The sequence below is a fragment of the Streptomyces sp. NPDC002181 genome (assembly GCF_042890485.1).
Lineage (GTDB): Bacteria > Actinomycetota > Actinomycetes > Streptomycetales > Streptomycetaceae > Streptomyces.
The window spans coordinates 1-56,661 of record NZ_JBIASC010000003.1 but is presented as its reverse complement, the minus strand read 5'-3'; the positions used below and the strand labels follow the sequence as shown (position 1 = coordinate 56,661).

Here is a 56,661-nt window from a genome sequence, read left to right as displayed (position 1 = left end):
GCCCCGGGCCCGGTCCAGCCGCACCGCGTCCGCGCGCTCCGTGATGTCCACCGGCAGGTCGAGGTACTCGAAGATGCGGCCGAACAGGGCGAGCGAGGTCTGGATCTGCACGCCGGTCGACAGCAGGCTTACGGCGGGCCGGAACAGGCCCTGCTGGAGCGTGACGAAGGCGACGAGGGTGCCGACCGAGAGCGAGGGGGCGCCCGGCTGGAGGGCCATGCCGGCCGCCCAGTAGATGAGCGCGGGCATGGCGGCCATGACGATGCCGATGGTGGACATGCGCCACCGCCCGGCCATGCTGGACCGGACCTCTAGGTCGACCAGCTTCTCGGACTCCTCCGAGAAGGAGCCGGTCAGCGAGTCCGCGCGGCCCATGGTGCGGCCGAGCAGGATGCCGCTCACCGACAGGGACTCGGTGACCGTCGCGGCCATGGCGGCCATCTGCTTCTGCCGCTGGAGGGTGATCTTCTTCCGCTCGCGGCCCACGCGCCGGCTGATCCACACGAACACGGGCAGCAGGAGCAGGGAGACGAGGGTGAGCCGCCAGTCCAGCGCGAGCATCGCCACGATGGAGGCGATCACGGCCGTGAGGTTGGAGACGAGGGAGGTCGCGGTGGAGGTGACGGTCGCCTGCATGCCGCCGATGTCGTTGGCTATGCGGGACTGCACCTCGCCGGTCCGGGTGCGGGTGAAGAAGGCCAGCGGCATCCGCTGGAGCTGGGCGTAGACGGCGGTGCGCAGGTCGTGCATGACGCGCTGGCCGACGGTGGTGGAAATCAGGGTCTGGAGCACGCCGAAGACGCTCGTGACGACGGCGGTGAGGATCATGCCGAGCGCGAGCAGGCTGAGCAGCCCGGTGCGCCCCTGCGGGATGGCGACGTCCAGGATCTCCTTCAGCAGGAACGGCGAGGCCACCGAGACCAGCGAGGAGGCGCAGACGAGCAGCCCCACGACGGCGAGGCGGCCGCGGTAGGGGCGGAACAGGGCCACGATCCGGCGCAGCTCACGCGGCTGCTCCGCGGGGGCGGGGCGGGTGGGATCGAGCGCTTCTTTCGATGGGGTCCATTTCGGCTCTTCGGGGCGCATGGGCCTCCTTCTGGCGAGACCTGACGGAGTACAAGACCTGTGAGACTCGAATGAGCATAGCTCATTGTTACCTATGCTCACAATGAACGTGGTCCTGGTACTGTTTCCCAGTATGAGGACAGCTTCCGAAACCGACAGCACGGACGGCGTGCTCGCCGAGCAGCTGCTGCGGCTGACCCGCCGGCTCCACCGGATCCAGAAGCACCACCTGGAACCGCTCGGCATCACCCCCGCCCAGAGCCGGCTGCTGCGCCTCGTCTCGCACTACGACGGCGACCAGCCGCCCCGGATGGCGGACCTCGCGGCCCGCCTCGAAGTCGTGCCCCGCGCCGTGACCACGCTGGTGGACGGCCTGGAGGCCGCCGAGTGCGTGCGCCGCGCGCCCGACCCTGCGAACCGGCGCGTCATAAGAATCGAGCTCACCGACACCGGCCGCGCCACGCTGCGCCGGCTGCGCAACGCGCGAACCGACGCGGCGGAGGAGATCCTGGCTCCGTTGACCGCCGAGCAGCGCGAGGTGCTCGGCGGCCTGCTGAACGCTCTGACGGACGTCCCGACGGAGCGCAGCTGCTGAGCAGGCCGCTCCGGGCCCGGACGAGGGTTTTCCGGATTGGGCCGAACGAGTAAGGCGAGGGGTCGCGCATGCCGCTGCTGGAACCGAAGCCCGGGGCCCTGCGGCCGCACAGCGTCGCCGGCCCCGCTCCCGACCGGGTCCCCGACCACCACGCCGCCGGCACCCCTGATCCGCTGCGCGCCGAGCTGACGTCGCTGCTGGGCGCCGAGAAGGTGCTGTGGAAGGTCTCCGACCTGGTCCGCTACGCCTCCGACGCCTCTCCGTACCGGTTCGTGCCGCAGGTGGTGGTCGTCGCCGAGGACATCGACGACGTCTCCGCCGTCCTCTCGTACGCGCACGGCCGCGGGCGCGAGGTGGTCTTCCGCGCCGCCGGGACCTCCCTGAACGGCCAGGCCCAGGGCGAGGACGTCCTGGTCGACGTACGCCGCCACTGGGCCGGCGTCGAGGTCTTGGAGGAGGGCCGCCGGGCCCGGATCCGGCCCGGCACCACGGTGGCCCGGGCCAATGCCGCACTCGCCCGGCACGGCCGCGTGCTCGGCCCCGACCCGGCGAGCGCCGTGGCCTGCACCCTCGGCGGGGTCGTCGCGAACAACGCGTCCGGCATGACGGCGGGGACCACGAGGAACTCGTACCGCACCCTCGCCTCCCTCACCTTCGTGCTGCCAGGCGGGACGGTCGTGGACACCGCCGATCCACGCGCGGACGAGGAGCTGGCGCACGCCGAACCGGCGCTGTGCCGCGGGCTGATGGAGATCAAACGGGAGATCGAGGGCGATCCGGAGCTCGTCGCGCGGATCCGGGCCAAGTACGAGATCAAGAACACCACCGGCTACCGCCTCGACGCGTACCTGGACGGCGCCACGCCCGTCGAGATCCTGCGCGGGCTGATGGTCGGCTCGGAGGGCACGCTCGGCTTCATCGCCGAGGTCGTCTTCGACACCGTGCCGCTGGACCGCGAGCTCACCAGCGCGCTGCTCTTCTTCCCCTCGCTCCCCGCGGCGGCCGCCGCCGTACCGCGGTTCAACGCGGCGGGGGCCCTCGCCGTGGAGGTGATGGACGGCAACACCCTGCGCGCCTCGGTCAGCGTCGACGGCGTCCCCGCCGACTGGGCCGGGCTGCCGAAGGACACCACCGCCCTGCTGGTGGAGTTCCGCGCACCGGACGAGGCGGGCCGCGCGGAGTACGAGCGCCGCGCCGCCGAGGTGCTCGCCGGGCTGGACCTGGTCGCTCCGGTGTCCTCGATCACCAATGCGTTCACCCGCGACGCGGGGACGATCAACGGGTACTGGAGGGCCCGCAAGGCCTTCGTCACCGCGGTGGGCGGAGCCCGAGCCCCCGGCACCACCCTGATCACCGAGGACTTCGCGGTACCGCCCTCCCGGCTGGCCGAGGCCTGCGAGGCGCTCCTCGCGCTCCAGGCCGAGCACGGCTTCGACGCGGCCGTCGCCGGCCACGCGGCCCACGGCAACCTGCACTTCCTGCTCGCCTTCGACGCGGCGAAGCCCGCCGACGTCGGGCGGTACGGCGCCTTCATGGAGGCCTTCTGCCGGCTGGTGGTGGAGCGTTTCGACGGCTCGCTGAAGGCGGAGCACTCCACCGGCCGCAACATGGCCCCCTTCCTGGAACTGGAGTGGGGGCCCCGGGCCACGGAGCTGATGTGGCGGACGAAGCGGGTCGTCGACCCGGACGGGCTGCTCGCCCCCCGCGTTCTGCTCGACCGCGACCCGGCGGCCCATCTGCGCGGGCTGAAGACGATTCCGCGCGTCGAGGCGGTCGCCGACCCGTGCATCGAGTGCGGTTTCTGCGAACCGACCTGTCCCAGCGAGGACCTGACGACCACGCCCCGCCAGCGGATCGTGCTGCGCCGGGAGATGATGCGCCAGCAGCCGGGCTCGCGCGTGCTGGACGGACTGCTCGACGCCTACGGCCACGACGCCGTGGACACCTGCGCGGGCGACTCCACCTGCAAGCTGGCCTGTCCCGTCGGCATCGACACGGGCGCGCTGATGCGCGGCTTCCGCCACCGCCGGCACAGCGCGCGCGAGGAACGGGCGGCCGCCCTCGCCGCTCGGCGGTTCAAAGCCGTGGAGGGCGCCGCCCGGCTGGCCGTGGCGGCCGCCGACCGGCTGGCCGACCGGGCCGGGGACCGGCTGTTGGAAGCGGTCACCGGGGCCGCCCGCAAGGCCGTGCGACCCGACCTGGTTCCGCAGTGGCTGCCGCAGCTCCCGGGCGCCGCCGCCCGGCGGCTGCCCCGCACCGAGCGGGTGGGCGCGGCGGCCGTGTACTACCCGGCCTGTGTGAACCGGATCTTCGGCGGCCCCGAGGGCCGGCCCGGCCCCTCGCTGCCCGAGGCCGTGGTGGCGGTGTCGGAGCGGGCCGGGAAGCCGGTCTGGATCCCCGGCGACGTCGCGGGCACCTGCTGCGCGACGATCTGGCACTCCAAGGGCTACGAAGCCGGGAACCGTTTGATGGCCAACCGGATCGTGGAGGCCGCCTGGGGCTGGACCGCCGGCGGGCGGCTGCCGCTGGTGGTGGACGCCTCCTCGTGCACGCTGGGCATCGCCCGCGAGGTGGTCCCGTTCCTGACGGACGACAACCGGGCGCTGCACGCGGAGCTGGCGGTCCTCGATTCGGTCGTGTGGGCGGCGGACGAGCTGCTCCCGCACCTGGAGATCCGGCGCACCGTGGGCTCGGCCGTGCTCCATCCGACCTGCTCGATGCAGCACTTGGGCGATACGGCGCAGCTGCGGGCGGTGGCCGAGGCCTGTGCGACGGAGGTGGTGGTCCCGGACGATGCGGGCTGCTGCGCCTTCGCGGGCGACCGGGGCATGCTGCATCCGGAGCTGACGGCCTCGGCGACGGAGCGCGAGGCGGCGGAGGTGACTTCGCGGGCGTTCGACGCGCATCTGTCGGCGAACCGGATGTGCGAGGTGGGCATGGACCGGGCGACCGGCCGCAGTTATCGCTCGGCGCTGCTGGAACTGGAGCGGGCCACCCGCCCCTGACCCGAAGGGACACGGCCTTGACCTGGCGGTTTACGGCCGTGCGGGCCGCACATCCCACCGCGTGAGGCCGTGGCCAACGCAAAATCGATTGCCCGGAACCGGTCCGGAAGGCGAACCTTGCTCGGTTTGAACCACTCGACCAGTCTTGAGGCGTCATGCAGATCAGCGATCTTCCGTATCCGGACCCCGGAGTACCCGACGCCCGCTCCGGCCCGCGCTTCCTGGTGTGGCTGGGGCGCGGCCAACTCGGCGGACAGGCCAAGAGCCTGTGCTGGGGACTGGTGCACTTCGGCGGTGTCGCCGGGCTCCCGTACGCGGTGGGCCTGGGCGTCGAGGCGGTCGTGCAGCGCGACGGCACCCGACTGCTGCTGGTCGGCGCCCTCCTGGCGCTGATCGGCGTCGCCATCTCGGTCGGCGACGCGATGCTCCACCGGACGGCCGTCACCAACTGGATCACCGCCGCCGCGCGGGTCCAGCAGCTGCTGGCCCGCAAGACCGCCGAGCTGGGTTCCGCGCTGACCCGGCGGGTCGCGGCGGGCGAGGTGGTCGCGGTTTCCACGGGCGACGTGGAGAAGATCGGCTGGTTCGTCGAGGCGGTCTCCCGCTTCCTCGCCGCCGCCTTCTCCGTCGTCGCCATCTGCGTCGGCCTGCTGTTCTTCGCACCCTCGATCGGCGTGGTCGTCGCGATCGGCGTCCCGGTGCTCGCCCTGTCCGTGCTGCCGCTGCTGCCGCGCGCCACCCGGCGCGCCGACGTCCAGCGCGAGAAGGCGGGCAAGGCCACCGAACTCGCCTCCGACACCGTCGCCGGCCTGCGGGTGCTGCGCGGCATCGGCGGCGAGGAACTCTTCCTGGGCCGTTACCGCGAGGCGTCGCAGGAGGTCCGCAAGGCTGCCGTGCGCAGCGCCCGGATGTGGGCGCTGATCTCCGCGATCCAGGTGCTGCTCCCGGGCGCCCTGCTGATCACCGTGGTCTGGTACGGCTCCGTGCTCGTGCTGGACGGCCGGCTGGAGGTCGGTGAACTCGTCGCCGCCTTCAGCGCGGTGGCCACGATGCTCTACCCGCTGCGGCACTTCGAGGAGATCGCCATGGCGTACTCCTTCTCCCGGCCCTCCGCCGCGCGGGCGGCGCGGGTGCTGTCGCTGACGCGTACCGACGCCCCGGAGCCGCAGGCCCCGCAGGCCCGGATCCCCGGGGCTCCGGCTCCGGGCGGGGACCTGTACGACCCCGCGACGGGGCTGCTGGCCCCGGCGGGCCGGTTCACCGCCGTGGTGTGCGGGGATCCGGACCTGGCGGGACGGCTCGCCGAGCGCCTCGGCGGGCATCCGGCGGACGACGGCCCGGCCGCCGACCGGGTCTCGGTGCTGCTGGGCGGGGTCGCGCTGGACGAGCTCGCGCTGGACACGGCGCGCACGCTGGTCCTCGTCCAGGACAAGGATCCGGTGCTGCTGTCGGGAACGCTGCGCGAGCTGTTCGCCGTACCGGCGTCCGGAGCGGTCGAGCCCGGGGCGGCCCTGACCGCCGCCCAGTGCGGGGACGTCCTGGACGCGCTGCTGCAGTCGGCGCCCGACGGGGTGGAGGACCCGATGGACGCGCGGATCACCGAGCGCGGCCGGTCCCTGTCCGGCGGGCAGCGTCAGCGGCTCGCGCTGGCGCGGTCCCTGGCCACCGACCCGGAGGTGCTGGTGCTGGACGAGCCGACCTCGGCGGTCGACTCGCACACCGAGGCCCGGATCGCGGACGGGATCAGCGCCCTGCGCGCCGGGCGCACGACGGTGGTACTGGCCTCCTCGCCCCTGCTCCTGGACCGCGCCGACCGGGTGGTCCTGATTCATGAGGGCCGGGTCGCAGCGGCCGGTACGCACCGCGAACTGCTGCACGGCGAACCGCTCTACCGCGCCGTCGTCACCCGCGAGACCGACGAGGAACAGCGGGCGGCCCGGACGGAACCGACCCTGCTGGACGAAGCCCGGCTGGAAAAGGCACTGACAGAGATCGAGGAATCCGCATGATCGGCGTGGCGCCGCCGCAATATGATCCGGCGGCCCCCGCATCGGTCGCCACCCTGCCCGTGGGCACGACGGCGACCGTACGGGGCTATGTACGCGGCCTGTTCCGCCGCCACCGGCGGGCCTTCCTGCTGCTGGTGACGGTCAACGCGGCCGCGGTGACGGCCTCCATGGTCGGCCCGTACCTGCTGGGCCGGGTCGTGGACCAGCTGGCGGCGGGGGCGCGCGAACTCCACCTGGAGCGCGTGGCCCTGCTGTTCGCCCTGGCCCTCCTGGTCCAGACGTTCTTCGTCCGGCAGGTCCGGCTGCGCGGGGCGATGCTCGGCGAGGAGATGCTGGCCGACCTGCGCGAGGACTTCCTGGTGCGCTCCGTCGGCCTGCCCCCGGGCGTGCTGGAGCGGGCCGGCACCGGTGACCTGCTGTCGCGGATCACCACCGACATCGACCGGCTGGCCAACGCCATGCGCGAGGCCGTGCCGCAGCTGGCCATCGGCGTGGTCTGGGTCGGCCTGCTCTTCGGGGCGCTCACGGTGACCGCGCCGCCGCTGGCGCTGGCCGCGCTGGTGGCGCTGCCGGTGCTGGTCCTCGGCTGCCGCTGGTATTTCCGGAGGGCGCCTTCGGCGTACCGCTCGGAGGCGGCCGGGTACGCGGCGGTCGCGGCAGCGCTCACCGAGACGGTGGACGCCGGGCGCACGGTCGAGGCGCACCGCCTCGGTCCGGGCCGGATCGCGCTGTCGGAGCAGCGGATCAAGGAGTGGACGGCGTGGGAGCGGTACACGCTGTACCTGCGTACCGTCCTCTTCCCCGTCATCAACGTGACCTTCGTGACGATCCTCGGCTCCGTGCTGATGATCGGCGGCTACTGCGTGCTCCAGGGCTGGATGTCGGTCGGGCAGCTGACCACGGGTGCGCTGCTCGCGCAGATGATGGTCGATCCGATCGGCCTGATCCTGCGCTGGTACGACGAGCTCCAGGTCGCCCAGGTGTCGCTGGCCCGCCTGGTGGGCGTGCGGGAGATCGAGCCGGACGCCGGTGACGCGGCCGTCTCCCCGAACGGGCGGGACGTGCGGGCCGACGAGGTGCGCTTCGGCTACCGGGAGGGCGTGGACGTGCTGCACCAGGTGTCCATGTCCGTGCCGCCGGGCACCCGGATGGCACTGGTCGGACCCTCCGGGGCGGGCAAGTCCACGCTGGGCCGGCTGCTGGCGGGCATCTACGCACCCCGGACCGGCGAGATCACCCTCGGCGGCGCCGAGCTGTCGCGGATGCCCGCGGAACGGGTGCGCGAGCAGGTGGCACTGGTCAACCAGGAGCACCACGTGTTCGTGGGCTCGCTGCGCGACAACCTGCGGCTGGCGCGCACCGGGGCCGATGACGCCGAGCTGTGGGCGGCGCTGGGCGCCGTGGACGCGGACGGCTGGGCCCGGGGGCTGGAGTCCGGTCTGGACACGGAGGTGGGTTCGGGCGGCACGGCGCTGACCCCGGCACAGGCGCAGCAGATCGCGCTGGCGCGGCTGGTGCTCGCGGACCCGCACACGCTGGTGCTGGACGAGGCCACGTCGCTGCTGGATCCGCGGGCCGCACGGCATCTGGAGCGTTCGCTGGCCCGGGTGCTGGACGGCCGTACGGTGATCGCGATCGCCCACCGGCTGCACACCGCGCACGACGCGGACGTGATCGCGGTGGTCGAGGGCGGCCGGATCAGCGAACTGGGCTCGCACGACGAGCTGGTCGCGGCGGACGGCGCGTACGCGGCGCTGTGGCGCTCCTGGCACGGCTGACCGGCCCGGCCCCCGCACCGGCGGTCCGATGAGGCCCCGGTCCCCGCCGACGTGCGGGGCCGGGGCCTTTGCCGTACCCGGGCGCCCAGCCTTACCCGGGCGCCCGGATGAAGCCGGACGCCTGGTTGGAACCGGCCGCCTAGATGAAACCGAGGGCGGACGCTCCGCCCACGCCGCCGAGCAGCATGAACACGGGCATCAGCACCTTGAGCTCCACCCAGCTCCCGGCCCGGAAGCGCATTCCCTTGGGCGGGCCGATGGGGTACCAGCGCTTCCCGGCGATCGGCAGCGGCCACAGGATGGGGCAGCCCGAGACGGTCAGGGCGTCGCCGATGTCGTGGACCAGGGCACCGAGCAGGATCGGCAGGCCGAGCCAGAGGTATTCCTGGCCGGGGCCGGTGAACAGCCATCCGGCGCCGTTGCCGGGCTGGTCGAGGACGCCCGCCAGGATCCAGGCGCTGGTGGCGCCCAGCAGCCAGACGAGGACGTCGCTGGACATCCGGGCCGCCCGCCACAGCAGGCCTTCGACGGCCAGGACCAGGTGGACGAAGAGCAGGACCAGCACGCCCCAGCGGTCGGTGGTGGCCGCCAGCGCGGAGGAGCCGGCGCCGATCATGACCGCCCACAGCCAGGTGTGCGTCAGGGTGCGGTGCCCGCCGGTGCGGCGGGCGTCCTTCGGGGCGCGCGTGGCCTTGTAGACCGCGTAGGAGATCTTGTCGACCACCTCGCACAGGCCCTTGGAGAGCGGGCCGAAGGCGCGCGAGATCGTCGCCGACTTGTGGTCCAGGTCGGGTGCGAGGGCGGCGCCGGCACAGATGAGCGCGCCGACGACGAGAACCGGCCAGGGCATCGGGTGTCCGGCGGCCGCGGCCGCCGCTCCCACCCCCAGCCAGGCTGCCGCCCCGGACAGTGAGTGCGCCGGACCCATCATGGTCGTTCCCCGCCCCAGTCGTGTGGTGGTCGGGCCCTGTTGACGGATTCGTTCGGGCCCGGTCAACGGCACAGCGTACCGGCGGTGATCTTCGATCCGTCCGCCGGTTCCCTCTTCCGGCGGGAAGGCAGGCAAGATGGGGGGTGTGACCCTCATTGATCAGCTCCCGCCGAACGCCGACCCCGACGCCCTCTTCGAGGCTTTCTCCTCGTGGGCGGAGGATCAGGGCATCACCCTGTACCCGGCTCAGGAGGAGGCGCTGATCGAGGTCGTCTCCGGGGCGAACGTGATCTTGTCCACCCCGACCGGCTCCGGCAAGAGCCTCGTGGCGGCGGGCGCGCACTTCACCGCCCTCGCCCAGGACAAGGTGACCTTCTACACCGCCCCGATCAAGGCGCTGGTGTCGGAGAAGTTCTTCGACCTGTGCAAGCTCTTCGGCACCGAGAACGTCGGCATGCTGACCGGCGACGCCTCCGTGAACGCGGACGCCCCGGTGATCTGCTGCACCGCGGAGGTGCTGGCCTCCATCGCCCTGCGCGACGGCAAGTACGCCGACATCGGCCAGGTCGTCATGGACGAGTTCCACTTCTATGCCGAGCAGGACCGCGGCTGGGCCTGGCAGATCCCGCTGCTGGAGCTCCCGCAGGCGCAGTTCGTCCTGATGTCGGCGACGCTCGGCGACGTGAAGCGGTTCGAAGAGGACCTGACCCGGCGCACCGGCCGGCCGACCTCGGTGGTCCGCTCCGCGACCCGGCCCGTACCGCTGTCGTACGAGTACGTCACGACGCCCATCACCGACACCATCACCGAGCTGCTGGAGACCCGGCAGGCCCCGGTGTACATCGTGCACTTCACCCAGGCCCAGGCGGTCGAGCGGGCGCAGTCGCTGATGAGCATCAACATGTGCACCCGCGAGGAGAAGGACAAGATCGCCGATCTGATCGGCAACTTCCGCTTCACCACCAAGTTCGGCCAGAACCTCTCCCGCTACGTCCGGCACGGCATCGGCGTCCACCACGCCGGCATGCTGCCCAAGTACCGGCGCCTGGTGGAGAAGCTGGCTCAGGCCGGTTTGCTGAAGGTGATCTGCGGTACCGACACCCTCGGTGTCGGCGTCAACGTCCCGATCCGCACGGTGCTGTTCACCGCGCTCACCAAGTACGACGGCAACCGCGTCCGTACCCTGCGCGCCCGCGAGTTCCACCAGATCGCCGGCCGCGCGGGCCGGGCCGGCTTCGACACCGCGGGCTACGTGGTAGCCCAGGCGCCCGAGCACGTCATCGAGAACGAGAAGGCCCTCGCGAAGGCCGGCGACGACCCGAAGAAGCGCCGCAAGGTGGTGCGCAAGAAGGCTCCCGAGGGCTTCGTCGCCTGGTCGGACACCACCTTCGAGAAACTCATCGCCGCCGATCCCGAGCCGCTCACCTCCCGGTTCAAGGTCACCAACATCATGCTGCTGTCGGTCATCGCCCGTCCGGGCGATGCCTTCCAGGCGATGCGCCACCTCCTGGAGGACAACCACGAGCCGCGCAAGGCCCAGCTGCGGCACATCCGCCGGGCCCTCGCGATCTACCGCTCGCTGCTGGACGGAGGCGTGGTCGAGAAGCTGGACACCCCGGACGCGGAGGGCCGCACCATCCGGCTCACCGTCGACCTCCAGCAGGACTTCGCGCTCAACCAGCCGCTGTCCACCTTCGCGCTCGCCTCCTTCGACCTGCTGGACCCGGAGTCCCCCTCCTACGCGCTCGACATGGTCTCCGTCGTCGAATCCACGCTGGACGACCCGCGCCAGATCCTCGCCGCCCAGCAGAACAAGGAACGCGGCATCGCCGTGGGCGCCATGAAGGCCGACGGGATCGAGTACGAGGAGCGGATGGAGCGTCTCCAGGACGTCACCTATCCCAAGCCTCTCGAAGAGCTGCTCCTGCACGCCTACGACGTGTACAGCAAGAGCCACCCGTGGGTCCGGGACCACCCGGTCTCCCCGAAGTCGATCATCCGCGACATGTACGAGCGCGCGATGACCTTCACTGAGTTCACCTCCTTCTACGAACTCGCCCGCACCGAGGGCATCGTGCTGCGCTACCTGGCCAGTGCGTACAAGGCGCTGGACCACACCATCCCCGACGACCTCAAGTCCGAGGACCTGCAGGACCTCATCGCCTGGCTGGGCGAGCTCGTCCGCCAGGTCGACTCCAGCCTGCTCGACGAGTGGGAGCAGCTGGCGAACCCGGAGGTGGAGACGGCGGAGCAGGCCCAGGAGAAGGCCGACCAGGTCAAGCCGGTCACGGCGAACGCCCGCGCCTTCCGCGTCCTGGTCCGCAACGCCATGTTCCGCCGCGTGGAACTCGCCGCCCTGGACCACGTCGACCAGCTGGGCGAGCTGGACTCCGAATCCGGCTGGGACGCCGACGCCTGGGGCGAGGCCATGGACGCCTACTGGGACGAGTACGACGACCTCGGCACGGGCCCCGATGCCCGCGGCCCGAAGCTGCTCCAGATCGAGGAGGACCCGGCGCACGGCCTGTGGCGCGTCCGCCAGACCTTCGCGGACCCCAACGGGGACCATGGCTGGGGCATCAGCGCCGAGGTCGACCTCGCGGCCTCCGACGAGGAAGGCCGTGCGATCATCCGGCTGACCTCCGTCGGCGAGCTCGGCGCGCTCTGACCGACCCGCGCAAGCGACCCGACCCGCCCGAGCGGCAGCCGGCCCCGCCGGAACCGCCGGACCCGACAGTGGAGAACCTCTGATGACGAATCCCGCCGAGAGACTCGTCGATCTGCTCGACCTGGAGCAGATCGAGGTCAACATCTTCCGCGGCGCCAGCCCGCAGGAATCCCTCCAGCGGGTCTTCGGCGGGCAGGTCGCCGGCCAGGCCCTGGTGGCCGCCGGCCGCACCACCGAGAGCGACCGCCCCGTCCACTCGCTGCACGCGTACTTCCTGCGCCCCGGCATCCCCGGGGTGCCGATCGTGTACCAGGTGGAGCGGGTGCGCGACGGGCGGTCCTTCACCACGCGCCGCGTCACCGCGGTCCAGCAGGGCAAGACGATCTTCAATCTCACCGCCTCCTTCCATCATCCGGAGGAGGGCAGCATCGAGCACCAGCTGCCTCCCCGACTCGACTTCCCCCACCCGGAAACGCTCCCGAAGGTCGCGGACGAGATCCGCGAGCACTTGGGCGCGCTGCCCGAGGCGCTGGAGCGGATGGCCCGCCGCCAGCCGTTCGACATCCGGTACACGGACCGGCTCCGCTGGACTCCCGAGGAGCTCAAGGACGCCGATCCGCGCAGTGCGGTGTGGATGCGCGCCGTCGGACCACTGGGGGACGACCCGCTGGTGCACACCTGTGCCCTCACCTACGCCAGTGACATGACCCTCCTCGACGCCGTGCGCATCCCCGTGGAGCCCCTGTGGGGCATGCGCGGGTTCGACATGGCCTCGCTGGACCACGCCATGTGGTTCCACCGGCCGTTCCGCGCGGACGAGTGGTTCCTGTACGACCAGGAGTCGCCCATCGCGCACGGCGGCCGGGGTCTCGCCCGTGGCCGCATCTACGACGTGGAGGGCAGGCTGCTGGTCTCCGTGGTCCAGGAAGGCCTGTTCCGCCCGTACGCCGAGAACGCGGCCAAGCCGCCCGTGTCACCGCAGTAGCCCCCCCCTCCGGCCGTACGCAGAACTCGCCGGTCCCGTAGTCGATCTGTCGATCCCGTCCACGAAGAGCTGAGCGCACCCATGCCCACCCCGGCCCTCCCCTGCCCCTGCGGGCTGCTCGCCGCGTACCCGGAGTGCTGCGGCCGCTTCCACTCCGGTGCGCGCCAGGCGCCCAGCGCCGAGCTGCTGATGCGCTCCCGGTTCAGCGCGTTCGCCCTCGGCGACACCGCCTACCTGCTGCGCTCCTGGCACCCGGACACCCGGCCCGGCCGGCTCGACCTCGATCCCGGCCAGCGCTGGGAGCGCCTGGAGATCCTCGCCACCGAGCGCGGCGGGATGTTCGATACGGAGGGGTCGGTGGAGTTCCGGGCGCACTACCGCGAGGGCCGCCACACCGGTTCCCTGCACGAGCACAGCGCCTTCGGCCGGGAGGCCGGGGCCTGGGTCTACGTCGGCCCCCTCTCCCCCGTCGACTTCGACTGACCGCGCGCTCCGGTCAGCGCGAAGTCCAGGCTGGTGCGGTACCAGTGGACCTCGTCCGCCGGCTCCGCCCGCAGCAACCGCAGCGCCACCGCCGCCGCGGCCGGGATCTGCGGGTGCCCGTACGGCGGGGGCGGGGCGAGGGCGGCCAGCACGATCCGCTCCTCCGGATCGGGCACCGCCTGCCGCAGCTCCTCCTCGGGAAGCACGGAGGCGAGTACGGCGGCGCGCTCCCAGGGGTCCGCGGTTCGTCTCAGCAGCAGGCCGACATGCCGCCCTCGCCACTTCCGCGGGCGTAGATCCGCCTTGGCCGCGAGGAGCTCCCGGTCGGCCGGGGGCGCGCCGCCGCGCAGCATCCCCGGCTCCCGGTCGGCGAACTCCCTGAGCTCCGCGGCCAGGTAGAGCCACACCACCACCCGGTAGCGGTTGATCCGGTAGCCGACGGGGGTGACGTGCCCGCACCGCGCGAGCCGGGTGAACCGGCCCGGGCTGACGCCCAGCACCGCCCCGGCGGCCTCCGCTCCGGCCACGGTCTCGACCCGCTCGCGCAGCGCCTCCGGGAACCCGTCGGCCGAACGGATCCGCTCCAGCTCGGCCCGCGCGTACCGAACCGCCCCTCCCGGCGCCGGCGGCCCGGCCCGTACGATGCCGAGCTGGACGGCACGGGCGAACTCGGGCCGGGTCAGCTCCAGTTCCCCGGCCGCCCGGGCCCCGCCCACCGCCGCATCCGGCAGCGGCTCCGCCCCTGCGGCCGGGGGCCCGGCCACCCTGATCACCGGCAGAACCTGCCCCCGCACCTCCGACAAGACCTGCGTCGCCACGTCCATGACGGTCCTCCCCCACACGAGACGATTACTCTGTGTGAAGACCGTAACTCGGTGCTACGACACCCCGCGAGGCCTGTGGATAACTTCCGAACTCCCGAGCATCCGGACGGTCTCAGCCCCCGGTGATCCTCCGCTCCGCCACTCCCAGGTGCTCCCCCACCCGGTTGACCAGCAGCGTCATCTCGTACGCGACCTGGCCGATGTCGGCCTCGGCGGCACTGAGCACGCACAGCGAGCTCCCCGCGCCCGCCGCCATCACGAAGAGGGCGCCGTCGTCGTACTCGACCATCGTCTGCCGCACCTCGCCCGCCCGGAAATGCCGGCCCGACCCCTTCGCCAGGCTCTGCAACCCCGCCGCCACCGCCGCCAGATGCTCCGCGTCCTCGCGGACCAGTCCCGCGCTCGCGCCCGTCACCAGGCCGTCGTTGGACAGCACCACCGCATGCCTGACCTGCTGGACCCTGCGCGTCAGGTCGTCGAGCAGCCAATCGAGCTGCTTGTCCAGTGCCATGTCGAGCCCCTCCCCGTTGACGCCGCCGGCGTGGCCGCGCCCCACCCCTCGTAGTAAATGCCGCCAGCCTTCCCCACCAGGCCCTTTCGGGCAAGGAGGATGTCCCCATGGCGAAGAAGATGACTCAAGAGGAATGGCGGGCATTCGTCTCGCACGGGACCCGTACCGGCAAGCTGTCCACCGTCCGCGAGGACGGCAGCCCGCACATCGCGCCCGTCTGGTTCGTTCTCGACGGCGACGCCTTCGTGTTCAACACCGGCAAGGGCACGGTGAAGGGGCGCAACCTGCTGCGCGACGGACGCGTCGCGCTCTGCGTGGACGACGACCGTCCGCCGTACTCCTACGTCGTCCTCCAGGGGCGCGCCGAGATCGGCGAGGACCTGGAGGAGATGCTCCCGTGGGCGACGCGCATCGCCGCCCGCTACATGGGTGAGGAGCGCGCCGCGGCCTTCGGCCGCCGCAACGCCGTCCCCGGCGAACTCCTCGTCCGCGTCCCCATCGACAGGGTGACCTCCGTCGACGGCATCACCCACTGACGCGGGCACCGGCCGCCCCTCCCCGCCCCCGGCCGCCCCTCACACGGAATCGGCCTGCGGCTCCACCGAGTCCAGCAGCCGGGCGGTGTGCACCCGCCCGGCATACTCGACCAGTCTGATCAGCACTTCCTTCCCCGAATCCTTGTCCCTCGCGTCACACAGCACCACCGGAGTCCCCGACTCCAGGTCCAGGGCCCGCGCCACTTCGTGCGCCCCGTACCGCCGCGCGTCCGTGAAGCAGTTGACGGCCACCACGAACGGGATGCGGCGGTGCTCGAAGTAGTCCACCGCCGGAAAGCAGTCCTCCAGCCGGCGCGTGTCGGCGAGCACCACGGCGCCCAGCGCGCCCTGCGACAGCTCGTCCCACAGGAACCAGAACCGGTCCTGCCCCGGGGTCCCGAACAGATAGAGGGACAGCCCGGACCGGATGGTGATACGCCCGAAGTCCATGGCCACGGTGGTCGTCGTCTTCTGGGCGACCCCGCCCGTGTCATCGACCAGTTCCCCCGCCTCGCTGAGCAGTTCCTCCGTCCGCAGCGGCCGGATCTCGCTGACCGCGCCGACCAGCGTCGTCTTGCCGACCCCGAACCCGCCCGCCACGAGTATCTTCAGCGCGAGCGCGGCCAGTTCCCCGTCCTCCTCCGGATCCACATCCGGTCCGCCCGGTCCGTCCTGGTGTTGTCCCATCACAGCGCTCGCAATCCCTCGATGACTTCACGCAGAATCCGCTCGTCGGGCAGACGGGCCGGCGGCACCGGCCGGCTCACCCTGACGTGCCCGCCCTCCAACAGGTCCCCGAGCAGCACCCGCACCACGCCCACCGGAAGATCCGCGTCCGCGGCGAGCTCCGCCACGGACTGCGTCTCGGACCGGCAGAGCCCGAGCAGCGCCCGGTGTTCGGGGCCGAGCAGCGACTCGGCCGCCGCGTCCCCGCCTTCGCCGTCCACGACGACCAGCGCGATCAGGTCGAACCGGACCCCGTGGGGTCCCGGCTTCGTACGCCCGCCCGTCATGGCGTACGGACGGACGAGCGGACCCGCGTCGGCGTCGTACCACCGGCCGTTCACGGACCGGACCGCCGCCATCAGCCCGCGGCCGGCGGCCGCGCCGCGAACCGGGACGGGGTGTACAGGTGCTCCCCGACCCGCTTCACGAGCCGGGCCATCTCGTACGCGATCAGCCCGATGTCGGCGCTGGCCGCGCTCAGCACCGCCAGGCAGGAGCCGTCCCCGGCGGCCGCGACGAAGAGGAACCCCTCGTCCATCTCCACCATCGTCTGGCGCACGCCCCCGGCGTGGAAGTGCCGGCCCGCGCCCTTCGCGAGACTGTGGAAGCCGGAGGCGACGGCGGCCAGGTGCTCGGCGTCCTCCCGGCTGAGCGCGCTGGACGCGCCCACCGCCAGGCCGTCGTTGGACAGGACCACGGCGTGCCGGACCTCGCGGACCCGGACCACCAGATCGTCCAGCAGCCAGTCCAGTTCACCGGACCTGCGGATTCCGTCGGGATTGAATCTCTGGTGCTCGATCATCACACTTCTCCTTCGCTGCCTGCGTGGGCGGAGCTCTCCTGGGCGCCGCGGATCCAGCCGGCCCGGTACGACGCCATCCGGTCCCGGGCTTGCTCAGGGCTGCGCCCCGGCGGGTCCTCGGGCAGGCGCGCCCCGGCCGGGTCCTCGGGGGCGGGCGCCTCGCGCAGCTGCGGGACCAGGCTGGCCTGGCGTACGCGGCGCGGCAGTTCGGTGACCGCCGGGCCGCCGGGAACCCGCGGCCTCAGGGGGGCCACCGGGGCCGGCCGCGGCTCCTCCGCCCTTACGGGGCTCCGCTCCGGCGCCGTGATGCCGCGCGGTTCCTCCCGTACCGCCGACCGGCGCGCTTCCTCCCGTACGACGGTCACGGCGGGCGGCGGCTGCGGCGCGGGCCCCCGGGGCTGCCGCGGCTCCTGCGGCTGCCGGGGCTCCCGCGGTGGGGCCGGGGCTTCGTACGCCGCCTCCCCGCCCGGATGCGGGGCCGGCCCGGAGCCGGTCTCGATGGCGCCCTGGAGAAGGGAGTTGGGCAGGAGCACCACGGCGGTCGTGCCGCCGTACGGGGAGGTGCGCAGGTGCACCCGCACCCCGTGCCGGGCCGAGAGCCGGCTGACGACGAAGAGTCCGAGCCGGTCGCTGTCGAACAGGTCGAGCGCCTCGGACTGCTCGATGCGCCGGTTGGCCTCGCGGAGGGATTCGGGGCCCATGCCGAGCCCGCGGTCCTCGACCTCCAGGACGTATCCGGCGCCGACGGGCTCGCCGCTGACGCGGACCTTGGTGTGGGGCGGGGAGAACTGGGCCGCGTTCTCGATGAGTTCGGCGAGCAGGTGCGTGAGGTCGGCGACGGCTCCGCCGAGCACGGCGGCCTCCGCCAGCTGGCGGACCTCGACGCGCGGGTAGTCCTCGATCTCGGAGACGGCGGCCCGGACGACGTTGGTCAGCGGGACCGGCATCCGCCAGGCACGGCCGGGCGCGGCGCCCGACAGGATGATCAGGCTCTCGGCGTGCCGGCGCATGCGGGTCGTGAGGTGGTCGAGGCGGAAGAGGTCCCCGAGTTCGCCGGGGTCGTCGGCACGCCGCTCCATCGAGTCGAGCAGCGTGAGCTGCTTGTGCACCAGGACCTGGCTGCGGCGGGCGAGGTTGACGAACACGCCGCTCACACCGCTGGCGAGCTCGGCGCGCTCGACGGCCGCCCCGAGGGCCGCCCGGTGGACGGTGGCCAGGGCCTCGCCGACCTGGGTGATCTCGTCGTCGGCGGGCGGCGGGGGCGGGGTCTCGGCCTCGACGTCGATGTCCTGGCCGGCCCGCAGCCGGTCCATGGCGTGCGGGAGCTTGCGGTGGGCGATCTCCAGGGCGGTGTTGCGCAGCGAGACGAGTTCCACGACGAGGGCCCGGCCGATGCGCACGGAGATGACGAGGGACGCGGCGACGGCGGCGAGGCCCAGCAGTACGGCGGCTCCGGCGGGGCTGAGCATGCCCTGGGCGAGGGGGTCGGTGCGGTCGACGGCTCCGGCGTGGGCGGCGGCGCCGATCTCGCGCATCGAGGTGCTGACGCTCGTGTACGCGCCGTCCCAGCCGGCGGGGGCGCCGCGGGTCGCCTCCTTGGCCGCGTCCTTGGGCGCGTCCCTGGTCGCCTCCTTGATCGCGTCCTTGGCCGCGTCCTTGGCCGGGCCGGCGGCCGTTCCCGCGGCCGCCCCGCCGGTTACCACCCGGTCCTCGGCCGCGGTCAGCTCGGCGTAGGCGGCGCTCTTCGCGACGGACTGCCAGGCCGCCCGCTGGGCGGCGGGCAGGTCGTCGGCGACGGCCGCCGTGAGGGCGCGGCGGGTGTCGATGACGCCGGTGAGGCGCCGAAGCGTTTCGGCGGTGCGCGGGCCGGGCGCGGAGATCAGCGCGTCCTCGCGGGAGAGGAGTTCCCCGGCCCGGGCGAACTCCAGCAGGACGCGGGCCTCGGGACCCAGTTCCGCCCCCGTTCCACCGGTGAGGGAGCCGTCGACGGCGAGCGCGCTGTCGACCACGCCCGCGTAGGCCTCGTACGCCGCGTCCTGCGTCGCCCTCCGCTCCGTGACGTCCTTGCGGGTGGCTCCGAGCCCCTCCGCCGCGGCCACGAAGGCCCCGACACGGATCACGACGTCGGTGCGGTGGTCGCCGGACTCGGCGACGGTGTACCGGTCGCCGAGCCGGAGCCGCCGGACGGCGGCGTCGGTGCGCCGCGCCTGCTGTTCGAGCGCGGCGCCCTGGTCGGAGCCCGGGTCCGACAGGTAGCGGACGGCCGCGCGCCGTTCTGCCTGGAGCTCGGTGACGGCGGCCGCGACGGGCGTGCGTATCTGCTCGTCGACGCGCTGGGCGCGCGTGACCCGGGCGATGTCCTGGGCGGTGCTGACGGTCGCGAAGCCCCACAGGGCGAGCAGGGAGACGACCGGGACCATCAGGAGCGAGAGGACCTTCGCGCGGACGGAGGCGGGGCGCAGCCTCGGCTGCCGCCCCGTCCGGCGGGACCCGCCGTCCGAGCCGCCCGCCGTCGCCGGGCGGCGGTCGTCTTCCGCGTGCCCGTCCTCCCGCACCGCCGGTTCCTCGGCGGGCGCTCCGGCGTGGGCCCGGCGGCCGCGCGCCGGGGGCACGGGCAGCTGTGGCGGCGCTGCCGGTGGTCTGCGGGGTGTGCGCATGGGCTCCTCGTTCCGGGTGCGGTCCAGCGGGGCGGTACGGAGTGGCGGTTCAGCGGGCCGGCACGGCCGGGGCCGGTGCCTGCCCGCGGCCCAGGTGCCGGGCGGCCGACGCGGAGGCGGCGCGCTCGTCGGCGGTCGGGGAGAGCGCGACGAACGCGGAGGTGATGAACAGGTACGAACCGAGCCCGACCGCGAGCGGGAAGATGAACTGCATCGCGGTGGCGCCGGGCAGGGCCTGTTCCGAGGGGACGACCCGGACCGCGACGGCCAGCATCCCGGTGTAGTGCATGCTGCTGACGGCGGCGCCCATGACGAGCGAGGCGACGGCCACGGCGACCGGGGACTTGATGTTGAGCGCGGCCCACAGCGCGGCGGTGGCCGCGACGACCGCGATGGCCACCGAGAGCCCGACCATGAGCGGGTCGTACGAGACGCTGCCGTGCAGGCGCAGGGCCGCCATTCCGAGGTAGTGCATGCTGGCGACGCCGAGGCCGGTGGTGAGCCCCCCGAGGAACAGGGCGCGGCCGCGGGCCCTGCCGTAACCGACGGCGAACACCCCGGCGCCGACGACGAGCACGGCTCCGAGGAGGCTGAGCACGGTCAGCGGCACGTTGTAGTGGATCTCGGTGCCGTTGACGTTGAAGCCGAGCATCGCGACGAAGTGCATCGTCCAGATGCCGGTGCCGATGGCGGAGGCCGCGGTGAGGAGCCAGTTGCGGCGGGAGGATCCGGTCGTCGCGGCGAGCGCGCAGACGGTGCAGCGCAGCCCGAGGGCGGAGCCGATGCATGCCATCACATATGACAGTACGGGTGTCAGCCAGCCATAGGCCGCGTGGTCGAGGTGTCCCATGGCCCCGGGACGCTAGTCCGGGTGAGGGCGCGAACAAGGGGCGCATTTCGAAAGCAGCTGGAACTGCTGGAATATGACAAAGCTGCGTCCTGCTTCGATCACGCCACGTGCCACCTTGCACACGCACCGCACGGAGCCCGTGGGGGATCATGTCCACATGAGCGAAGACCACACGCACGTGCAGGAGTTCTTCGGGACGCGCGCCGCCGACTGGGACCGGAAGTTCCCGGCGGACGGGCCCGCCTTCACGACGGCCGTGGCCGAATTCGGCCTGCGCCCCGGCGACCGCGTCCTCGACGCGGGCTGCGGCACCGGGCGGGCGCTGACCGCGCTGCGCGCCGCCGTCGGCCCCGCCGGCACGGTGCTCGGCGCGGACCTCACCCCGCAGATGCTGGCGGCCGCACGGCGGGCCGGACGGAACGCCGAGGGCGCGCTCCTCCTCGCGGACGTGGCCCGGCTGCCGCTGCGCGACGGGGTGCTCGACGCCGTGTTCGCGGCCGGGCTGATCGCGCACCTGCCCGACCCGGAGGCCAACCTGCGCGAGCTCGCCCGCGTCGTCCGCCCCGGCGGCCGCCTCGCGCTGTTCCACCCGATCGGGCGGGCGGCCCTGGCGGCGCGGCAGGGCCGCGAGCTGACGCCGGACGACATGCGGGCCGAGCACAACCTGGGCCCGCTGCTGGCCGGTTCGGGCTGGGACATGACCTCGTACTCCGACGAGGACGCCCGCTTCCTGGCGCTCGCGCTGCGCCGCGCCTGACCGGCCCCGCCTCCCGGGCATGTCCTACGTCGGCGCCTGCCCCGGAACGCGAGGAGGTGCCCCGGGTCACGCCGGAGGCTGGGCCTCGGCGCCGGCCGGCCGGCGCGGATGGGGTACGGGGCATCCCCCCGAGCCGGGCACCGGAAACGTGCCGAGCTCGCCCACGTCGTAGCCGTGGGGGTAGCCCTTGATCTCCGGGTTCTGCCGGGCGTAGTGCGGGGCCTTGCGGGGCGGCAGCAGCCGGACGGCGCGCCCGCGCAGCTTGAGGGCGCCCCGGAACAGCCGCTTGACCTGCGGGCGGGGGCTCTCGTAGCGGAAGGCGGCCAGCAGCGGCTCGTCGAGGAGGGAGAGGGCCAGTGCGCGCGTCGCGGGGGCCAGCGGCGCCGGGTACCAGGAGGCCATCAGGGAGAGGGTGGAATCGGCGACCTTGCGGCCGCCCTCGTCCCAGCCGAAGTGGGCCTCCTCGTGGGCGTTCAGGGTCTCCTCGAACTCCTCGTAGGAGCCCGGGATGTCCTTGATGCCCAGCTGCCGGCCGAGTTCGGCGTAGTAGTTCGCGGCGGCGCGGCGCTCGTGGTGGGTCAGCGGGCGCCAGCCGTAGGCGTCCAGCCAGCGCGCCGGAATCACCACGAACGTGCACAGGACGTAGCGCATGTCCTCGTTGGTGATGTCGTAGGCGCGGTGCATCTGGTTGACGCGGCGGATCGCGGTGCGCGCGGTGTCGCTCTCGAACCCGTGCTCCACGACCGCGTCGAGGAGCAGCGAGGTGTCGTCGTAGCGCTTCTGCGGGCGGTCGGTGAACTCGGCGGTCTCGGCGAGCAGGCGGCCGATGCCGGGGACGGCGTAGGTGCGCAGGAGGGCGAGCTCCAGGGCTCGGGTCATGTCCCAGGGGAACTCGTAGGTGGCGGTGAGCCGGTAGATGGCGAGGAAGTCCTTGTCGGGGTCCAGACGGAGGATCTCCCTCAGCCGGTCGTAACGCTGCACCGGTGTCCCTTTCTGTGGCGAGTGGCCAACTCTACGTGCAGGTGGCGGCCTTGGAAATCGACGGCCGCTTGCTCTCGACGCAGGGGTTACCCGCTGGTTAGGGTGCGCCGACGAGAGAGCGACCGGGAGGCCACGTGACGGACGAGGAGGGGGGCGGTTCGCTCTACGTGCTGACCGCCGTGCTGCTGACCCCCGCGCAGTTTCCGAGCATCCTGGGCGACGATTTCCCGGAGGCCTGCTCGCTGCTGGGCGTGAAGCCGGCAGCGCAGGGGTACGGGCTGGTGCTCGGCCAGGACGAGGAGGGCGCGCGCTGGACGGTCGTCGTGGACGACGTCTCGCTCGTGGCCATGGCGATCGCCTCCTGGGACTGCGGCATGGAGTACGACCTGTCGCCCGACGAGCGGTCGATCGTGGTCTCGCTGGCGGGCTGGCCGCTGGCCCTGTCGGTTGCGGCGCCGGGCGTCCCGGAGCCGCACGACCCCGAGCAGGGCGCCGACGGCACCGGGCGGGTGCCGCTGGCACCGCCGTCCGCCGAGGTGTGGGGGCCGGTGCAGCGGCGGATGGGCGCGGACCAGATCGCCCGGGAGTGGACCGGGTGGCGCGAGCGGGTCGCGGCGGACGGCGGGGCGGCCGCCGCGGCGCACCCCGGGCTCGCGCGGGCGCTCAAGGAGGCCCTGGAGTACGCGCAGGACGCGCCGCCGCCCGGCCGGGTCCGGTCCTCGTTCGCGGGCGAGGGCGTGCGGACGCTGCGGGTGGACGGCCCCGGGTGGTCGCTCGTGGCGCGGACCGGCGACGCGGCGTTCGTACTGCTGGACGAGGAGCCGGGCGAGGTCCTCACGGTCCCCCGCGACGGGGATCCCGATCTCGGCCTGCCGGAACTGCCGGAGCTGCTCGCGGCCCTGGACCGCGTCGCCGTACGCCCGGCCTGAGCCGGGCCCGAACCGGGCCCGAACCGAAGGAGACGCTGTGCTGGTGGAATCGGCGCCGGTGGCCGTGGTGGTGGGCGGCCGCGCGGAGGCGGTCGACGACGACTGGGGGCGGGAGACGGCCGTGATCCGCCTGGACTCCGGGCTGTTCGGCCCGGAGTCACTGTTCGGGCTGGCGGAATTCTCACACCTGGAGGTCGTCTACCACTTCGACCGGGTTCCGGTGGAGAAGATCGAGACGGGCGCGCGGCATCCCCGGGGCAATCCGGACTGGCCGCTGGTCGGCATCTTCGCCCAGCGCGGCAAGAACAGGCCGAACCGGCTGGGGGTCTCCCGCTGCCGGATCCTGAAGGTGGACGGCCTGGACGTGCACGTGGCGGGCCTGGACGCGGTGGACGGCACCCCGGTCCTGGACCTGAAGCCGTACATGGCCGAATTCGGCCCGCGCGGCGAACTCCGCCAGCCCGAGTGGGCCACGGCCTTGATGCGCGACTACTACTGACCCGCCCGGCAGCCCGCGCGCTCGGCTCAGCGGCCCAGCTGCTTCCTGGACACGCCCCGCAGACGACGCCGCTGGGAGGGGTCCAGCAGCAGATAGGCGGCCGCCGGCACGCCGATCAGGACCAGCAGTCCCGCCCAGAACCCGACCGTCCAGAACAACACGATGGCTGCCGCGACTCCGGCAACCGCGACTTTGCCGCGCTTCGACATCTGCGGACACCTCCACCTGTCGTCGTCCACTACCCCCACAACGCGCCGCCGCGACCCCGCGTTCCCGGCCCCCGGGCAACATCGCCGAACGCGACCGGGCCGCCACCCCCGGTACCGGTCCGGCAGCGGTCCGGCGCCACCTTGGCCGACGCGGCCCCTTGTCGGGGCCAGGCACCGGCACCACGATGGGGCGCTCCGGATACGGCGGCACCACGGGAGGGCGAATGGACGATCCGTCGGTGGCACTGCCGGGCGGGGCCGATCCCGCCGAGCGCACGCGCGTCCTGCGGCGGGCGCACACCGCGTTCGCACGGGACGGTCGGGTCGAGGATCCGGTGCGGGCGGTGATCGCCACGTCCTGGCGGCGGTGCGGCCGCGCCGGGGTCAGCCCGGAATCCGCGCCCGAGGTGGAACTGGCGGAGGCGGAACTGCGGTCGTACCGGGCGCAGCATCCGCTGGCCCGGGTGATGCCGGTGTTCCGGGACCTCGTGGGGGCGTTCGCGGCGCACGGGGCCCATCTGCTGGCGGTGTGCGACGCGCGGGGCAGCCTCCTCTGGGTGGAGGGCGAGCCGGGCACGCTGCGACGGGCCGAGCGGCTCGGCTTCGTGCCGGGCGCCCGCTGGGCGGAGACGGCGATGGGCACCAACGCCCCCGGTACGGCGGTCGCCGTCGGGGAGCCGGTCCAGGTCTTCGGGGCCGAGCACTTCAGCCGCCGGGTCCACCCGTGGACCTGCGCGGCGGCTCCGGTGCGCGATCCCCGGACCGGCCGGCTGCTCGGCGCGGTGGACATCACCGGCGGGGACGGCCTGGCCCATCCGCACTCCCTCGCCTTCGTCCGGGCGGTGGCCAGCGCCGCGGAGGCTCACCTGGCACTGCTGGACCCGGTCCCGCCGACCGCCGGGGACACCCTGGGCGCCCTCGGCCGGGACGAGGCCCTGCTGGCCGGCGGGGGCGGCGCCACGATCCGCCTGGGCAGACGGCACAGCGAGATCATGGCCCTCCTCGCCCACCACCCGGCGGGCCTGTCGGGCGAGGAGCTGGCGATCGCCCTGTACGAGGACGAGTCGGTGTCACCGGTGACCCTGCGCGCCGAAATGTCACGGCTGCGCGGACTGCTGGGAGACCGGGCCCCGCTCGCGCGCCCCTACCGTACGGCGGCGCCGCTGGAGGCGGATTTCACCGTCGTGGCCCGCCATCTGGCGGCCGGCGCCGTTTCGGCGGCCCTCCACCACTACGCGGGACCGCTGCTCCCCGGCTCGACCGCCCCGGGCATCGTCCGGCTGCGGCGCCGGATCGAGGACCAGGCGCGGGCCGCGGTGATCGCGCGCGGGGACGTGGGGCTGCTGACCGACTGGGTGTGCGCTCCGTGGGGCGCGGACGACGCGGCCGCCTGGCGGGCACTGGCCGGAGCGCTGCCGCCGGAGGGACGCCCGGCCGCGCTGGCCCGCGTACGGGCCCTCGACGAGGAACTCGGCGCCGGACCCGCGCCCGTGCGCGCGGAGCCGGCCGCGGAGCCGGCCGCGCCGCCGCGCCGTGCAACGTATCCGCAACCTGCCCGCTCCTAGCCTCCTCCCGAGCGCTGTCCGACGGCGGCCGGCGCCCGGCAAGGGGAGGACACCATGGCCCGTTACGCTGCGCCCGGTACCGAAGGCGCGCTCATGTCGTACGCGTCCCGCTACGGCCACTTCATCGGCGGCGCATACGTGGAGCCGGCCCTCGGCGCCTACTTCGCCAACCCCTCCCCCGTCAACGGCCAGGTCTTCACCGAGGTCGCGCGCGGCACGGCCGAGGACGTGGAGCGGGCGCTCGACGCGGCGCACGCGGCGGCGCCCGCCTGGGGCCGCACCCCGGTCGCGGAGCGGTCCACGATCCTGCTGCGCATCGCCGACCGGATGGAGCAGAACCTGGAGGCCCTGGCGGTAGCGGAGACCTGGGAGAACGGCAAGCCGGTCCGGGAGACCCTGGCCGCCGACCTGCCGCTGGCGATCGACCAGTTCCGCTATTTCGCGGGTGCGCTGCGCGCCCAGGAGGGGGCGCTGAGCCAGCTCGACGACGACACCGTCGCCTACCACTTCCACGAGCCGCTGGGCGTGGTCGGGCAGATCATCCCGTGGAACTTCCCGATCCTGATGGCGGTGTGGAAGCTGGCTCCGGCGCTGGCGGCCGGGAACACGGTGGTGCTGAAGCCGGCCGAGCAGACTCCGGCATCGGTGCACTACTGGCTGAGCCTGGTGGCGGACCTGCTGCCGCCCGGCGTGGTGAACATCGTGAACGGCTTCGGCGAGGAGGCGGGCAAGCCCCTGGCGTCCAGCCCGCGGGTGGCCAAGATCGCCTTCACCGGGGAGACGTCCACGGGGCGCCTGATCATGCAGTACGCGGCGGAGCACCTCAAGCCGGTCACCCTGGAACTCGGCGGCAAGAGCCCCAACCTCTTCTTCGACGACATCTGGGCCACGGACGACGAGTTGCGGGACAAGGCGCTGGAGGGGTTCACCATGTTCGCCCTGAACCAGGGCGAGGTGTGCACGAGCCCCTCGCGCGCGCTGATCGAGCGCGGCCGGTACGGGGACTTCCTCGACGCGGCCGTGGCCCGCACCGAACTGATCGTGCCGGGGCACCCCTTGGACACGGACACGATGATCGGGGCGCAGGCCTCCGAGGAGCAGCTGCGGAAGATCCTGTCGTACGTGGAGATCGGCCGGCAGGAGGGTGCGAAGATCCTGACGGGGGGCGAGAGGCAGGATCTGGGCGGCGACTTGGCGGGGGGCTTCTACGTTCAGCCGACCGTCTTCGAGGGGGACAACCGGATGCGGATCTTCCAGGAAGAGATCTTCGGCCCGGTGGTGTCCGTGACCTCGTTCCAGGACTTCGACGACGCCGTACGGATCGCCAACGACACGGCGTACGGGCTGGGCGCGGGCGTCTGGACCCGCGACGTCAACACCGCGTACCGCGCGGGCCGCGCGATCCAGGCGGGTCGGGTCTGGACGAACTGCTACCACGCCTACCCGGCCCACGCCGCCTTCGGCGGCTACAAGCAGTCGGGCATAGGCCGCGAGACCCACAAGATGATGCTGGAGCACTACCAGCAGACGAAGAACCTCCTGGTCAGCTACTCCCCCAAGAAGCTCGGCTTCTTCTAGGGGCACGAAGGAGGGCGCCTGACCCGGGCTCGCGTCAGGCGCCCCGAAGACCGACCGCCAGCGTCAGCTCGAGGACGCGGTGCGGCGATGCGAGATCCGGGAACAGCTCCCGCAGCTGCGACATCCGGTACCGGACGGTCTGGGGATGGACGAACAACGCCGCCGCCACCTCGTCCCGCCTGCCCTGGTGAAGCAGCCACGCCCGCAGCGTCTCCTCCAGCCGCCGTGCGGTCGCGACAGGCAGGGTCCTCAACGGTGCGAGGGCTCGGGCCCGCAGATCTGCGAACGCGTCCACGTCGGCGCTCAGCACCAGCTCGGGCAGGTGGTCCTCGGTGTCGCGGATGTCCGAGGAGAGGGAGCGCGCGCGTGCGGCTCGTGCGTACGAGGCGGATGCACGGGTCCAGGGCCGGGCCGGGCCGACCACGGCGGTGCGGCCGGTCAGCTGCCGCAGGAGACGTGACCGGTCGGCGTCGGGGACGAGCAGCACACCGAAGGCGTCCGGCAGATCGTCGAGGACGAGGGTGCCCGGGTCGAGCGCGCGGTAGGCGGGCCGGGCCTGGGCGGCGGGCAGCAGGACGGCGGTCAGCGAGACCGGAGGCTGCCACCCGGCCCGTTGAACAGAGGCCATCAGCACCTCCGGGCTCGCGCCGGCGAGGAGGTCGCGGGCCAGGTGTTCCAGGTGGCGCTCGTGGTCACGGCCCCGGGCGGCCAGTTCGTCGGCGTGGCCGGCGGCGCTCGCGGCGGAGAGCCCGTCGATGTAGGCGAAGGTCAGCTCGGCGAACTTGGCGACCTCGGCGGCGGGCAGACCTGCGGGTACGGCACCCGCTGCCAGGCATCGCCAGGCCACGCGGGCGCCGACGCGGTAGGCGCTGAGCAGGGCGTCCATCGAACGCCCGTCGCGCACCTCGCCGCGGCCCAGCTCGTAGGCCGCGTCACCGGCGTCGCCGCCCGTGGCGTTCCCGCTCGCGAGGTCCAGGTAGTGCCCCAGGGCGGTGCGGACGGCTCGGCGGATGGTGACGCCCATGCGGCCCGAAAGGGCGTTGGCGTAGGGGGGGACCTCGTCGATGATCGCCTGGACGACCTCGTCGGCGGTGGTCTTCAGCGCGGCCCGAAGTGCGGTGACCGTTGTCCGATCCAGTACCAGTTCGGTAACCCTCTGGATTGGATGGCTCATGTTTTATTCCCTGCGAACAATTCAGCCGACCAAATTTACGTCTTGCGGTCAGGACTTTACGCCTTCAGGCGCACCAAGCTGGGGTCATGACGAGTGCAGCCCTCCGCAGTGGGGCGTGGAAACTGCTGGAGATGATCACGACGCCGCTGCTGCCGTCGGACTACCTCGACCTGGTCAGCCCGCTGCGTGCGGGCGCCGACCTGCGTGGGCGCATCGAGGCCGTGCACCCCGAGACGGGTGACGCCGCGACCATCGTGATCAGGCCGGGAAGGGGCTGGCGCGGTCACACGGCCGGTCAGTACGTGCGGATCGGGGTCGACGTCGACGGAAGGCGCCTGTGGCGCGCCTACTCCCTCACCTCGCCGACGAACCGCCGGGACGGCCGCGTCACGATCACCGTGAAGGCGATCCCGGACGGCAAGGTCAGCAACCACCTGGTCCGCAGGGCGAAACCGGGCACGCTGGTCCGGCTCGACCAGCCGACCGGTGACTTCGTACTGCCGGAGGCCAAGCCCGCCAAGGTGCTCTACCTGACGGCCGGCAGCGGCATCACGCCCGTGATGGGCATGCTGCGCGACATCGAGTTCGACGACGTCGTCATGGTCCACTGCGCGCCGCGGCCGCAAGACGTGATCTTCCGCAACGAACTGCACGGCCTGGTCGCGGACGAGAAGCTGCGGCTCACCGAGGTGCACACCGACACGGACGGCGTGCTCGACATCGCCCGTCTCGACGAACTGGTACCCGACTGGGCCGAGCGCGAGACCTGGGCCTGCGGGCCCGCGGGCCTGCTCGACGCCGCCGAAGGGTTCTGGAGCGAACACGGCGTCGAGGAGCGGCTGCACACCGAACGCTTCCGCGCCGGCATCGTCGTCGCTGGTGACGGCGGCGAGGTCACGTTCAGCGCCACCGGCAAGGCCGTCGACGCGGACGGCGCCACGCCGTTGCTGGACGTCGGCGAGGAGGCAGGCGTGCTCATGCCGTCCGGGTGCCGCATGGGCATCTGCTTCGGCTGCGTCACCCCGCTCAAGGCGGGCGCCGTCCGCGACCTGCGCACCGGCGAGATCACCGAGGCCGAGCCGGGCGTCCTCATCCAGACCTGCGTGTCCGCCGCGGCGGGCCCCTGCGACATCGAACGGTAGGAGCACCTTGACCGCCATCGACCCCACCGCCCACCTGACCGCGGAGCAGATCGAGGAGCTCGGCCGCGAGCTGGACGCGATCCGCGATGAGGTGATCGCCGGCCGCGGCGAGAAGGACGCCGCCTACATCCGGAAGGTCATCTCGGCGCAGCGCAAGCTCGAGCTGGTCAGCAGGGGCGTGCTGCTGTTCTCGTTCTTCCCGCCCGCTTGGCTGATCGGCACCGCCGGGCTGTCCGTGGCGAAGATCATGGACAACATGGAGATCGGCCACAACATCCTGCACGGCCAGTGGGACTGGATGCGGGACCCGAAGATCCATTCCACCACCTGGGAGTGGGACCACGTCTCGCCGTCCGATCAGTGGAGGCACTCGCACAACGAGCTGCACCACACGTACACCAACGTGATCGGCAAGGACAACGACCTCGGCTACGGCATCATGCGCGTCGACGAGGACCAGAAGTGGCACCCCTTCCACCTCGGCCAGCCGCTGTGGAACTTCATCAACGCCTGCTTCTTCGAGTACGGCATCGCGGCGTACGATCTGGAGCTCGGCAAGAACCTGCACAAGCGCCGCCGCAAGGACCCGGAGTTCCGCGCACGGGCCAGGGCCGTCGGCCGCAAGATCCGCAAGCAGGTGCTCAAGGACTACGTGATCCACCCGCTGCTGTCGGGCCCGTCGTTCCTCACCACGCTCGCCGCCACGTTCACCGCGAACCTGGTCCGCAACGTCTGGTCCCACTCGGTGATCATGTGCGGGCACTTCCCCGAGGGCGTGCAGGTCTTCGAGCGCCGGTCGATCAAGGGCGAGACGCGCGGCCAGTGGTACCTGCGCCAGATGATGGGCTCGGCGAACATCAGCGGCAGCAGGGCCATGCACTTCATGACCGGCAACCTGTCGCACCAGATCGAGCACCACCTCTTCCCGGACCTGCCGAGCAACCGGTACGCCGAGGTCGCGGTGAAGGTGCGCGCGCTGTTCGAGAAGTACGAGCTGGAGTACGTCACCGGGCCGCTGCCCAAGCAGGTGTTCTCCGCGTGGCACAAGGTCTTCCGGCTCTCACTGCCGAACAAGAAGCCCAAGGTCGGTGCGCCGGACCGCGAGCAGGAGCTCGTCGCCGCCTGATACCCGGAATCGGTGCCCTCCCAGTAGCCCTCGATCGCTTGCCGAGCAGGTGGCGCACATGTTTTCGGCGTCATCGAACAGGCGATAACCGTCTCGATGTTGCACGTGTGCCGACGGGGGGGCGGAATGAAGTACGACCTGTCCGGCCGCGTCGTCATCGGGATCGCCTCCAGCGCCCTGTTCGACCTCACCGACTGCGACGCGGTGTTCCGGGAGCAGGGCGAGGACGCGTACCGGAGGTACCAGGAGGCTCACGTGGACGAGGTCCTGGACAAAGGGGTGGCCTTCCCCTTCGTCCGGCGCCTGCTGTCGCTGAACGATCTCGCGGAGCCCCTCGATCCGCTGGTCGAGGTCATCATCCTGTCGCGCAACGACCCGGACACCGGGCTCCGCGTCATGCGTTCCATCTCGGCGCACGGCCTGCACATCAGTCGGGCCGTGTTCCGGCAGGGCCGGTCGCCACACCGCTTCATACCGGCTCTGAACATGTCCCTGTTCCTGTCGGCCAACGGTTCCGACGTTCGGGAAGCGGTGGCCGACGGCCTGCCGGCGGGACATGTACTCGAGACCGAGCGAGTCGATGACGAAACCGACCGGGAACTCCGCATCGCCTTCGACTTCGACGGCGTACTGGCGGGCGACTCCTCGGAGCGGGTCTACCGAACCGCCGGCATCGAGGGGTTCCGCGCGCACGAAGTCCTCAACGCGGCCACCCCTCACGACCCGGGCCCCTTGAAGGAGTTCCTCGCGGGCATCAACCGCATCCAGCGCCGCGAAGAGGAAGAACGCCGCAAGAACCCCGCCTACCAGCCCCGCCTACGGGTGTCCCTGGTCACCGCCCGGGACGCCCCCGCACACGAACGTGCCATGCACAGCCTCAAGCAGTGGGGACTGCGCGTCAACGACGCCTTCTTCCTCGGCGGCGTCGACAAGGCCGCCGTGATGAGCGCCCTCGACCCGCACATCTTCTTCGACGACCAGGTCGCCCACCTGACCGGCACGGCGCCCGCCACCCCAAGCGTTCACGTACCGTTCGGAGTCGTCAACGCACCCCTTCCCGTGCCTGAATGAGTGGTGTTCAGGGCTCGCGGATGCCGTCGCAGGCGATCCGCAGGTGTCGGGGACCGCGGAGCACCGCATTCTGGCGGTACGGGGGCGGGTCCTCCAGCAGCCGCGGATTCTCCAGCCGCCGGGCCAGTTCACTCAGTGCCACCTGGGCCTCCAAGCGGGCCAGGGGGGCGCCGAAGCAGCTGTGGATGCCACTGCCGAGGCCGAGGTGCTGGATGTCCCCGCGGTCGGGGTCGAAGCGGTCCGGGTTCTCGAACCGCTTCGGGTCACGGTTGCCGGACGCCAGGATCAGCGAAACCGTGGCGCCTTTGGGGATGTTCACCCCGCCGATGTCGATGTCGGCGAGCGTGCTGCGCCGGGGCAGCATCTGCACGGGCGGTTCGTACCGCAGCAGTTCCTCGACGATCCGCACCGACAGGTCCGGGGACTCCCGCAGGCGCCGGAGCACGTCCGGGTGACGCAGGAGGGTCAGCATGCCGTTCGTGATCAGATTGACCGTGGTCTCGTGGCCCGCGATCAGCAGCAGCGCCGCAGTGCTGACCATCTCCAGCGTGCTCATGGCTCCGTCCGGCTTCTCGTGGACGGCCGCCAGCTGGGAGAGCATGTCCTCGCTCGGGTTCTTGCGGCGCTCCTCGATCAGCCCGGCCAGGTACATGCCGAGTTCGATCTGCGCTTCGGACGCGCCCTTGTGGGGTTCGGCGGGGTCGGCGTCCGGATCGGGGTCCAGGCTCGCGGCGATGGTGTCGGCCCAGCCGTGGAAGCGGGATTCGTCCTCGTGCGGCACGCCGAGCAGCCGGCAGATCACCGTCACCGGGAACGGGTAGGAGAACTGGTCTACCAGGTCGATCCGTTCCAGCGAGCCCGAGCCGGCGATGCCGTCGATGAGGCCGGCGACGATGCCGTCGAGCTCGCCGCGCATGTCGTCGACCCTGCGCGGGGAGTGCGGGGGCCCGAAGGGCCGGTTCGTGATCCGTCGCAGCCGGTCGTGGTCCGGCGGATCGAGCTTGAGGAAGACCGGGGGCAGGGCCGATTCGTCTCCTTCGTCCTCCGCCAACGGATCGCTCGACGGCAGTGTCAGGTTGCGGGGGTCGGAGCTGATGCGCGGGTCGTGCAGCAGGGCGAGTATCTCGTGGTAGGTGCTCACGACGTACGGCCCGTCCGCGTCGTGGAACACCGGGGTCCTGCGCAACTCCTCGTACAGCGGGTACGGATCGGCTCGGCTGGCGTAGTCGATGATCTGCCGGAGCATTGCTTTGCCCATGGTGTGTCCTCGTGCGACTCACGGGATCGGGACGTGGAGGAAGGCGCGGCCGGACGACTCCGAACCAGGCTCTTCCCAGCATGCACGGAGGCCCCCGGAACCGCCTGCCGGGCGACGGAGCCGCAGGTCACACCCCTTCGAGGTCACCGAGGCCGTTGGCCTTGCCGAAGCCGGCCACGGAGGTCAACGGTGCGGCGGCGGTCGGCCGACCGGTGTCGTACGTGTACAGACGGTGCCGTAGCGCAGGAGGGGGCGATCCCGGCGACGGGGCGATCACCCCGGGCGGGCGGGGTCGTTCGCCCGATCGGGTGATCCCGGCGGACGCGGGCGACCGCGGGTCCGAGTCCGGGAGAACGTTTCCTCGACGGGCGGTGTGCCGGGCGGAGGGGTGTGGTGCGGGGTGGATGCGGTGCGGGAGTCGGCCCGGGAAGGACGGGTCGTGTTCTGGGAGGAGTCCGCGCGGGACGGCGCACAGGCCAAGACCCTCATGGGGGCGGGGTTCCGAGTGCGGCTGGCCCGTGAGACGGGGCGGATCTTCGGCGCGGACGGTCCCCGGCACGTGGTGTTCGCCGCCGGCTTCCCGGCGGTGTGCGCCGAGGAGTTCGAGGCCGTACGGCAGGTCTCGGTGGAGGCCGAGGGCGCGGTGAGCGTGGCCGCGGTGTGCCGAGGTGTGGACCGCGACGTGGAGCAGGCCGTGGCCTCGGTGCGCGGCGGCCGGCACGCGCGGGTGATGGTGGTGGTACCGGCTTCGGACGCGATGGCGCGGGTGATGGTCCACCGCACTGCCGCCCAGGCCCTGGAAGCGGCCGTGGACCTGGTCAAGCGGGCACGCGACCGGGACGACCGCGTCGCGGTGGACATCTGCCTGGCGGACGCTTCCCGTGCCGACACCTCGCTCATGGCCCATCACTCCCAGGCCCTCACCGCAGCGGGTGCCGGCCTGGTCGTCCTGGCCGACACCGTGGGATCCCAACTCCCCCTCGCCTGCCACGACATGTTCGCCCGGGTCCGGGCGGCTTGCGGCCCGGAGGTGGTGCTCGCGTCCCACCTCCACAACGACCTCGGGCTCGGCCTGGCCAACTCCCTTCAGGCGCTGGCCGCCGGGGTGCGGGTGATCTCCGGTTCCTGGCTCGGCATCGCGGAGCGGGCCGGCATGGTCGCCACCGAGCAGCTGCTCTTCCTCCTCGCCCGGCACGGTGAGGAACTGCTCGGAGAGGATGCGCAACCTTGGTGGACTTCCCCCGATCTGACCCGGCTGCCCGGCATCGCACGCATGGTGGCGCAGGAGACGGGCGCGCCCCTGGGCGTCACCACCCCGATCGTCGGCACCGGTGTCGGCACCATCTCCACGGGCACCCCCTTCGTCCACCCCGAGCTGTTCCAGCCCTACGACCCCCACGAGGTGCTGGGCATCGAGCCGCACGTGGTCCTCACCCAGCTCGCCAGCGCCCGAGTCGTCACCGCCGTCGCCGCCCGCCTCGGCCACCGCCTCGATCCGGACCAGACACGCGCCGCCATGGACTGGGCCAAGACCCGCTCCTACCGCACCGGTCAGTCCGTCACCGACGAGACCTCCTTCGCCGCCTACCTCGAAGGCCTCACCGGCACCACCGCCGGGAGCGCGCCGTGAACGCCGCCGACCCCGCCCCGACCCGCACACCGGCCACCCTGGCCCAGGCCCGTCACGCCCTCCGGCGAGGCAGCGCGGTTGTACTCCCCAACCCCGCACCCCTCACGCACGTCGTCGCCGCGACCAGCGCGACCGCCGTGAACCGGGCCAAACTCCGGCCCGCTGACCAGCCCGTCGCCCTGTGGGCCCACCACCACGACACCCTCGACGCCCTCACCGGCCTGTGGGACCTCTCCCCGCAGACCCGCACGACGGCACTCCACCTGCTGGCCGAGGAACACCTCACCGTCCTCCTGCCGGTGCACGCCCACGCCGCGCTCCCCTCCTGGCTGGGGCCGGCGGTCAAGGACGGATGGATGCTGCTCTTCGGTGCCCGCTGGCAACCGCTGCACACCCTGCTGGACGACCACCCGGTGCTGTACGTCAGCAGCGCCAACCTCACCGGCCACCCACCCGCCGCCGACACCGGCGAGGCTCTCGCGATGTTCCCGCCCGCAGTGCCCGTACTGGACCTGCCCGCCTCCGAACACCCGCGCTCACGGACCGGCCCACAGGTGCGGCGGGCAACCACCACCGTCCGTGTCATGCCCGACGGCCGACTCCGCCTCCACCGCCACGGCGCCCAGGACCACGCCCACGGCCGGGCCGACGACTACCTGCGCCACCTGCACGAACGCAAGCTCGCGGCCGTACCTCCGTGCACGACGTTTCCGTCGTAGGCAAGGGGAAAGCAAGATGGCGACCGCGGTTCGGACCTCCGTGCTCTCGACCAAGCTGCTGCGCATGCACAAGATGCTCGACACGAACGGAAGCGGTGAGGTCAGCGAGGCCGGCCTCACCGCTCTCCCGGGCGTCCTGGCCGGGCTCGGGTGAGCCGGCCGCCGGCCTGCTTCGCCACCGGCACGGCTGTCGTGGCCGTCAGCCGGCGTGGACGTGGGGGCGGCGGGCGCGGTCCGGTTCGGCCTCCCGGATGACCTCGCGGGTGACCGGGGCGACCTCGCCCTGGCCGAAGAGGAAGAAGCGGAAGAAGTTGGCCATCGGGTTGCCCTCGGTCCACTCGAAGTAGATGTGGGGCCGCTGGCCGGTCTCGTCCCTTACGTGGAGGAGGAGGGCCGCGAGCGCGTTCGGGATGCTGGAGCTCTCCAGGGTCAGGACGCGGTAGCGGCCGTGCAGGACCTCACCGCGCACGCGCATGCCCGATTCGAACTCGGACGCGTCCAGAACGGTGACCTCGACGAACATCACGTCGTCCTCGGCCGGGATGTCGTTGTCCGCGCGGATCTGCGCCTTCTTCTGCCGGTACTCCTCGAAGTCCCGGTTGTCGGGCTCGTTGGCGATGAAGCGGATCGTGCGGTTGGCGGTGTCGCGGATGAACCGCTGCGCCATGTCGTCGAACTCGATGTGCGTGACGCGCAGCTCGAAGACGCGGGCGAGACGGGAGAGGAGGGAGAGGGCCATGATGCCGCCGATGAAGCAGGCACCGATCTTCACGCCGTCGGGGCGCTCCACCACGTTGACGGCCGTGGTGTAGATGAAGACGGCCGAGATGACGCCGAAGCCGATCGTCCAGCCGCGCTCCCCCGCCCGGCGCGCCGCAATGGTCACGGCGACCGCGGCCGAGGTGATCAGTACGAGGACGCCGGTGGCGTACGCGCCGCCCTGCGCGTCCACGTCCGCGTTGAAGATCCAGGTCACGAGGAACGCGATCAGGGTGAACACGATGACCATCGGGCGCAGGGCGCGGGCCCATTGCGGGGCCATGCCGTAGCGGGGCAGGTAGCGCGGCATCAGGTTCAGCAGACCGGCCATGGCGGACGCGCCGGCGAACCAGAGGATCAGGATCGTCGAGATGTCGTAGACCGTGCCGAAGGCGGAACCGAGGTACTCGTGGGCCAGGTAGGCGAGGGCGCGGCCGTTGGCCTCGCCGCCCGGCTGGAACTGGTCGGCGGGGATCAGCAGGGTCGTGATGAGGCTGGAGCAGATCAGGAAGATGCTCATGATCACGGCAGCCGTGGTCAGCAGCTTCTTGGCCCCGCGGATTCGGCCGGCCGGCTTGGCTTCGGTGTCGTCGGGCTCGCCTTGGACGTGCGGCATGACCGCCACGCCGGTCTCGAAGCCGGAGAGGCCGAGCGCGAGCTTCGGGAACACGACGAGCGCGATGGCGATCATCATGAAGAAGTTGCCGTGCTCGGTGGTCAGCGCGGTCGTCCAGTCGGTGATGACCTGGGGTTCGCTGAACACGTTCCACAGCCCGACCGCCACCACGACGACGTTCAGGCCGAGGTACGTGAAGACCAGGACCACCGCCACCCCGATGGCCTCGCTGAACCCCTTCAGGAACACCCCGCCCAGGAGCGCGATCAGGATCAGGGTGATCAGAACCTCGTGGCCGTGCAGGGTGCTGGTGAGGTGCGGGTTCTCCACCATGTGCGCGGTCGCGTCGGCCGCGGAGAGGGTGATGGTGATGAGGAAGTCGGTCGCCGCGAACCCGAGCAGGGTCAGGACGAACAGCTTCCCCTTCCAGAAGGTGAGCAGCCGCTCCAGCATGGCGATGGAACCCTCGCCGTGCGGGCTCTCCTCCGCGACCCGCCGGTAGACCGGGAGCGCGCCGAACAGGGTCAGCAGTACGAGCACGATGGTCGCCAGCGGCGACAGCAGACCGGCCGCGAGGAAGGCGATGCCGGGCTGGTAGCCGAGGGTGGAGAAGTAGTCGAGACCGGTCAGGCACATGACGCGCCACCACGGGCGGCCGTGGGGCTGGGCCGCCGCCTCCTTGGCGGCGGGCGAACTCGTCTGGGCGGTCAAGCCTTCCAGCATCCACGCGCGCAGGCGCGAGGAGCGGGCAGGGGTGGCCATCGTGGGGTGCTCCTGTCGTACGCAAAGAATCAGCCGTTGACATCGACGGCTGAGCCAGCGTACGCAGGCTGATCACATATGCACGCGCGCGGACAAACCCTGACGCGTCCTTAACGCGAACAGTGCCACCTGTGGCGTAGTGGAGGCACGTGGGCTCAGGGCGGAGATCCGAGGGCGCGTCAGCCGAGGCGGCTCAGCCGAGGCCGGGGATGGTCGACACCAGCAGGTCGATGAGCTTGATGCCGACGAACGGCAGGATCAGGCCACCGAGGCCGTAGACGCCGAGGTTGCGGCGCAGCAGGTCGTGTGCGGAGGCGGGGCGGTAGCGCACGCCGCGCAGGGCGAGCGGGATGAGGGCGACGATGATCAGGGCGTTGAAGATGATCGCCGAGGTGATGGCGGAGGTCGGGCTACTCAGACCCATGACGTTGAGGGCTTCGAGTCCCGGGTAGGCCGAGGCGAACATGGCCGGGATGATCGCGAAGTACTTGGCGACGTCGTTCGTGATCGAGAACGTGGTGAGCGCGCCTCGGGTGATGAGGAGCTGCTTGCCGATTTCGACGATGTCGATGAGCTTGGTGGGGTTGGAGTCGAGGTCCACCATGTTCCCGGCCTCCTTGGCGGCCGAGGTGCCGGTGTTCATGGCCACTCCGACGTCGGCCTGCGCCAGCGCCGGGGCGTCGTTCGTGCCGTCACCGGTCATCGCGACCAGCTTGCCGCCGGCCTGCTCCCGCTTGATGAGGGCCATCTTGTCCTCGGGAGTGGCCTCCGCGAGGTACTCGTCGACTCCGGCCTCCTGCGCGATGGCGCGGGCCGTCAGCTCGTTGTCGCCGGTCACCATGACCGTACGGATCCCCATGCTGCGCAGCTCCGCGAATCGCTCCCGGATCCCCTCCTTGACCACGTCCTTGAGGTGGATGATCCCCAGCACCCTCGGGCCGTCCCAGTCGTGGACCGCCACCAGCAAGGGCGTGCCCCCGGATTCGGACACGGTGGCCGGCCAAGCCGCCGCTTCCGGCGGTACCGTCCCGCCGCGCGCCACCACCCAGTCGCAGACCTGCGTCACCGCACCCTTGCGGATGGCGCAGCCGGCGCCGTTGTCCCAGCTCAGGTTGATGCCGCTCATCCGGGTCCGTGCGCTGAACTCGGTGAAGCGGGGATTGCCGAGGTCCGCCGCGGCGGCGGGCTGGAGTCCGTACTGCCGGGCGAGGGCGACGACGGAGCGGCCCTCCGGCGTCTCGTCGGCGAGGGAGGACAGCTGGGCGGCGTCCGCCAGCTCGACGTGGTCCACGCCGGGCAGCGGGATGAAGGCCGCGGCCTCGCGGTTGCCGAGGGTGATGGTGCCGGTCTTGTCGAGCAGCAGCGTGTTCACGTCCCCGGCCGCCTCGACGGCGCGTCCGCTCATCGCGATGACGTTGCGCTGGACGAGCCGGTCCATGCCCGCGATGCCGATCGCCGACAGGAGGGCGCCGATCGTGGTGGGGATGAGGGTGACGAGGAGGGCGACCAGGACGGTCGTCGACTGCGCGGCGCGGGCGTAGGCGGCCATCGGCTGGATGGCGACGACCACCAGGACGAAGATGACGGTCAGGGCCGCCAGCAGGATGTTGAGTGCGATCTCGTTCGGGGTCTTCTGCCGGGTGGCGCCCTCGACCAGGGCGATCATCCGGTCGATGAAGCTGTGTCCCGGGCGTGAGGTGACCCGTACGACGATCGAGTCGGACAGTACGGTCGTACCACCCGTGACGCCGGACCGGTCGCCGCCCGACTCGCGCAGCACGGGTGCCGATTCGCCGGTGACGGCGGACTCGTCCACCATCGCGGCCCCGTCGACCACGTCGCCGTCGGCCGGGATCGGTTCGCCGGCCTCGACGACCACGAAGTCGAAGGGCTGGAGCTCGGCCGGCGTGACCACCTCGGTCTCGGCACGGTTCAGGTTCGCCCCGTACGTCCAGTGGTTCAGCCGCACCGCGACGGTGTCCGTACGCGTCTTGCGCAGCGACTCCGCCTGAGCCCGGCCCCGGCCCTCGGCAACCGCCTCGGCGAGGTTGGCGAACAGGACCGTGAGCCAGAGCCAGACGCTGATCACCCAGGTGAAGACGGACGGGTGGACGAGCGCCGAGAGCGTGGTCAGCACGGATCCGACGGCCACGACGAACAGCACGGGCTTCCTGACCAGTTCGCGGGGATGGAGCTTGCCGACGGCTTCCCGTGCGGAGGCGGCGAGCAGCTCGGGGTCCACCACGTTCACCTGGCCGGAGCGTTTCCGGGACGGCCGGTCGGCCGGAGTCCGCGGAGGTGTCCCGAGACCCGGAGGAACGTGCTGCGCGGCGGCGGGAGGCATGGAGCGACCTTCTGGATGGGTTCGGGTTCGGTTCGGGGCGTGTCGGCCCCGGCAGCTCGCTGCCGGGGTGCGGGAGAGGAGTGTCGCCGCCGGGAACCGTCCCTCCATGGACCCCCTCGGCCGTCATGTGAGTATGCGAGGTCCCCGGCGGCGCAACAGACAGGAAACTACTGCCCGTTCCTTTCGAAATGCGCTTGTGGGCGCGGGAATTGGCACCTTCTTGACGGCGGCGCACGAGACGTGTCAAGCCGCCGTCAGAGGTGCGTCAACGCACGTCAGCGGGTGTCTGCCGTGATGCGGAAGCGCAGCCGGCAGATCACGGCGTCGGTGTCGCGGCGGACCGCGTGGGCCACGACGGAGCCGCGCTGGTTCTGGAGCAGCCGCTGCCACAGGCGGGCCGGTTCGGTCTCCGGAATCAGGACGGTCACCTGGGCGTCCGGGTGGGACTGGGCCAGCTTCCGCACGTAGGCCGCCAGGGGGCGGCCGAGCGAGCGGGTTTCCGAGGAGAGCTCGATCAGCTCGATGCCCGGCTTCCACAACTCCCAGTCCCGCCTGAGGGCTTCCGCGATCCGGCGGTCCTCGGGGGCCGGGTGGGTGACGGTCACGGCGAGGACTTCGCCGCCGAGTGAGCCGGCAGCGTTGAGGGCCCGGCCGGTCAGGCGGGACAGACCGGAGACGGGAACCACGACCACGGAGCGGGAGCGGTGCGGGGCCTGGGGAATCCGGCCGAGCTCCAGACGTTCGCCGATCTCGGTGTATGCGCGGTGGATCTTCTCGAAGCCGAGAACGAGCAGCGGCAGTGCGACGACGATCAGCCAGGCGCCCTCGGTGAACTTGGTGGCGGTGACGACGACGGCCGAGACCCCGGTCAGCAGGGCGCCGAAGCCGTTGAGGGCCGCCTTGGCCCGCCAGCCGCGCGGCCGCCCGCCGTACCAGTGCCGGACCATGCCGACCTGGCAGATGGTGAAGCCGATGAAGACGCCGATCGCGAAGAGCGGGACGAGGGTGTTGGTGTCGCCGCCGGAGAAGACGAGCAGCAGGGCGGAGACGAGGGCCAGCCAGACCACGCCGTGGCGGTGGACCTGGCGGTCGGCCTTGAGGGCGAAGACGTGCGGCAGGTGGTTGTCGCGGGCCAGCAGGCCCATGAGCACCGGCAGACCGCCGAAGGAGGTGTTCGCCGCCAGCGCGAGCAGCACCATCGTGGCGAACTGGACCACGTAGAAGGCCGCGTTGTGACCGAAGGAGGCGTCCGCGAGCTGGGCGAGCACGGTAACGCCCTCGACCGGCTGGAGGTGGAAGCGCCCGATCAGGATCGACAGGCCGATCAGCATGACGCCGAGCAGGGCGCCGAGGGCGACCTCGGTGCGCTGGGCCCGGCGGGCGGCCGGCGCCCGGAAGGACGGTACGGCGTTGGCGACGGCCTCGACGCCCGTCAGTGCCGAACAGCCGGCGGCGAAGGCCTTCAGCAGCAGGAGGGCGCCGACGGTGGTGGCGCCCTCGCCGAGGGCGGAGGCGTGTCCGGCGGCCGAGGCGGTGCTGACCGGGCCGTCGCGGAAGAGGCCGACGACGACCATCGCGAGGATCGAACCGACGAAGACGGCGGTGGGCACGAGGAACGCCTTGGCGGATTCCACGACTCCGCGCAGGTTCACCGCGGTGACCAGAACGAGGACGCCCAGGCAGATCCACACCCGCTCCCCGTACAGCTCGGGGAAAGCCGAGGTCAGGGCGGCCACGCCGGCCGTGACGGACACGGCGACGTTCAGCACGTAGTCCAGGATCAGCGAGGCCGCGGCAACCAGGCTCGTACGCCGGCCGAGGTGCCGCTTGGCGACGGCGTACGAGCCGCCGCCGTCGGGGAACGCGGCGATGACCTGCCGGTACGAGGCCACCAGCACCGCCAGCAGGGCGGCGATCGCCAGGGTGACGGGGAGGGTGAAGCCCATGCCGTACGCACCGGCCGCGGCCAGGACGAGCACGATCGACTCCGGCCCGTACGCCACGGACGCCATCGCGTCCAGCGACAGCGCGGCCAGTCCCTGGAGGGCGGTCAGCCTGTGGCGGTCGTCCGCCGCGGGCTCCCGTACGCCGGTATCAGGAGGTTCCTCCGTGCCCGGGGCCTGTCCTGCCGTGCTCGGCTTTCCCATGTCTATGGACATCTTTCGCTGTTCCTCCGTTGGGCAAAGTGAGGACAGCGTCGGAATGCCGTGGCTTGAATACCAGTGTTCTTGGCGTCATCCATACGGCCGCCGCTCCAGTATTCACGCGCCTTTGATGCCGAGGCGGGGCGGCCGTATGGGGTGCGTCAAGAGCCGGCCGCGGTGTGTGACCGTCCCCCCGGAAGGGGGCACTGTTCTTGCAGGCGGCTGCCCCGCCTGCCTCCGTGAAAGGGAGAAGGTCCAGATGAATGCGGAGAACGTGGTCGGACTGGTCATCGCCCTCGCTCTGCTCGGCTATCTCGTGGTCGCTCTGATCAGGCCCGAGAAGTTCTGATTTTCGAACCCCCGTGTCCGGACAGGAGGCATCACATGTCCGGGTATCGACTTCACGACGCGGCCGCCCTGCTCGCGGCCCTCGTGGTCCCCTTCCTCTTGGCGTTCGCGCTCGTGCCCTTCCGCACGGATCTTTCGGCGACGAACGCGGCTCTGGTCCTCGTCGTCGCGGTGGTCGCGGTGGCCGCCACCGGTACACGCGTCGCCGGAGCGGCGGCCGCACTGTCGGCGGCCGCCTGGTTCGACTACTTCCTGACCGAGCCGTACCAGCGGTTCTTGATCGCCGGCCACGACGACGTCGAGACAGCGGTCCTGCTCCTCGTCGTCGGCCTGGTCGTCTCGCAGCCGGCGGTACGCGCACGTCGGCTCCGCAGGACCGTGGTCACCGACGCGGCCCGTCTGTCGAGCCTCCGGGGAACCGCCCGGCTGGCCGAGGACGGCGGCTCGCCGGAGGCCGTGGTCGAGTACGTGCGACGGGAGCTCGTCGGCCTCCTGGGGCTGCGCGGCTGCCGCTTCGAATACGGCACCCTGATGGGAAACCTGCCGCGCCTTGAGCACGACGGCGGCCTGTGGCTGCACCGCCCGGGCCGGGTGACGGAGTACGCCGACTGGCCGGGCGGCCGGACCGAGCTGCGCGTCGTCGGCGGCGGGCACTACTACGGCCGCTTCCTGCTGGATCCCCTCCCCGGCCCGCTCCCCCCGGAGCAGGACCGCCTGGTGGCCGTCGCACTGGCCGCCCAGGCCGGCTCCGCCCTGGACACGGCCGGCCTGTCCCATCAGGGCTGACCAGGCCTTCTCCGGCGCTTCACGTCAGGGCGGCGTTAAGAGTCGACCTGCGTCCGTATGGACCCCGTCAAGGTGTCTTAACGCCGGGATGAAGACACGGTTATCTCGACATCGGCCATCTGGCCGAATCATTTCTTCCCTCTTCATCCAGGAGCTCACGGTGGCCGATCTGGCCTTCGTCGTCACCACGGTCGCGGTTTTCGCACTGGTGGCTCTCATCGCCCGGGGGGTGACCAAGCTGTGAACACCGAAAACATCGTCGGCCTCGTCGTGGCCGTCTCCCTGCTCGGATACCTCGTCCTCGCCCTTGTGTACCCGGAGAGGTTCTAGCCACCGATGAGTCCCGTTCTCGCTGGTGTGCTCCAGCTCCTCGCACTGACGGCCGCGCTCGCGCTGGCCTACCGCCCACTGGGCGACTACATGGCCCGCGTCTACTCCTCCGAGAAGCACTACAAGCCGGAGAAGTGGATCTACAAGGCCATCGGCGCCAACCCGACCGCCGAGATGCGCTGGCCCGCCTACCTGCGCGGCGTCCTGGCCTTCTCCGCGGTCAGCGTCCTCTTCCTCTACGCCCTCCAGCGCGCCCAGGGCGTCCTGCCCGGCTCGCTCGGCTTCTCCTCGATCGACCCCGACCAGGCCTTCAACACCGCCGCCTCCTTCGTGGCCAACACGAACTGGCAGTCGTACGCCGGTGAGCAGGCCATGGGCCACGTCGTGCAGACCGGCGGCCTGGCGGTGCAGAACTTCGTCTCGGCCGCGGTCGGCATGGCCGTCGCCGTGGCCCTCGTACGGGGCTTCGCGCGCTCGCGCACCGGGGAGCTCGGCAACTTCTGGTCCGACCTGGTGCGCGGCACCGTACGGATCCTGCTGCCGATCTCCGTGATCGGCGCGATCGTCCTGGTCGCCTGCGGCGTCATCCAGAACTTCGCCGGAATCCACGAGGTCGGCCAGTTCCTGGGCGGCAGTCAGCAGTGGAACGGCGGGGCGGTCGCCTCGCAGGAAGTCATCAAGGAACTCGGAACGAACGGCGGCGGCTACTTCAACGCCAACTCCGCCCACCCCTTCGAGAACCCCACCCCGTTCTCGAACCTCTTCGAGATCTTCCTGATCCTGGTCATCCCGTTCGCGCTGACCCGGACCTTCGGCCGCATGGTCGGCAACCTGCGCCAGGGGTACGCGATCCTCGCGACGATGGCGACGATCTGGCTCGTCTTCACCGCGCTGATGATGTGGACCGAGTTCGCCCACCACGGCCCGGCCCTCGACATCGCGGGCGGCGCGATGGAGGGCAAGGAGACCCGCTTCGGCATCGGCGGCTCCGCGATCTTCTCGGTCGCCACCACGCTCACCTCGACGGGTGCGGTCAACTCCTTCCACTCCTCCTACACCGGTCTAGGCGGCGGCATCCAGCTGCTCGGCATGCAGCTCGGCGAGATCGCACCCGGCGGCGTCGGCTCCGGCCTCTACGGCATGCTGATCATGGCGATCATCGCGGTGTTCATCGCCGGTCTGATGGTCGGGCGGACCCCGGAGTACCTGGGCAAGAAGATCGGCACCCGCCAGATCAAGCTCGCCGCCTGCTACATCCTCATCACCCCGGCGCTGGTGCTCTGCTTCACCGCAGCCGCCATGGCCCTGCCCACCCCGCCCCACTCCATGCTGAACCCGGGAGCGCACGGGTTCTCCGAGGTCCTCTACGCCTACACCTCGGCCGCCAACAACAACGGCTCCGCCTTCGCGGGCCTGAACGCCGACACCCAGTGGTTCAACAGCACCATCGGCATCGCCATGCTGCTGGGCCGTTTCCTGCCCATGGTGTTCGTCCTGGCCCTGGCCGGCTCGCTGGCCGAGCAGAAGCCCGTGCCGGAGACGGCGGGCACCCTCCGTACGGACAAGCCGCTCTACACCGGCCTGCTCGTCGGCACGATCCTCATCATCACCGGTCTGACCTACTTCCCGGCCCTGGCGCTGGGTCCGCTCGCCGAAGGGCTCGCATCATGAGCACCGCCACTCCCACCAGGGCTCCGCACCAGGACGTGCCCACCGGCCACAAGCCGGGCGCCGGACGCGTGGGCGGCGGCCTGTTCGATCCGAAGCAGCTGCTGAAGTCCTTCCCGGACGCCGTCCGCAAGCTCGACCCCCGCGTCATGATCAAGTCCCCGGTCATGTTCGTGGTCCTGATCGGCTCGGTCGTCACCACCGTCCTGGCCGTCAAGGACCCGACGGACTGGTTCGGCTGGGCGATCACGGCCTGGCTGTGGCTGACCACGATCTTCGCGAACCTCGCGGAGGCGGTGGCCGAGGGCCGCGGCAAGGCCCAGGCCGACACCCTGCGCAAGGCCAAGACCGACTCCGTCGCCCGCCGCCTGACCCAGGACGGCAAGAGCGAGGAGCAGGTGCCGGGCACCGACCTGCGCATCGGCGACCTGGTGGTCTGCGAGGCGGGCGACGTCATCCCCGGCGACGGTGACGTCGTCGAGGGTGTCGCGTCCGTGGACGAGTCCGCGATCACGGGCGAGTCCGCGCCGGTGATCCGCGAGTCCGGCGGCGACCGTTCGGCCGTCACCGGCGGCACCAAGGTCCTCTCGGACCGGATCGTCGTCAAGATCACGACGAAGCCCGGTGAGACCTTCATCGACCGCATGATCGCCCTGGTCGAGGGCGCTGCCCGGCAGAAGACGCCCAACGAGATCGCGCTGAACATCCTGCTGGCGTCCCTCACCATCGTCTTCCTGCTGGCCGTGGTCACGCTCCAGCCCTTCGCGATCTACGCGGGCGCCGAGCAGTCGATGATCGTGCTGACCGCCCTGCTGGTCTGCCTGATCCCCACCACCATCGGCGCGCTGCTCTCCGCGATCGGCATCGCCGGCATGGACCGGCTCGTCCAGCGCAACGTCCTGGCCATGTCGGGTCGTGCGGTGGAAGCCGCCGGTGACGTCTCCACGCTGCTGCTCGACAAGACCGGAACGATCACCCTCGGCAACCGCCAGGCCTCCGAGTTCGTCCCGGTCAAGGGCACGACGGAGGCCGAACTGGCCGACGCCGCCCAGCTGTCGTCCCTCGCGGACGAGACGCCCGAGGGCCGTTCCATCGTCGTCCTGGCGAAGGAGAAGTACGGGCTGCGCGAGCGGCACCAGGGCGAGCTGTCGAACGCCGAGTGGATCGCGTTCACCGCCCAGACCCGCATGTCGGGTGTGGACGTGGACGGCAAGCAGACCCGCAAGGGCGCGGCCGGCTCCGTCATCACCTGGGTCAAGGAGCAGGGCGGGCAGGTCTCCGAGGACGCGGACCTCCTCGCCAACAAGATCTCCGAGGCCGGCGGCACGCCGCTGCTCGTCGCCGTCAGGGACGGCAAGGGCGCCCGGGTCCTCGGTGTCATCCACCTCAAGGACGTGGTCAAGGAGGGCATGCGCGAGCGGTTCGACGAGCTGCGCCGCATGGGCATCAAGACCGTCATGATCACGGGTGACAACCCGCTGACGGCCAAGGCGATCGCGGAGGAGGCGGGCGTCGACGACTTCCTCGCGGAGGCCACTCCCGAGGACAAGATGGCCCTCATCAAGCGGGAGCAGGCCGGCGGCAAGCTGGTCGCGATGACCGGTGACGGCACGAACGACGCCCCGGCGCTGGCGCAGGCCGACGTCGGAGTGGCGATGAACACCGGCACCTCGGCCGCCAAGGAGGCCGGGAACATGGTGGACCTCGACTCCAACCCCACCAAGCTCATCGAAATCGTGGAGATCGGCAAGCAGTTGCTGATCACGCGCGGGGCCCTGACGACGTTCTCCATCGCCAACGACGTCGCCAAGTACTTCGCGATCATCCCCGCGATGTTCGCCGTGGTCTACCCGGGCCTGGACAAGCTCAACATCATGGGCCTGCACTCGCCCGAGTCGGCGATCCTCTCCGCCGTCATCTTCAACGCGCTGATCATCATCGCCCTGGTCCCGCTCGCCCTCAAGGGCGTGCAGTACAAGCCGACCAGCGCCGACAAGATGCTCCGCCGCAACCTGGGTCTGTACGGCGTGGGCGGCCTGATCGCCCCGTTCATCGGAATCAAGATCATCGACATGCTCATCTCCCTCATCCCCGGAATCGGCTGAGCCATGAACAACTCCGTAGGAAACACCGCTCGTCTGCTGTGGGCCGGTCTGCGCGCGCTGCTGGTTCTGACGATCGTCTGCGGCGTCCTGTACCCGCTGGCCGTCACCGGCATCGCCCAGGTCGCCTTCGGCGACAAGGCCAACGGCTCCGAGATCAAGGACAAGAGCGGCCAGGTCGTCGGCTCCTCCCTCATCGGCCAGACCTACAACCTGCCGAAGCAGAACCCCGACGACCCGGAAGAGGCCGCCAAACCGGACCTGAAGTGGTTCCAGCCGCGCCCCTCCAACGGCCTCGGCTCCAACAGCGTCAACACCCAGTACTCGCTGATCCTCTCCGGCGCCACCAACAAGGCCGCCGACAACCCGGACCTGGTCAAGCTGGTCAAGGACGCCAAGGCAGCCGTCATCGCGGACAACTCCACCGCGACGTACGAGGTCAAGCCCTCGGACGTGCCGGCCGACGCCGTCACCTCCTCCGGCTCCGGCCTCGACCCGGACATCTCCCCCGCCTACGCCAAGCTGCAGGTCCACCGGGTCGCCGAGCGGAACAAGCTCGACGTCAAGCAGGTCGAGAAGCTCGTCGCCGACCACACCACCGGCCGGACCCTCGGCTTCATGGGCGAGCCCCGCGTCAACGTGCTCGAACTGAACACCGCCCTCAAGGCACTGACCAAGAGCTGATGTTCCCCGTCGCACGGTAAGGGGCCGGCGGGGCGCGGAACTCCCCCAGCTGACGCCGGGAGGGTCCCCCGGCGTCCCGCCGGCCCCTTGCCGTGCCCGCAACGAAGGAGAGGCTGCACACCGATGACCCGGGTGCTGGTGGTGGAGGACGACCCTCAGCTCGTCCGCGCACTGAAGATCAATCTCCAGGCGCGCAAGTTCGACGTCGAGGAGGCTTCCGACGGCGGCTCGGCACTGCGGCTCGCGGCCGCCCGCAAGCCCGACGTCATAGTGCTGGACCTCGGCCTCCCGGACATGGACGGCATCGAAGTCATCAAGAGCGTTCGCGGCTGGAGCCGGGTCCCCATCCTGGTCCTCTCGGCGCGGCACACCTCGGAGGACAAGATCCGAGCGCTGGACGCCGGCGCGGACGACTACGTGACGAAACCGTTCAGCATGGACGAGCTCCTGGCCCGCCTGCGGGCGGCCGCCCGCAGGCGGGAGCCGGCCACCGCCTCCCGCGCCGACAAGGTCGCCGTCGTGACGACCGACGAGTTCACCGTCGACCTGGTCGCGAAGAAGGTCCACCGGGGCGAACGCACGGTACGGCTGACCCCGACCGAGTGGCACCTGCTGGAAATCCTCATCACCCACCCCGGCCGGCTGATCACCCAGAGCAGGCTCCTGCTGGAAGTCTGGGGCCCGAGCTACGGGGAGAACACCAACTACCTGCGCGTGTACATGGCCCAGCTACGGCGCAAGCTGGAAGCGGACCCCTCGCACCCCCGGTACCTGATCACCGAACCGGGCATGGGCTACCGCTTCGAACCCTGATCACCCGCACGATCGTCACCAGAGAAGAAGAGTCTGAAACATGGGACGCGGCAAGCTCCGCATCTACCTCGGCGCGGCACCGGGCGTCGGCAAGACGTACGCGATGCTCTCCGAGGCACACCGCCGCGTCGAGCGGGGCACCGACTGCGTCGTGGGTTTCGTCGAGCACCACAGCCGCCCGCGGACCGAGGTCATGCTGCACGGCCTCGAACTCATCGGGCGGCGCGAGATCGAGTACCGCGGCTCCGCCTTCACCGAGATGGACGTCGACGCCATCCTCGCCCGCCGCCCCGCCGTGGCACTCGTGGACGAGCTCGCGCACACGAACGTGCCGGGCTCACGCAACGCCAAGCGGTGGCAGGACGTGGAGGAGCTGCTCCGGGCCGGCATCGACGTCGTCTCGACCGTCAACATCCAGCATCTCGAATCACTGGGTGACGTGGTCGAGACGATCACCGGCGTCCGCCAGCGGGAGACGGTTCCGGACGAGGTCGCCCGCCGCGCCGACCAGATCGAGCTCGTCGACATGTCCCCGCAGGCGCTGCGCCGGCGCATGGCGCACGGCAACGTCTACAAGCCCGACAAGGTCGACGCGGCCCTCTCCAACTACTTCCGTCCCGGGAACCTGACCGCGCTGCGCGAGCTGGCACTGCTGTGGGTGGCCGACCGGGTCGACGAGTACCTCCAGGAGTACCGGGGCGAGCACAACATCCGCTCCACCTGGCAGGCCCGCGAACGCATCGTCGTCGGCCTGACCGGCGGCCCCGAGGGACGTACGCTCATCCGGCGCGCGGCCCGGCTCGCCGAGAAGGGCGCGGGCGGCGAGGTCCTGGCCGTCTACATCGCCGCCAGCGACGGCCTCACCTCCGCCTCCCCCAAGGAACTGGCCGTCCAGCGCACCCTGGTCGAGGACCTCGGCGGCACCTTCCACCACGTCATAGGCGACAGCATCCCCGACGCGCTTCTGGAGTTCGCCCGCGGGTGCAACGCCACGCAGATCGTGCTGGGCGTCAGCCGGCGGCGCTCCTGGCAGTCGGTGTTCCGCCCCGGTGTCAGCGCCACCGTGGCCCGCGAATCGGGCCCGGACCTCGACGTCCACATCGTCACCCACGACGAGGCCGCCAAGGGCCGCCGCAGCCTGCCCGTCGCACGCGGCGCGCGACTCGGCCGTTCGCGCATCATCTGGGGCTGGCTCACCGGCATCGCCGGCCCCGCCCTGCTCACCGTGCTGCTCAGCAGGCTCGTTCCCGAGCTCGGTCTCGCGAACGACATGCTGCTCTTCCTCACGTTCACGGTGGCGGCGGCCCTGCTCGGCGGTTTGCTCCCCGCGCTCGCCTCGGCGGCGTTCGGGTCCCTGCTGCTGAACTACTACTTCACGCCGCCACTGCACGAGTTCACGATCTCCGACCCGAAGAACATCGTCGCCATCGCGATCTTCGTCGGTGTGGCGGTGTCGGTGGCCTCGGTGGTGGACCTCGCCGCCCGGCGCACTCACCAGGCCGCCCGCCTGCGCGCCGAATCCGAGATCCTCTCCTTCCTCGCCGGCAGCGTCCTGCGCGGCGAGAACTCCCTCGACGCGCTCCTCGAACGGCTTCGTGAGACCTTCGCGATGCAGTCGGTCGTCCTCCTTGAGCGCAGCAGCGAGGTGGACCCCTGGACGACGGCGGCGTCCGTCGGCACCGGTCCCGTCAGCCGGCCCGAGGACGCGGATGTCGACCTCCCCATGGGCGACGACATGGCCCTCGCCCTCACGGGCCGGGTCCTGCCCGCCGAGGACCGCCGCGTCCTGGGCGCCTTCGCCGCGCAGGCCGCCGTCGTACTCGACCGCCAGCGCCTCGTCGACGAGGCCGAGAAGTCCCGCGAACTCGCCGAGGCCAACCGCATCCGCACCGCGCTGCTCGCCGCCGTCAGCCACGACCTGCGCACCCCGCTCGCCGGCATCAAGGCCTCGGTCACCTCCCTGCGCTCCGACGACATCGAATGGTCCGAGGACGACAAGGCCGAACTCCTCGAAGGCATCGAGGACGGCGCCGACCGCCTCGCCGCCCTGATCGGCAACCTCCTCGACATGTCCCGCCTCAACACCGGCACCGTCGTCCCGCTGATCCGGGAAACGGATCTCGACGAGGTCGTCCCCATGGCCCTCGGCGGCGTACCCGAGGACAGCGTCGCGCTCGACATCCCCGAGACCCTGCCGATGGTCGCCGTCGACCGCGGGCTCCTGGAGCGGGCCGTCGCCAACATCGTCGAGAACGCCGTCAAGTACAGCCCCGACGGCCAGCCCGTCCACGTCTCCGCCAGCGCCCTCGCCGGCCGCGTCGAGCTGCGCGTCGTCGACCGCGGGCCCGGCGTCCCGGACGAGGCCAAGAACCGGATCTTCGAACCCTTCCAGCGCCACGGCGACGCCCCGCGCGGCGCCGGCGTCGGCCTCGGCCTGGCCGTGGCCCGCGGCTTCACCGAGGCCATCGGAGGCACCCTCACCGCCGAGGACACCCCTGGCGGCGGCCTCACCATGGTCATCACCCTCCCCATGGCAGGAGACGCCCCGCCGGTATCGCCGGAACTCCCGACGTCCGCCGTCACCTGACGGCGAGGCGACCGGCAGGTCGGCTCGGGCCGGCGGTCGCGGGTCACGTCACCCCGCGGCCCGCGATCGTCTCCGTGGCAGTCAGCGCAACGGGACCCGCGATGGCCCCGCGTACGGGCTGACGACAGAAACACGCGAGCCGTCCGGCCCCGGTGTCCCCACACCGGAGAGCCGGACGGCTCATGTGTTGCGCGGCGGGTGACCGACACGCGGTCGCATCGGCCCGTACCCCCACGGTGGGATCATGCGCCCTGGGGCGGTGTTCAGGTCACCACCCGCGGGCCGCGTGCCGCCGGTCCGTCGTCCGGCTCCGCCGCCACACCAGTCTGCTGCGGGCGGACGACCCTGGCAGTACTCCTTGACGGGTTCCTTCCGTACAGAAGTCGATCTTTGATGCGGCTCTGACGAAAGGTCATCAGAAGGCCGTCAAGAGGCCTTCGAACGCTTGCCACAGGATCCCCGGTGCGCTGGGATTGCGCCATGAACAGCGGTCCGCCCCATGACGATCGGCCACCGAATCGGGTGCAGCCGACGGCGCCCGCCGTCCGCCCGGCCCTCTGACATCGGCCGCGCGTCCTCCCCGTACCTGCCATCAGCCCCTGATGGGCGCTGACCGAGGCCTCGTACGCATCCTCGCCTTCACCACCTTCACCGCATGATCTGAGCCCACGCCCCCCGCCCCCGCCTCGTGCCGGAGCGCCGGGCACGTCAGCCATGCCCGTTCCCAGGGATCCGCCATGTCTTCGTCTCTCTCCGGCCGTACCGTCCTCGTCACCGGAGCCACCTCCGGCATCGGCTACGAGACCGCACGCCGACTCGCCGAGCACGGCTCCACCGTCCTCCTCCACGGCCGCACGCCCGAGGAAGCCGAGGCCGCAGCCGACCGGCTCGTTGCCACCGCCGGTGCGGACGGCGCCCGTCTCCGGCCGCTCGCCGCCGACTTCGTGCGCCTGGAGGAGGTCGAGAACCTCGCCCACGCCGTCGTACGGGAGCACCCGCGCCTGGACGTACTCGTCAACAACGCGGCCATCGCGGCGCCGGAGCGCCACACGCTCACGGCCGACGGCAACGAGGTCTCCTTCCAGGTCAACTTCCTGGCCCACTACCTCCTCACCACCATGCTGGAGCCCTCGCTGACCAGTGACCCCGGCGGCCGCGTCGTCAACGTCTCGTCCGCGCTGCACCGCTCGGGCGCCATCCAGTGGAACGACCCGCAGCGCGTCCGGCGTTACTCGCGGCTCGCCGCGTACGCCCAGTCGCAGCTCGCGCTGACCGTCTTCGCCGCCGACCCGCGCGTCACCGCCGTCTCCGTCGACCCCGGCGTGTGCGAGACCGGCCTCCTCCCGCTGTACGGCCACGAGGGCGCGCCGGCCTCCGAGGGCGCCGGGCACGTCGTCCGGCTCTGCGACCCGGCCACCGAGATCGTCAACGGCGCGTACTACGACCGCTCCGAGCGCGTGGCCCCGGCCCCCGCCGCCACCGAGGACCGCACCGTCAAGCGCCTCAACAAGCTCGCCGACCTCCTCGTCGGCCACACCGCCTGAAGGGAAACACGGACGTGTCCAGGCGCGCACGCAAGAGAAGCGGGCCCGCCGCAGGAAGGGCTCACAGCCCGCACACCACGAGGGAGAGTTGATGATCGAAATCGCACCTCGGCAACTGCCCGCCCTGAGCCGGTGGTTTCCCACCGGCTCCCCCGGTCTCGGGGCACTCGCCGAGCACGTACTGACCACGGGCACCGGCTCCTGGTGGGCCGATCGCCCTGACCGTCCCCGCGTCCTCGCCGTCACCTGCGCGGACCACGTGCTGCTGCGGGGCGACCCCAGCGGGCTCGTCCCGGACGCTCTGGCCCGGTTCGCGGACCAGTACGTCGAGACGCCCTCACGCTTCTGGCCCGCCCTCGGTTCCGCGTTCGAGCGCGTCACCCCCTGGGAACGAATGCTGTACGTCCAGCAGGCTCAGGCATCGGTACGCCTCCCCCGTACGCCGCGTGGCGTGACGGTGCGGCGGCTGACGTCCGAGGACGTTCCGGCACTGGCCGAGCTGCCTTCCGAGAGCGCCTGGATCCACGCCAGCTGGGGTGGACCCTCCGGGCTGGCCGCCTCGGGCCACGCCTGGGCCGCATTCGCCAAGGGCCGGATCCTCTCGGTGGCCTGCACCTGCTTCCTCGGCAGTGCCTACGAGGACGTCGCGGTCGTCACCGTGCCCGACCATCGCCGCGAACGTCTCGCACTGGCCTGCGTCGCCGGCTTGGCAGCCGATGTCCAGGCACGCGGTCGGACCGCCAGCTGGTGCTGCTCGCGCGACAACCGACCCAGCCGGCTGCTGGCCTGGACGGCCGGATTCCGGCTCGCCCGCGAATACGTCCACCACGCCACGGGCCGCGCCCTGGCACGCACAGTCACGGCGACCCCGGTTCACGGTTGAAGAGGACCGCCACGGAGACCGTGGAGACGGTGCGACGACCACCCACGGCGCATCCACCTCCCGCCAGTCCGCTCGCCGTGGCCAGCGCAGCGGCCGGTGCGAGAACCACCCGGATCACGGCCGGGAAGAGTGGCGAGGAGCGGGGATTCGGCGGCGGGACCATGCGGTCACGCGATGCCGACCAGGCTTCCCGGCACACCGCCTTCACCCTGTCGGTGTCACGGCCGTCAATACACCGTCAAAGTCCCACCCGGCGCCGTCAGGAGTGCATCAGGGACGTTTCGTACACGACCCCGCTGGTGTTCGCTGGTCGGATTGAGGGCGTACGGAGGAGTCGGGTACAAGTGGGTACGGAGAATGTCGTCGGCATCATCATCGCGGTCTGCCTGGTCGGGTACCTGGTCCTCGCGTTCTTCTTTCCCGAGAAGTTCTGAGCGTGACGGCGACGCGCGCGGCCGGCCTGACGGCAGGGGCGGAACCGCCGGTCGTCCGGCCGGGAAGGTTCGAGGTCTTCCCGGGTGCGGCCCCCGGGTCGGCACGACGTGCCCCGACGGACCCCATCAAGATGGCGTAGCCATCACATCAGCGGTCCGTCAGGGTCCGAGTCCAAGGCCTCCGCCAGCCATAACGTCGCTCTCATGGGAAGACGTTTCACTCCGGCCGCGACCGGTGCTCAGGGCACCGAGGCCGCGGTGCCTCATGGACCCTGCGCACAGGACGTCCACTGGGCCGGCGAGCTGCGCTCGGCGCTCGGCGTCCCGTTCCTCCTGCTGACGGCCCTGTTCACCGTGGACGCCGCTTCCGGAAGGCTCGACGTGACGCGAGGCGTCCTCTGGACCGGCCTGGCCGGCCTCCTCTTCGTCATCCTGCTGCCGCCTCGGGTCTCCGTACGCACCGGTCTGCTGATCACCCGTGGACTGCTGGTGACGAACACCGTCCGAACCGACTCCGCCGTTTCCGTCCGGTGGTCCGACGGGGTGGCCCAGCGGATGGTCCTCCGCGACACGGAGGGAAGCCGGGTCGAGATCGACCCGGCCATCCTGATCCGCAACCCGGCGATGTGGCACCGCCTCGACGCCGACATCCGCACATCAATCCGGCGCGGCACTCTGCTGCACGGCGCGACCGCCCTGCGACAACTGGCACAGCGCATCGACCGCGAAACGGCCCGTACGGTCTTCAAAGCCTCCGGCCTGCAGTAACCCGCCGCGTCGACGTGGGGCTGTTCGCGATGTTCACCGAGGCGGACGCCGCCTTGCCTGGGACGCGGCTCGGCGGCATCCGCTCAACTGCGGCCATGCCTCTGGTCACGCGCCTTCGACCGGCCGTTGGTCCGGCGGGGGCCGGTTCGGCGAGAGCGAGGCCGCTCCGGCCGAGCGGGCGTACTCGGTGGGAGTCTGACCGTAGTGCTTCTTGAAGGCCCGGGTGAAGTGGCTGCCGTCCGCGAACTGCCAGTGTGCGGCGAGTTCCGAAATGCCGAGGCGCCCTGACGGCGAGACGAGGGCGAGCCGGGCCTCATGCAGTCGCCGGTGGCGGATGTAGGCGGTCACCTGCTCACCCACCGCGGCGAACGCCCGGTGCAGCGTACGGACGGAGACGTTGAGTTCACGCGCGAGCATCACCGGAGAAAGCTCGGGATCAGCGAGCCGACGGTCCGCGAGGTCCTTGGCCGCCTGGGCGAGTGCGGGGGCCAACCGGGGTTCCACGTCGTCGAACCGGCCCTTCGCCACCGCCTTGGTCAGCTCGACCAGGGTGCCCTGGGCGGCTTCGACCCCGGCCGGGCCCAGGTCGGCCACGGTCGTGTGGATCATGTCCGCAAGGGCCGTCAGCAAGCGCATCTCGGCCGAGTCCGCCGGCCCGGTGACGACCCTGTTCCCGAGCAGGGGTTTGAGCTCGCCGGGGGGCAGGACGAGGAACTTCGCCGTGAGGTGCGCCGTCGTCTCGAAGGCCGTCAGGCGCCCGAGGTGCCGGACGAGGAACTGCCCGGCCGACACGGTCTGGTCGCCGAAACCGGGCGGGCCGCCCAGAGTCCATGCGCCGCGCCGCACGACGTACATGGCAACCAGATCCTGATCGCCGCCCGGGACGTCCGCGGTCCGGGTTGCCGAAGCGGCGTGGAGATCGGCGATCGCCGCGCCGTGCACCTTGGCCACGTTGCCCTTGACCCGGAAGTCACCGATCGTGTCGGGGCTGAAGGCCGGGAGTTGGAAGACATCGTCGCCCACCTGCGTCTCCCACCCGCGCCGGAAGGCGTCGAGTCCCCGCGGTGCGGAGCCCGGGGCGGTCGAGTCCACTGCGAACGCCCCGCGCGCGCCGTCGACCTCCGCTCCAGTACCGTGCATCCCTCTCCGGTCCTCTCGTCTCCCATTGCTTCAACGCCATGACGTCGACTCAGCGACCGAGTCGGACAACGCCCGCCGCGGTCGTGTCCCACCGGAAAGCCATCCGTGCCGGCGCCGGCTCCGGTCACCTGCGGCTTGCGCGGCCCGACAGTCAGCGGGCGATCGAGATCGCGAAGGGGGTGAATCCGGTGGAGCGGATCACGTGCGGGACGAACAGTATCGCGGCCTCCGTTGCGCGGGCGGTCCGGATCCCGCCGAGGTCGGTGATCCATTCCTTGCGCCAGCCGAGGTCGGTGAGCAGTTCACGGACGGTCTGCTTGGCCAGCGGGTCCTCTCCGGAGAGGAAGGCGGTCGGCGGCTGGGTGAGCGTGGCCGGGGCGGTCATCACCGGGAAGAGCATGGTGTTGAGCGTCTTGACGACATGCGTTTCGGGGAGCGCTTCCTGGAGCTGTTCGGCGAGGCTGGAGCCGGGGTAGATGAGGTCGGCGGGCAGGCCGTCCGGGCCGTCGGCGGTGGCGTTGGAGACGTCGACGAGGATCTTGCCCCGCAGTTCCTCGCGCAGGGCGGCGAGCCGTTCGAGGGAGCCGGCGCCCGGTGTGGCGTTGATGACGATCCGGGCGGTGCGGGCGGCGTCGGCGGCGGCTCCCGGCGCGCGGTCCGCGACGGTCACCTCGTGTCCGACCCGGGTGAGGGAGGTGGCCAGATTGCCGCCGACGCGGCCGTTTCCGAGAACGGCGATCGTGGTCATGGTGATGTGGTCCTTGCGTGGGTGCGGGTTGTGGTGAGCGGGCTGTGCGGGTTCAGCGGGAGAGCGTGGCGACGGCCTGGGCGTGGACGCCGGGGGCGGTGGCCAGGAAGCTGTCGCTCTGCGGGGTCCAGGGGTGGC

49 protein-coding genes (1 of these 49 only partly in view) are annotated in these 56,661 nt (G+C 71.5%); 31 read left to right on the top strand and 18 right to left on the bottom strand.

All coding sequences use genetic code 11. From position 1 onward, the window contains the following. A protein-coding gene (locus ACFYXV_RS09645) for an ABC transporter ATP-binding protein (RefSeq protein WP_385468314.1) crosses the window boundary here: on the bottom strand, positions 1-1,086 show its 5' portion. 771 nt of this gene lie to the left of the window's left edge; only the first 1,086 of its 1,857 coding nucleotides appear in the window; it begins with the start codon at positions 1,084-1,086; its stop codon lies off the left edge, out of view. Positions 1,087-1,198: 112 nt separating this feature from the next. Here ACFYXV_RS09645 and ACFYXV_RS09640 point away from each other — a divergent pair, with 112 nt between their 5' ends. The 4 genes from ACFYXV_RS09640 to ACFYXV_RS09625 all read left to right on the top strand — a co-directional run bounded on the left by ACFYXV_RS09640 (position 1,199) and on the right by ACFYXV_RS09625 (position 8,452). Further along, entirely contained in the window at positions 1,199-1,660 is a 462-nt protein-coding gene (locus ACFYXV_RS09640) for a MarR family winged helix-turn-helix transcriptional regulator (protein WP_385468317.1), read from the top strand. Positions 1,661-1,728: 68 nt separating this feature from the next. Beyond that, the gene (locus ACFYXV_RS09635) at positions 1,729-4,665 is read left to right on the top strand and encodes an FAD-binding and (Fe-S)-binding domain-containing protein (RefSeq protein ID WP_389382510.1); all 2,937 of its coding nucleotides are present in this window, start codon (positions 1,729-1,731) and stop codon (positions 4,663-4,665) included. A gap of 155 nt (positions 4,666-4,820) precedes the next feature. Then, positions 4,821-6,674 carry an ABC transporter ATP-binding protein gene (locus tag ACFYXV_RS09630; protein WP_389382509.1) on the top strand — a complete coding sequence of 618 codons (1,854 nt, stop codon included), beginning with the start codon at positions 4,821-4,823 and terminating at the stop codon, positions 6,672-6,674. Continuing rightward, positions 6,671-8,452, top strand: coding sequence for an ABC transporter ATP-binding protein (locus tag ACFYXV_RS09625; protein ID WP_389382508.1), 1,782 nt, complete (start codon positions 6,671-6,673; stop codon positions 8,450-8,452). The genes ACFYXV_RS09630 and ACFYXV_RS09625 overlap by 4 nt, the downstream gene beginning before the upstream one ends. Positions 8,453-8,591: 139 nt before the next feature. On the opposite strand, the gene ACFYXV_RS09620 is transcribed toward ACFYXV_RS09625, so the two are convergent. Continuing rightward, positions 8,592-9,383 carry a metal-dependent hydrolase gene (locus tag ACFYXV_RS09620; RefSeq protein WP_389382507.1) on the bottom strand — a complete coding sequence of 264 codons (792 nt, stop codon included), beginning with the start codon at positions 9,381-9,383 and terminating at the stop codon, positions 8,592-8,594. Positions 9,384-9,528: 145 nt separating this feature from the next. On the opposite strand from ACFYXV_RS09620, the gene ACFYXV_RS09615 reads away from it, so the two are divergent. The 3 genes from ACFYXV_RS09615 to ACFYXV_RS09605 all read left to right on the top strand — a co-directional run bounded on the left by ACFYXV_RS09615 (position 9,529) and on the right by ACFYXV_RS09605 (position 13,519). Beyond that, positions 9,529-12,051 carry a DEAD/DEAH box helicase gene (locus ACFYXV_RS09615; protein WP_389382506.1) on the top strand — a complete coding sequence of 841 codons (2,523 nt, stop codon included), beginning with the start codon at positions 9,529-9,531 and terminating at the stop codon, positions 12,049-12,051. A gap of 82 nt (positions 12,052-12,133) precedes the next feature. Further along, complete coding sequence (locus ACFYXV_RS09610; RefSeq protein ID WP_389382505.1) at positions 12,134-13,036, top strand: acyl-CoA thioesterase; 903 nt, start codon at positions 12,134-12,136, stop codon at positions 13,034-13,036. Positions 13,037-13,117: 81 nt separating this feature from the next. After that, on the top strand, positions 13,118-13,519 hold the full coding sequence (locus ACFYXV_RS09605) for a YchJ family protein (protein WP_389382504.1): 402 nt from the start codon (positions 13,118-13,120) through the stop codon (positions 13,517-13,519). Here the strand turns inward: ACFYXV_RS09605 and ACFYXV_RS09600 are convergent. Beyond that, on the bottom strand, positions 13,483-14,343 hold the full coding sequence (locus tag ACFYXV_RS09600; RefSeq protein WP_389382503.1) for a DUF6397 family protein: 861 nt from the start codon (positions 14,341-14,343) through the stop codon (positions 13,483-13,485). The two genes, ACFYXV_RS09605 and ACFYXV_RS09600, sit on opposite strands and share 37 nt — an antisense overlap. 112 nt (positions 14,344-14,455) lie before the next feature. Continuing rightward, positions 14,456-14,854 (bottom strand): roadblock/LC7 domain-containing protein, encoded by a 399-nt coding sequence (locus tag ACFYXV_RS09595; RefSeq protein WP_048475176.1) that lies wholly within the window; start codon positions 14,852-14,854, stop codon positions 14,456-14,458. Between the two features lie 107 nt (positions 14,855-14,961). On the opposite strand from ACFYXV_RS09595, the gene ACFYXV_RS09590 reads away from it, so the two are divergent. After that, on the top strand, positions 14,962-15,390 hold the full coding sequence (locus ACFYXV_RS09590) for a PPOX class F420-dependent oxidoreductase (RefSeq protein WP_385468342.1): 429 nt from the start codon (positions 14,962-14,964) through the stop codon (positions 15,388-15,390). Positions 15,391-15,429: 39 nt separating this feature from the next. Here the strand turns inward: ACFYXV_RS09590 and ACFYXV_RS09585 are convergent, their stop codons facing one another. Genes ACFYXV_RS09585 through ACFYXV_RS09565 form a run of 5 tightly spaced genes read right to left on the bottom strand, consistent with a single transcriptional unit; the run spans position 15,430 to position 20,425 of the window. Continuing rightward, complete coding sequence (locus tag ACFYXV_RS09585) at positions 15,430-16,077, bottom strand: ATP/GTP-binding protein (RefSeq protein ID WP_385468345.1); 648 nt, start codon at positions 16,075-16,077, stop codon at positions 15,430-15,432. Continuing rightward, the gene (locus ACFYXV_RS09580) at positions 16,077-16,475 is read right to left on the bottom strand and encodes a DUF742 domain-containing protein (protein WP_383346457.1); all 399 of its coding nucleotides are present in this window, start codon (positions 16,473-16,475) and stop codon (positions 16,077-16,079) included. The genes ACFYXV_RS09585 and ACFYXV_RS09580 overlap by 1 nt, the downstream gene beginning before the upstream one ends. Further along, a complete protein-coding gene (locus ACFYXV_RS09575) occupies positions 16,475-16,918 on the bottom strand; it encodes a roadblock/LC7 domain-containing protein (RefSeq protein ID WP_099894014.1) in 444 nt (147 codons plus the stop codon). The genes ACFYXV_RS09580 and ACFYXV_RS09575 overlap by 1 nt, the downstream gene beginning before the upstream one ends. Continuing rightward, positions 16,918-19,575 (bottom strand): nitrate- and nitrite sensing domain-containing protein, encoded by a 2,658-nt coding sequence (locus ACFYXV_RS09570; RefSeq protein WP_389382502.1) that lies wholly within the window; start codon positions 19,573-19,575, stop codon positions 16,918-16,920. The genes ACFYXV_RS09575 and ACFYXV_RS09570 overlap by 1 nt, the downstream gene beginning before the upstream one ends. A gap of 49 nt (positions 19,576-19,624) precedes the next feature. Further along, positions 19,625-20,425: an MHYT domain-containing protein gene (locus tag ACFYXV_RS09565; RefSeq protein ID WP_385468353.1), complete on the bottom strand. Its 801-nt coding sequence runs from the start codon at positions 20,423-20,425 to the stop codon at positions 19,625-19,627. Between the two features lie 157 nt (positions 20,426-20,582). Between ACFYXV_RS09565 and ACFYXV_RS09560 the strand changes: the two genes are divergently transcribed. Beyond that, complete coding sequence (locus ACFYXV_RS09560; protein ID WP_389382501.1) at positions 20,583-21,182, top strand: class I SAM-dependent methyltransferase; 600 nt, start codon at positions 20,583-20,585, stop codon at positions 21,180-21,182. 66 nt (positions 21,183-21,248) lie between these two features. Here the strand turns inward: ACFYXV_RS09560 and ACFYXV_RS09555 are convergent, their stop codons facing one another. After that, positions 21,249-22,163: an oxygenase MpaB family protein gene (locus ACFYXV_RS09555; RefSeq protein ID WP_389382499.1), complete on the bottom strand. Its 915-nt coding sequence runs from the start codon at positions 22,161-22,163 to the stop codon at positions 21,249-21,251. Positions 22,164-22,297: 134 nt separating this feature from the next. Here ACFYXV_RS09555 and ACFYXV_RS09550 point away from each other — a divergent pair, with 134 nt between their 5' ends. Then, positions 22,298-23,092, top strand: coding sequence for a hypothetical protein (locus ACFYXV_RS09550; protein WP_389382497.1), 795 nt, complete (start codon positions 22,298-22,300; stop codon positions 23,090-23,092). A gap of 43 nt (positions 23,093-23,135) precedes the next feature. Further along, complete coding sequence (locus tag ACFYXV_RS09545; RefSeq protein WP_389382828.1) at positions 23,136-23,591, top strand: SAM-dependent methyltransferase; 456 nt, start codon at positions 23,136-23,138, stop codon at positions 23,589-23,591. Between the two features lie 26 nt (positions 23,592-23,617). Here the strand turns inward: ACFYXV_RS09545 and ACFYXV_RS09540 are convergent, their stop codons facing one another. Next, a complete protein-coding gene (locus ACFYXV_RS09540; protein ID WP_030860521.1) occupies positions 23,618-23,800 on the bottom strand; it encodes a hypothetical protein in 183 nt (60 codons plus the stop codon). A gap of 224 nt (positions 23,801-24,024) precedes the next feature. On the opposite strand from ACFYXV_RS09540, the gene ACFYXV_RS09535 reads away from it, so the two are divergent. Together ACFYXV_RS09535 and ACFYXV_RS09530 are read left to right on the top strand one after the other, a co-directional pair. Next, a complete protein-coding gene (locus ACFYXV_RS09535; protein ID WP_389382496.1) occupies positions 24,025-25,365 on the top strand; it encodes a GAF domain-containing protein in 1,341 nt (446 codons plus the stop codon). A gap of 54 nt (positions 25,366-25,419) precedes the next feature. Beyond that, on the top strand, positions 25,420-26,943 hold the full coding sequence (locus ACFYXV_RS09530) for an aldehyde dehydrogenase family protein (protein WP_385468368.1): 1,524 nt from the start codon (positions 25,420-25,422) through the stop codon (positions 26,941-26,943). 34 nt (positions 26,944-26,977) lie between these two features. Here the strand turns inward: ACFYXV_RS09530 and ACFYXV_RS09525 are convergent, their stop codons facing one another. Continuing rightward, positions 26,978-28,117 carry a helix-turn-helix domain-containing protein gene (locus ACFYXV_RS09525; protein ID WP_385468371.1) on the bottom strand — a complete coding sequence of 380 codons (1,140 nt, stop codon included), beginning with the start codon at positions 28,115-28,117 and terminating at the stop codon, positions 26,978-26,980. Positions 28,118-28,203: 86 nt separating this feature from the next. Between ACFYXV_RS09525 and ACFYXV_RS09520 the strand changes: the two genes are divergently transcribed. From ACFYXV_RS09520 to ACFYXV_RS09510, 3 genes are all read left to right on the top strand, one after another. Beyond that, on the top strand, positions 28,204-29,259 hold the full coding sequence (locus ACFYXV_RS09520) for a ferredoxin reductase (RefSeq protein WP_385468374.1): 1,056 nt from the start codon (positions 28,204-28,206) through the stop codon (positions 29,257-29,259). A 7-nt stretch (positions 29,260-29,266) separates the two neighbouring features. Continuing rightward, positions 29,267-30,385, top strand: coding sequence for a fatty acid desaturase family protein (locus ACFYXV_RS09515; RefSeq protein WP_385468377.1), 1,119 nt, complete (start codon positions 29,267-29,269; stop codon positions 30,383-30,385). 126 nt (positions 30,386-30,511) lie between these two features. Further along, a complete protein-coding gene (locus ACFYXV_RS09510) occupies positions 30,512-31,456 on the top strand; it encodes a 5'-nucleotidase (protein ID WP_389382495.1) in 945 nt (314 codons plus the stop codon). A gap of 7 nt (positions 31,457-31,463) precedes the next feature. On the opposite strand, the gene ACFYXV_RS09505 is transcribed toward ACFYXV_RS09510, so the two are convergent. Continuing rightward, positions 31,464-32,714 (bottom strand): cytochrome P450, encoded by a 1,251-nt coding sequence (locus ACFYXV_RS09505; protein ID WP_389382494.1) that lies wholly within the window; start codon positions 32,712-32,714, stop codon positions 31,464-31,466. Positions 32,715-33,153: 439 nt separating this feature from the next. On the opposite strand from ACFYXV_RS09505, the gene ACFYXV_RS09500 reads away from it, so the two are divergent. From ACFYXV_RS09500 to ACFYXV_RS09490, 3 genes are read left to right on the top strand one after another with little or no spacing between them, the layout of a single operon-like run. Next, complete coding sequence (locus ACFYXV_RS09500; RefSeq protein ID WP_389382492.1) at positions 33,154-34,344, top strand: 2-isopropylmalate synthase; 1,191 nt, start codon at positions 33,154-33,156, stop codon at positions 34,342-34,344. Then, positions 34,341-35,063 carry a Sua5/YciO/YrdC/YwlC family protein gene (locus ACFYXV_RS09495; protein ID WP_385468388.1) on the top strand — a complete coding sequence of 241 codons (723 nt, stop codon included), beginning with the start codon at positions 34,341-34,343 and terminating at the stop codon, positions 35,061-35,063. Before ACFYXV_RS09500 ends, ACFYXV_RS09495 begins: the two co-directional genes overlap by 4 nt. A 16-nt stretch (positions 35,064-35,079) precedes the next feature. Then, positions 35,080-35,217 (top strand): hypothetical protein, encoded by a 138-nt coding sequence (locus tag ACFYXV_RS09490; protein WP_389382491.1) that lies wholly within the window; start codon positions 35,080-35,082, stop codon positions 35,215-35,217. Positions 35,218-35,262: 45 nt separating this feature from the next. Here ACFYXV_RS09490 and ACFYXV_RS09485 read toward each other — a convergent pair whose 3' ends face one another. The 3 genes from ACFYXV_RS09485 to ACFYXV_RS09475 form a co-directional block, all read right to left on the bottom strand. Further along, the gene (locus ACFYXV_RS09485; protein WP_385468391.1) at positions 35,263-37,200 is read right to left on the bottom strand and encodes an amino acid transporter; all 1,938 of its coding nucleotides are present in this window, start codon (positions 37,198-37,200) and stop codon (positions 35,263-35,265) included. A 193-nt stretch (positions 37,201-37,393) separates the two neighbouring features. Further along, a complete protein-coding gene (gene kdpB / locus ACFYXV_RS09480; RefSeq protein WP_389382490.1) occupies positions 37,394-39,544 on the bottom strand; it encodes a potassium-transporting ATPase subunit KdpB in 2,151 nt (716 codons plus the stop codon). A 275-nt stretch (positions 39,545-39,819) separates the two neighbouring features. Then, positions 39,820-41,703 (bottom strand): APC family permease, encoded by a 1,884-nt coding sequence (locus ACFYXV_RS09475; RefSeq protein ID WP_389382489.1) that lies wholly within the window; start codon positions 41,701-41,703, stop codon positions 39,820-39,822. A gap of 244 nt (positions 41,704-41,947) precedes the next feature. On the opposite strand from ACFYXV_RS09475, the gene kdpF (ACFYXV_RS09470) reads away from it, so the two are divergent. The 12 genes from kdpF (ACFYXV_RS09470) (at position 41,948) to ACFYXV_RS09415 (ending at position 54,635) form a co-directional block, all read left to right on the top strand. Continuing rightward, positions 41,948-42,037 carry a K(+)-transporting ATPase subunit F gene (kdpF, locus tag ACFYXV_RS09470; protein ID WP_383346374.1) on the top strand — a complete coding sequence of 30 codons (90 nt, stop codon included), beginning with the start codon at positions 41,948-41,950 and terminating at the stop codon, positions 42,035-42,037. 35 nt (positions 42,038-42,072) lie between these two features. Then, on the top strand, positions 42,073-42,822 hold the full coding sequence (locus ACFYXV_RS09465) for a DUF4118 domain-containing protein (protein WP_389382488.1): 750 nt from the start codon (positions 42,073-42,075) through the stop codon (positions 42,820-42,822). A 240-nt stretch (positions 42,823-43,062) separates the two neighbouring features. Beyond that, positions 43,063-43,152, top strand: a complete 90-nt coding sequence (gene kdpF, locus ACFYXV_RS09460; protein ID WP_383346368.1) for a K(+)-transporting ATPase subunit F — start codon at positions 43,063-43,065, stop codon at positions 43,150-43,152. A gap of 6 nt (positions 43,153-43,158) precedes the next feature. Then, entirely contained in the window at positions 43,159-44,823 is a 1,665-nt protein-coding gene (gene kdpA / locus ACFYXV_RS09455; RefSeq protein ID WP_385468405.1) for a potassium-transporting ATPase subunit KdpA, read from the top strand. Next, a complete protein-coding gene (gene kdpB / locus ACFYXV_RS09450) occupies positions 44,820-46,925 on the top strand; it encodes a potassium-transporting ATPase subunit KdpB (protein ID WP_385468409.1) in 2,106 nt (701 codons plus the stop codon). Before kdpA ends, kdpB (ACFYXV_RS09450) begins: the two co-directional genes overlap by 4 nt. A gap of 3 nt (positions 46,926-46,928) precedes the next feature. Further along, complete coding sequence (locus ACFYXV_RS09445) at positions 46,929-47,606, top strand: potassium-transporting ATPase subunit C (protein ID WP_385468412.1); 678 nt, start codon at positions 46,929-46,931, stop codon at positions 47,604-47,606. 123 nt (positions 47,607-47,729) lie between these two features. Continuing rightward, positions 47,730-48,419 (top strand): response regulator, encoded by a 690-nt coding sequence (locus ACFYXV_RS09440; RefSeq protein ID WP_385468415.1) that lies wholly within the window; start codon positions 47,730-47,732, stop codon positions 48,417-48,419. 40 nt (positions 48,420-48,459) lie between these two features. Next, the gene (locus ACFYXV_RS09435; RefSeq protein WP_389382487.1) at positions 48,460-51,006 is read left to right on the top strand and encodes an ATP-binding protein; all 2,547 of its coding nucleotides are present in this window, start codon (positions 48,460-48,462) and stop codon (positions 51,004-51,006) included. A gap of 737 nt (positions 51,007-51,743) precedes the next feature. Next, on the top strand, positions 51,744-52,550 hold the full coding sequence (locus ACFYXV_RS09430) for an SDR family NAD(P)-dependent oxidoreductase (RefSeq protein WP_389382486.1): 807 nt from the start codon (positions 51,744-51,746) through the stop codon (positions 52,548-52,550). 91 nt (positions 52,551-52,641) lie between these two features. Beyond that, complete coding sequence (locus ACFYXV_RS09425; RefSeq protein WP_389382485.1) at positions 52,642-53,433, top strand: GNAT family N-acetyltransferase; 792 nt, start codon at positions 52,642-52,644, stop codon at positions 53,431-53,433. 344 nt (positions 53,434-53,777) lie between these two features. Further along, positions 53,778-53,867 carry a K(+)-transporting ATPase subunit F gene (kdpF, locus tag ACFYXV_RS09420; RefSeq protein WP_385468427.1) on the top strand — a complete coding sequence of 30 codons (90 nt, stop codon included), beginning with the start codon at positions 53,778-53,780 and terminating at the stop codon, positions 53,865-53,867. Positions 53,868-54,071: 204 nt separating this feature from the next. Continuing rightward, the gene (locus ACFYXV_RS09415; protein WP_389382484.1) at positions 54,072-54,635 is read left to right on the top strand and encodes a hypothetical protein; all 564 of its coding nucleotides are present in this window, start codon (positions 54,072-54,074) and stop codon (positions 54,633-54,635) included. 105 nt (positions 54,636-54,740) lie between these two features. Here the strand turns inward: ACFYXV_RS09415 and ACFYXV_RS09410 are convergent, their stop codons facing one another. Next, positions 54,741-55,775 carry a helix-turn-helix domain-containing protein gene (locus ACFYXV_RS09410; RefSeq protein ID WP_389382483.1) on the bottom strand — a complete coding sequence of 345 codons (1,035 nt, stop codon included), beginning with the start codon at positions 55,773-55,775 and terminating at the stop codon, positions 54,741-54,743. 151 nt (positions 55,776-55,926) lie between these two features. Beyond that, entirely contained in the window at positions 55,927-56,523 is a 597-nt protein-coding gene (locus tag ACFYXV_RS09405) for an NADPH-dependent F420 reductase (protein WP_389382482.1), read from the bottom strand. Positions 56,524-56,661 lie beyond the last annotated feature (138 nt).

Coding starts and splice junctions, on each gene's coding strand:
- ACFYXV_RS09640 (WP_385468317.1), top strand. CDS start 1,199: ATGAGGACAGCTTCCGAAACCGACAGCACGGACGGCGTGCTCGCCGAG.
- ACFYXV_RS09635 (WP_389382510.1), top strand. CDS start 1,729: ATGCCGCTGCTGGAACCGAAGCCCGGGGCCCTGCGGCCGCACAGCGTC.
- ACFYXV_RS09630 (WP_389382509.1), top strand. CDS start 4,821: ATGCAGATCAGCGATCTTCCGTATCCGGACCCCGGAGTACCCGACGCC.
- ACFYXV_RS09625 (WP_389382508.1), top strand. CDS start 6,671: ATGATCGGCGTGGCGCCGCCGCAATATGATCCGGCGGCCCCCGCATCG.
- ACFYXV_RS09620 (WP_389382507.1), bottom strand. CDS start 9,383: ATGATGGGTCCGGCGCACTCACTGTCCGGGGCGGCAGCCTGGCTGGGG.
- ACFYXV_RS09610 (WP_389382505.1), top strand. CDS start 12,134: ATGACGAATCCCGCCGAGAGACTCGTCGATCTGCTCGACCTGGAGCAG.
- ACFYXV_RS09605 (WP_389382504.1), top strand. CDS start 13,118: ATGCCCACCCCGGCCCTCCCCTGCCCCTGCGGGCTGCTCGCCGCGTAC.
- ACFYXV_RS09600 (WP_389382503.1), bottom strand. CDS start 14,343: ATGGACGTGGCGACGCAGGTCTTGTCGGAGGTGCGGGGGCAGGTTCTG.
- ACFYXV_RS09595 (WP_048475176.1), bottom strand. CDS start 14,854: ATGGCACTGGACAAGCAGCTCGATTGGCTGCTCGACGACCTGACGCGC.
- ACFYXV_RS09590 (WP_385468342.1), top strand. CDS start 14,962: ATGGCGAAGAAGATGACTCAAGAGGAATGGCGGGCATTCGTCTCGCAC.
- ACFYXV_RS09585 (WP_385468345.1), bottom strand. CDS start 16,077: ATGGGACAACACCAGGACGGACCGGGCGGACCGGATGTGGATCCGGAG.
- ACFYXV_RS09580 (WP_383346457.1), bottom strand. CDS start 16,475: ATGGCGGCGGTCCGGTCCGTGAACGGCCGGTGGTACGACGCCGACGCG.
- ACFYXV_RS09575 (WP_099894014.1), bottom strand. CDS start 16,918: ATGATCGAGCACCAGAGATTCAATCCCGACGGAATCCGCAGGTCCGGT.
- ACFYXV_RS09570 (WP_389382502.1), bottom strand. CDS start 19,575: ATGCGCACACCCCGCAGACCACCGGCAGCGCCGCCACAGCTGCCCGTG.
- ACFYXV_RS09565 (WP_385468353.1), bottom strand. CDS start 20,425: ATGGGACACCTCGACCACGCGGCCTATGGCTGGCTGACACCCGTACTG.
- ACFYXV_RS09560 (WP_389382501.1), top strand. CDS start 20,583: ATGAGCGAAGACCACACGCACGTGCAGGAGTTCTTCGGGACGCGCGCC.
- ACFYXV_RS09540 (WP_030860521.1), bottom strand. CDS start 23,800: ATGTCGAAGCGCGGCAAAGTCGCGGTTGCCGGAGTCGCGGCAGCCATC.
- ACFYXV_RS09535 (WP_389382496.1), top strand. CDS start 24,025: ATGGACGATCCGTCGGTGGCACTGCCGGGCGGGGCCGATCCCGCCGAG.
- ACFYXV_RS09530 (WP_385468368.1), top strand. CDS start 25,420: ATGGCCCGTTACGCTGCGCCCGGTACCGAAGGCGCGCTCATGTCGTAC.
- ACFYXV_RS09525 (WP_385468371.1), bottom strand. CDS start 28,117: ATGAGCCATCCAATCCAGAGGGTTACCGAACTGGTACTGGATCGGACA.
- ACFYXV_RS09520 (WP_385468374.1), top strand. CDS start 28,204: ATGACGAGTGCAGCCCTCCGCAGTGGGGCGTGGAAACTGCTGGAGATG.
- ACFYXV_RS09510 (WP_389382495.1), top strand. CDS start 30,512: ATGAAGTACGACCTGTCCGGCCGCGTCGTCATCGGGATCGCCTCCAGC.
- ACFYXV_RS09505 (WP_389382494.1), bottom strand. CDS start 32,714: ATGGGCAAAGCAATGCTCCGGCAGATCATCGACTACGCCAGCCGAGCC.
- ACFYXV_RS09490 (WP_389382491.1), top strand. CDS start 35,080: ATGGCGACCGCGGTTCGGACCTCCGTGCTCTCGACCAAGCTGCTGCGC.
- ACFYXV_RS09485 (WP_385468391.1), bottom strand. CDS start 37,200: ATGGCCACCCCTGCCCGCTCCTCGCGCCTGCGCGCGTGGATGCTGGAA.
- kdpB (WP_389382490.1), bottom strand. CDS start 39,544: ATGCCTCCCGCCGCCGCGCAGCACGTTCCTCCGGGTCTCGGGACACCT.
- ACFYXV_RS09475 (WP_389382489.1), bottom strand. CDS start 41,703: ATGTCCATAGACATGGGAAAGCCGAGCACGGCAGGACAGGCCCCGGGC.
- kdpF (WP_383346374.1), top strand. CDS start 41,948: ATGAATGCGGAGAACGTGGTCGGACTGGTCATCGCCCTCGCTCTGCTC.
- ACFYXV_RS09465 (WP_389382488.1), top strand. CDS start 42,073: ATGTCCGGGTATCGACTTCACGACGCGGCCGCCCTGCTCGCGGCCCTC.
- kdpA (WP_385468405.1), top strand. CDS start 43,159: ATGAGTCCCGTTCTCGCTGGTGTGCTCCAGCTCCTCGCACTGACGGCC.
- kdpB (WP_385468409.1), top strand. CDS start 44,820: ATGAGCACCGCCACTCCCACCAGGGCTCCGCACCAGGACGTGCCCACC.
- ACFYXV_RS09445 (WP_385468412.1), top strand. CDS start 46,929: ATGAACAACTCCGTAGGAAACACCGCTCGTCTGCTGTGGGCCGGTCTG.
- ACFYXV_RS09440 (WP_385468415.1), top strand. CDS start 47,730: ATGACCCGGGTGCTGGTGGTGGAGGACGACCCTCAGCTCGTCCGCGCA.
- ACFYXV_RS09435 (WP_389382487.1), top strand. CDS start 48,460: ATGGGACGCGGCAAGCTCCGCATCTACCTCGGCGCGGCACCGGGCGTC.
- ACFYXV_RS09430 (WP_389382486.1), top strand. CDS start 51,744: ATGTCTTCGTCTCTCTCCGGCCGTACCGTCCTCGTCACCGGAGCCACC.
- ACFYXV_RS09425 (WP_389382485.1), top strand. CDS start 52,642: ATGATCGAAATCGCACCTCGGCAACTGCCCGCCCTGAGCCGGTGGTTT.
- ACFYXV_RS09415 (WP_389382484.1), top strand. CDS start 54,072: ATGGGAAGACGTTTCACTCCGGCCGCGACCGGTGCTCAGGGCACCGAG.
- ACFYXV_RS09410 (WP_389382483.1), bottom strand. CDS start 55,775: ATGCACGGTACTGGAGCGGAGGTCGACGGCGCGCGCGGGGCGTTCGCA.
- ACFYXV_RS09405 (WP_389382482.1), bottom strand. CDS start 56,523: ATGACCACGATCGCCGTTCTCGGAAACGGCCGCGTCGGCGGCAATCTG.